Origin of the sequence: Mangrovimonas xylaniphaga (assembly GCF_001280435.1) — a bacterium.
In the GTDB taxonomy this organism is placed as follows: Bacteria; Bacteroidota; Bacteroidia; order Flavobacteriales; family Flavobacteriaceae; genus Mangrovimonas_A; species Mangrovimonas_A xylaniphaga.
This window is the reverse complement of record NZ_LBIP01000018.1, coordinates 519,043-576,713: the sequence shown is the minus strand read 5'-3', so window position 1 is coordinate 576,713 and position 57,671 is coordinate 519,043. Positions and strand designations below refer to the sequence as shown.

The 57,671-nt window shown below is 37.3% G+C and carries 55 protein-coding genes and 1 other RNA gene (2 of these 56 only partly in view); 33 read left to right on the top strand and 23 right to left on the bottom strand.

Translation table 11 applies throughout. The features are described from left to right. Together ZA06_RS13580 and ZA06_RS13575 are read right to left on the bottom strand one after the other, a co-directional pair. On the bottom strand, positions 1-1,758 hold the 5' portion of the coding sequence (locus ZA06_RS13580) for a TonB-dependent receptor (RefSeq protein ID WP_053978009.1). 705 nt of this gene lie to the left of the window's left edge; only the first 1,758 of its 2,463 coding nucleotides appear in the window; the start codon lies at positions 1,756-1,758; the stop codon falls past the left edge of the window. 11 nt (positions 1,759-1,769) lie between these two features. Beyond that, positions 1,770-3,458, bottom strand: a complete 1,689-nt coding sequence (locus ZA06_RS13575; RefSeq protein ID WP_053978008.1) for a M23 family metallopeptidase — start codon at positions 3,456-3,458, stop codon at positions 1,770-1,772. Positions 3,459-3,636: 178 nt separating this feature from the next. Between ZA06_RS13575 and ZA06_RS13570 the strand changes: the two genes are divergently transcribed. From ZA06_RS13570 to rny, 4 genes are all read left to right on the top strand, one after another. Further along, entirely contained in the window at positions 3,637-3,927 is a 291-nt protein-coding gene (locus tag ZA06_RS13570; protein WP_053978007.1) for a hypothetical protein, read from the top strand. 16 nt (positions 3,928-3,943) lie between these two features. Next, positions 3,944-4,237, top strand: coding sequence for a cell division protein ZapA (locus tag ZA06_RS13565; protein WP_053978006.1), 294 nt, complete (start codon positions 3,944-3,946; stop codon positions 4,235-4,237). 53 nt (positions 4,238-4,290) lie between these two features. Then, positions 4,291-4,398, top strand: a non-coding RNA gene (gene ssrS, locus ZA06_RS16805) — 6S RNA. A 53-nt stretch (positions 4,399-4,451) separates the two neighbouring features. Further along, on the top strand, positions 4,452-6,029 hold the full coding sequence (gene rny / locus ZA06_RS13560) for a ribonuclease Y (RefSeq protein ID WP_053978005.1): 1,578 nt from the start codon (positions 4,452-4,454) through the stop codon (positions 6,027-6,029). 60 nt (positions 6,030-6,089) lie between these two features. On the opposite strand, the gene xerD is transcribed toward rny, so the two are convergent. Next, positions 6,090-6,989 (bottom strand): site-specific tyrosine recombinase XerD, encoded by a 900-nt coding sequence (gene xerD / locus ZA06_RS13555; protein WP_053978004.1) that lies wholly within the window; start codon positions 6,987-6,989, stop codon positions 6,090-6,092. A 207-nt stretch (positions 6,990-7,196) separates the two neighbouring features. On the opposite strand from xerD, the gene ZA06_RS13550 reads away from it, so the two are divergent. From ZA06_RS13550 to aroQ, 4 genes are all read left to right on the top strand, one after another. Then, positions 7,197-7,790: a hypothetical protein gene (locus ZA06_RS13550; RefSeq protein ID WP_157503268.1), complete on the top strand. Its 594-nt coding sequence runs from the start codon at positions 7,197-7,199 to the stop codon at positions 7,788-7,790. Between the two features lie 25 nt (positions 7,791-7,815). Further along, on the top strand, positions 7,816-8,304 hold the full coding sequence (locus ZA06_RS13545) for a hypothetical protein (protein WP_053978002.1): 489 nt from the start codon (positions 7,816-7,818) through the stop codon (positions 8,302-8,304). Positions 8,305-8,563: 259 nt separating this feature from the next. After that, complete coding sequence (locus tag ZA06_RS13540; protein ID WP_053978001.1) at positions 8,564-9,184, top strand: porin family protein; 621 nt, start codon at positions 8,564-8,566, stop codon at positions 9,182-9,184. An 80-nt stretch (positions 9,185-9,264) separates the two neighbouring features. Further along, positions 9,265-9,681 (top strand): type II 3-dehydroquinate dehydratase, encoded by a 417-nt coding sequence (gene aroQ, locus ZA06_RS13535; RefSeq protein ID WP_053978000.1) that lies wholly within the window; start codon positions 9,265-9,267, stop codon positions 9,679-9,681. Positions 9,682-9,761: 80 nt separating this feature from the next. Here the strand turns inward: aroQ and lpdA are convergent, their stop codons facing one another. Next, complete coding sequence (lpdA, locus tag ZA06_RS13530; RefSeq protein ID WP_053978097.1) at positions 9,762-11,138, bottom strand: dihydrolipoyl dehydrogenase; 1,377 nt, start codon at positions 11,136-11,138, stop codon at positions 9,762-9,764. A 136-nt stretch (positions 11,139-11,274) separates the two neighbouring features. Next, the gene (msrB, locus tag ZA06_RS13525) at positions 11,275-11,697 is read right to left on the bottom strand and encodes a peptide-methionine (R)-S-oxide reductase MsrB (protein ID WP_053978096.1); all 423 of its coding nucleotides are present in this window, start codon (positions 11,695-11,697) and stop codon (positions 11,275-11,277) included. A 309-nt stretch (positions 11,698-12,006) separates the two neighbouring features. Here msrB and glgB point away from each other — a divergent pair, with 309 nt between their 5' ends. The 5 genes from glgB (at position 12,007) to ZA06_RS13500 (ending at position 19,494) form a co-directional block, all read left to right on the top strand. Then, a complete protein-coding gene (gene glgB, locus ZA06_RS13520; protein WP_053977999.1) occupies positions 12,007-13,926 on the top strand; it encodes a 1,4-alpha-glucan branching protein GlgB in 1,920 nt (639 codons plus the stop codon). A gap of 140 nt (positions 13,927-14,066) precedes the next feature. After that, a complete protein-coding gene (locus ZA06_RS13515; protein ID WP_053977998.1) occupies positions 14,067-16,472 on the top strand; it encodes a glycoside hydrolase family 31 protein in 2,406 nt (801 codons plus the stop codon). 92 nt (positions 16,473-16,564) lie between these two features. Further along, a complete protein-coding gene (locus tag ZA06_RS13510) occupies positions 16,565-17,383 on the top strand; it encodes a M48 family metallopeptidase (protein ID WP_053977997.1) in 819 nt (272 codons plus the stop codon). Positions 17,384-17,458: 75 nt separating this feature from the next. Continuing rightward, positions 17,459-18,850, top strand: coding sequence for an MFS transporter (locus tag ZA06_RS13505; protein ID WP_053977996.1), 1,392 nt, complete (start codon positions 17,459-17,461; stop codon positions 18,848-18,850). A gap of 59 nt (positions 18,851-18,909) precedes the next feature. Then, positions 18,910-19,494 (top strand): hypothetical protein, encoded by a 585-nt coding sequence (locus tag ZA06_RS13500; RefSeq protein WP_053977995.1) that lies wholly within the window; start codon positions 18,910-18,912, stop codon positions 19,492-19,494. Positions 19,495-19,550: 56 nt separating this feature from the next. On the opposite strand, the gene ZA06_RS13495 is transcribed toward ZA06_RS13500, so the two are convergent. Together ZA06_RS13495 and ZA06_RS13490 are read right to left on the bottom strand one after the other, a co-directional pair. Then, positions 19,551-19,973 (bottom strand): DoxX family protein, encoded by a 423-nt coding sequence (locus ZA06_RS13495; protein ID WP_053977994.1) that lies wholly within the window; start codon positions 19,971-19,973, stop codon positions 19,551-19,553. 59 nt (positions 19,974-20,032) lie between these two features. Further along, positions 20,033-21,661, bottom strand: a complete 1,629-nt coding sequence (locus ZA06_RS13490; RefSeq protein WP_053977993.1) for an acyl-CoA carboxylase subunit beta — start codon at positions 21,659-21,661, stop codon at positions 20,033-20,035. A 160-nt stretch (positions 21,662-21,821) separates the two neighbouring features. Between ZA06_RS13490 and ZA06_RS13485 the strand changes: the two genes are divergently transcribed. From ZA06_RS13485 to ettA, 5 genes are all read left to right on the top strand, one after another. Further along, positions 21,822-22,355 (top strand): NADPH-dependent FMN reductase, encoded by a 534-nt coding sequence (locus tag ZA06_RS13485; RefSeq protein WP_053978095.1) that lies wholly within the window; start codon positions 21,822-21,824, stop codon positions 22,353-22,355. Positions 22,356-22,370: 15 nt separating this feature from the next. Next, positions 22,371-22,808 (top strand): MarR family winged helix-turn-helix transcriptional regulator, encoded by a 438-nt coding sequence (locus tag ZA06_RS13480; protein ID WP_053977992.1) that lies wholly within the window; start codon positions 22,371-22,373, stop codon positions 22,806-22,808. A 68-nt stretch (positions 22,809-22,876) separates the two neighbouring features. Beyond that, entirely contained in the window at positions 22,877-23,596 is a 720-nt protein-coding gene (locus tag ZA06_RS13475; protein ID WP_053977991.1) for a pirin family protein, read from the top strand. A 108-nt stretch (positions 23,597-23,704) separates the two neighbouring features. After that, positions 23,705-23,887 carry a CAL67264 family membrane protein gene (locus ZA06_RS13470; RefSeq protein WP_053977990.1) on the top strand — a complete coding sequence of 61 codons (183 nt, stop codon included), beginning with the start codon at positions 23,705-23,707 and terminating at the stop codon, positions 23,885-23,887. 55 nt (positions 23,888-23,942) lie between these two features. Then, a complete protein-coding gene (ettA, locus tag ZA06_RS13465) occupies positions 23,943-25,634 on the top strand; it encodes an energy-dependent translational throttle protein EttA (protein WP_053977989.1) in 1,692 nt (563 codons plus the stop codon). 69 nt (positions 25,635-25,703) lie between these two features. On the opposite strand, the gene ZA06_RS13460 is transcribed toward ettA, so the two are convergent. Genes ZA06_RS13460 through ZA06_RS13450 form a run of 3 tightly spaced genes read right to left on the bottom strand, consistent with a single transcriptional unit; the run spans position 25,704 to position 28,087 of the window. After that, positions 25,704-26,477: a T9SS type A sorting domain-containing protein gene (locus ZA06_RS13460; RefSeq protein WP_053977988.1), complete on the bottom strand. Its 774-nt coding sequence runs from the start codon at positions 26,475-26,477 to the stop codon at positions 25,704-25,706. 43 nt (positions 26,478-26,520) lie between these two features. Then, the gene (locus ZA06_RS13455) at positions 26,521-27,297 is read right to left on the bottom strand and encodes a T9SS type A sorting domain-containing protein (protein ID WP_082332027.1); all 777 of its coding nucleotides are present in this window, start codon (positions 27,295-27,297) and stop codon (positions 26,521-26,523) included. Between the two features lie 13 nt (positions 27,298-27,310). After that, positions 27,311-28,087: a T9SS type A sorting domain-containing protein gene (locus tag ZA06_RS13450; protein ID WP_053977986.1), complete on the bottom strand. Its 777-nt coding sequence runs from the start codon at positions 28,085-28,087 to the stop codon at positions 27,311-27,313. A gap of 382 nt (positions 28,088-28,469) precedes the next feature. Between ZA06_RS13450 and ZA06_RS16945 the strand changes: the two genes are divergently transcribed. Both ZA06_RS16945 and ZA06_RS13445 read left to right on the top strand, forming a co-directional pair. Then, complete coding sequence (locus ZA06_RS16945; protein ID WP_157503266.1) at positions 28,470-28,625, top strand: hypothetical protein; 156 nt, start codon at positions 28,470-28,472, stop codon at positions 28,623-28,625. After that, positions 28,618-31,131: an alkaline phosphatase family protein gene (locus ZA06_RS13445; RefSeq protein WP_053977985.1), complete on the top strand. Its 2,514-nt coding sequence runs from the start codon at positions 28,618-28,620 to the stop codon at positions 31,129-31,131. The genes ZA06_RS16945 and ZA06_RS13445 overlap by 8 nt, the downstream gene beginning before the upstream one ends. A 67-nt stretch (positions 31,132-31,198) precedes the next feature. Here the strand turns inward: ZA06_RS13445 and ZA06_RS13440 are convergent, their stop codons facing one another. From ZA06_RS13440 to ZA06_RS13430, 3 genes are all read right to left on the bottom strand, one after another. Then, the gene (locus tag ZA06_RS13440) at positions 31,199-32,056 is read right to left on the bottom strand and encodes a hypothetical protein (protein ID WP_053977984.1); all 858 of its coding nucleotides are present in this window, start codon (positions 32,054-32,056) and stop codon (positions 31,199-31,201) included. A 220-nt stretch (positions 32,057-32,276) separates the two neighbouring features. Next, the gene (locus ZA06_RS13435; protein ID WP_053977983.1) at positions 32,277-32,504 is read right to left on the bottom strand and encodes a hypothetical protein; all 228 of its coding nucleotides are present in this window, start codon (positions 32,502-32,504) and stop codon (positions 32,277-32,279) included. 89 nt (positions 32,505-32,593) lie between these two features. After that, positions 32,594-33,529, bottom strand: a complete 936-nt coding sequence (locus tag ZA06_RS13430; RefSeq protein WP_053977982.1) for an MBL fold metallo-hydrolase — start codon at positions 33,527-33,529, stop codon at positions 32,594-32,596. 173 nt (positions 33,530-33,702) lie between these two features. Between ZA06_RS13430 and ZA06_RS13425 the strand changes: the two genes are divergently transcribed. From ZA06_RS13425 to ZA06_RS13395, 7 genes are all read left to right on the top strand, one after another. Beyond that, the gene (locus tag ZA06_RS13425; RefSeq protein ID WP_053977981.1) at positions 33,703-35,043 is read left to right on the top strand and encodes a coiled-coil domain-containing protein; all 1,341 of its coding nucleotides are present in this window, start codon (positions 33,703-33,705) and stop codon (positions 35,041-35,043) included. Positions 35,044-35,173: 130 nt separating this feature from the next. Next, positions 35,174-36,232, top strand: coding sequence for a hypothetical protein (locus ZA06_RS13420; protein ID WP_053977980.1), 1,059 nt, complete (start codon positions 35,174-35,176; stop codon positions 36,230-36,232). Between the two features lie 79 nt (positions 36,233-36,311). Beyond that, on the top strand, positions 36,312-38,276 hold the full coding sequence (locus tag ZA06_RS13415; protein ID WP_053977979.1) for an AAA family ATPase: 1,965 nt from the start codon (positions 36,312-36,314) through the stop codon (positions 38,274-38,276). Then, entirely contained in the window at positions 38,266-38,847 is a 582-nt protein-coding gene (locus ZA06_RS13410; protein WP_053977978.1) for an NUDIX domain-containing protein, read from the top strand. Before ZA06_RS13415 ends, ZA06_RS13410 begins: the two co-directional genes overlap by 11 nt. Continuing rightward, positions 38,847-40,082, top strand: coding sequence for a DUF6638 family protein (locus ZA06_RS13405; RefSeq protein WP_053977977.1), 1,236 nt, complete (start codon positions 38,847-38,849; stop codon positions 40,080-40,082). Before ZA06_RS13410 ends, ZA06_RS13405 begins: the two co-directional genes overlap by 1 nt. 47 nt (positions 40,083-40,129) lie before the next feature. Continuing rightward, positions 40,130-40,660: a hypothetical protein gene (locus tag ZA06_RS13400; RefSeq protein WP_053977976.1), complete on the top strand. Its 531-nt coding sequence runs from the start codon at positions 40,130-40,132 to the stop codon at positions 40,658-40,660. Between the two features lie 18 nt (positions 40,661-40,678). Beyond that, positions 40,679-42,373: a DUF308 domain-containing protein gene (locus tag ZA06_RS13395; RefSeq protein ID WP_053977975.1), complete on the top strand. Its 1,695-nt coding sequence runs from the start codon at positions 40,679-40,681 to the stop codon at positions 42,371-42,373. A gap of 16 nt (positions 42,374-42,389) precedes the next feature. Here ZA06_RS13395 and ZA06_RS13390 read toward each other — a convergent pair whose 3' ends face one another. Next, a complete protein-coding gene (locus ZA06_RS13390) occupies positions 42,390-43,388 on the bottom strand; it encodes an arginase family protein (protein WP_053977974.1) in 999 nt (332 codons plus the stop codon). Between the two features lie 106 nt (positions 43,389-43,494). Here ZA06_RS13390 and ZA06_RS13385 point away from each other — a divergent pair, with 106 nt between their 5' ends. After that, positions 43,495-44,379, top strand: coding sequence for a hypothetical protein (locus ZA06_RS13385; RefSeq protein WP_053977973.1), 885 nt, complete (start codon positions 43,495-43,497; stop codon positions 44,377-44,379). Between the two features lie 65 nt (positions 44,380-44,444). Here ZA06_RS13385 and hutI read toward each other — a convergent pair whose 3' ends face one another. Together hutI and fumC are read right to left on the bottom strand one after the other, a co-directional pair. Continuing rightward, positions 44,445-45,683 (bottom strand): imidazolonepropionase, encoded by a 1,239-nt coding sequence (hutI, locus tag ZA06_RS13380; RefSeq protein WP_053977972.1) that lies wholly within the window; start codon positions 45,681-45,683, stop codon positions 44,445-44,447. Between the two features lie 118 nt (positions 45,684-45,801). Next, positions 45,802-47,199, bottom strand: a complete 1,398-nt coding sequence (gene fumC / locus ZA06_RS13375; protein ID WP_053977971.1) for a class II fumarate hydratase — start codon at positions 47,197-47,199, stop codon at positions 45,802-45,804. Between the two features lie 281 nt (positions 47,200-47,480). On the opposite strand from fumC, the gene ZA06_RS13370 reads away from it, so the two are divergent. From ZA06_RS13370 to ZA06_RS17020, 4 genes are all read left to right on the top strand, one after another. Continuing rightward, positions 47,481-48,122 carry a peroxiredoxin gene (locus ZA06_RS13370; protein WP_053978094.1) on the top strand — a complete coding sequence of 214 codons (642 nt, stop codon included), beginning with the start codon at positions 47,481-47,483 and terminating at the stop codon, positions 48,120-48,122. 20 nt (positions 48,123-48,142) lie between these two features. Next, positions 48,143-48,574, top strand: coding sequence for a VOC family protein (locus ZA06_RS13365; protein WP_053977970.1), 432 nt, complete (start codon positions 48,143-48,145; stop codon positions 48,572-48,574). Positions 48,575-48,585: 11 nt separating this feature from the next. After that, entirely contained in the window at positions 48,586-49,026 is a 441-nt protein-coding gene (locus ZA06_RS13360) for an SRPBCC family protein (protein ID WP_053977969.1), read from the top strand. Between the two features lie 215 nt (positions 49,027-49,241). After that, a complete protein-coding gene (locus tag ZA06_RS17020) occupies positions 49,242-49,418 on the top strand; it encodes a hypothetical protein (RefSeq protein ID WP_168155232.1) in 177 nt (58 codons plus the stop codon). Between the two features lie 74 nt (positions 49,419-49,492). Here the strand turns inward: ZA06_RS17020 and ZA06_RS13355 are convergent, their stop codons facing one another. From ZA06_RS13355 to ZA06_RS13325, 7 genes are all read right to left on the bottom strand, one after another. Next, entirely contained in the window at positions 49,493-52,015 is a 2,523-nt protein-coding gene (locus ZA06_RS13355) for a TonB-dependent receptor domain-containing protein (RefSeq protein WP_053977968.1), read from the bottom strand. Between the two features lie 2 nt (positions 52,016-52,017). After that, positions 52,018-52,437: a hypothetical protein gene (locus ZA06_RS13350; RefSeq protein WP_053977967.1), complete on the bottom strand. Its 420-nt coding sequence runs from the start codon at positions 52,435-52,437 to the stop codon at positions 52,018-52,020. A gap of 92 nt (positions 52,438-52,529) precedes the next feature. Next, positions 52,530-52,871 (bottom strand): arsenate reductase (glutaredoxin), encoded by a 342-nt coding sequence (gene arsC / locus ZA06_RS13345; protein WP_053977966.1) that lies wholly within the window; start codon positions 52,869-52,871, stop codon positions 52,530-52,532. A 5-nt stretch (positions 52,872-52,876) separates the two neighbouring features. Next, positions 52,877-53,984 (bottom strand): peptide chain release factor 2 gene (prfB, locus tag ZA06_RS13340; protein WP_157503264.1). Its coding sequence is split into 2 segments (ribosomal slippage): positions 52,877-53,920 and positions 53,922-53,984, totalling 1,107 coding nucleotides; the frame shifts between segments, so codons are not numbered across the junction. Between the two features lie 62 nt (positions 53,985-54,046). Continuing rightward, positions 54,047-54,922, bottom strand: coding sequence for a transglutaminase-like domain-containing protein (locus ZA06_RS13335; protein WP_240472265.1), 876 nt, complete (start codon positions 54,920-54,922; stop codon positions 54,047-54,049). 39 nt (positions 54,923-54,961) lie between these two features. Further along, positions 54,962-55,906: an alpha-E domain-containing protein gene (locus ZA06_RS13330; RefSeq protein WP_053977964.1), complete on the bottom strand. Its 945-nt coding sequence runs from the start codon at positions 55,904-55,906 to the stop codon at positions 54,962-54,964. A gap of 6 nt (positions 55,907-55,912) precedes the next feature. After that, positions 55,913-57,379: a circularly permuted type 2 ATP-grasp protein gene (locus tag ZA06_RS13325; protein WP_053977963.1), complete on the bottom strand. Its 1,467-nt coding sequence runs from the start codon at positions 57,377-57,379 to the stop codon at positions 55,913-55,915. 227 nt (positions 57,380-57,606) lie between these two features. On the opposite strand from ZA06_RS13325, the gene ZA06_RS13320 reads away from it, so the two are divergent. Continuing rightward, positions 57,607-57,671, top strand: the 5' portion of a protein-coding gene (locus ZA06_RS13320; protein WP_053977962.1) for a zinc-dependent metalloprotease. The gene runs 2,341 nt beyond the window's last position; 65 of the gene's 2,406 nt are visible here — the first part of the coding sequence; the start codon lies at positions 57,607-57,609; the stop codon falls past the right edge of the window.

The window sequence follows — 57,671 nt, the reverse complement described above, 5'->3', positions numbered from 1 at the left end:
TCCGGAAGAATCCCTAAGTTCTCTGTAGAAAGGGGGTTGGTAGTACAGCCCTCCAGCAACCCTAAAGAGCATGTCTTTATCCCAATCTGGTTTTATAGCAAATTGTCCACGAGGACTAATTACTGTTTGTGTTACGGTTTCAACCCCGTCACCGCTCACTGTCCAATTATGGGCTCTGGCTCCTAAATTATAGAAGACCTCATGATTTCCTAAAGTTGAACGTTTGCTCCATTGGGCATAGGCCTGTAAACGATCAATCTGAACCTTGTTAGTGGCTCGCACGTTTTGAAACGCTACCAAAGGACCTTCGTATGGATTGTAAGGCTGATTGTTGGGAATGTGAAGGGTAGGGGGCGTGATGGAAAAACCTGCACTGTCAATAACTTCCCATTCTACCAAACGGTCTCTAATGTCTTCATGGGTATATTTTACAGACCATTCAATAGTGGTGTCTTCACTTGGTTTGTAATCTCCTTTGTGTTCAGCATTAAAAATAAGAGCATCCAAATCGTTTCTCGCATGGGTAAGCTGTGAACCAATCCCTTCACTAAATTCTACTTCTCCCAAATTTTCATCTCCAATACTACTGTTGACTTCTCCAAGACGGTATTGGGCCAAAATGTCGAAATATTCCTCTTCTGTAGTGTGGTAACCAGAGGCAATTAATTTTAAGGTTAATTTATCCGACACGAAGTAATTGGCCTTAAACGCTCCAAAATTGGTAACGTATTCGTCTTTTTCCTGCCCTTCATAAAAAACCAAAAGGGCAATAGGGTCGGTTAAAGTTCCAAAGTTGGTCTGTCTGTTCTGTGGTTCAAAATGATATTTGTTGACAGAGAAATTTCCTAAGAAATTCAAATGAAATTTATCTGAAAATTTATAAGTCAAATAGGTTTGGGCATCTGCAAACACTGGTTTTACATTGGTTTCCGTTTCCATGGAATTAATGAGCAGACTATTGTCGCGGTAACGTAATCCAACAATTCCAGAGAACTTAGAATCTTTACTGATAGCCTCGGCAGCAATGCTTCCTCCAAGTAAACTTAAATCGGTTCGAACTCCAAATTTAACAGGCGTACGATAAGTGATGTCAAGCACAGAGGATAGCTTGTCTCCATATTTGGCTTGAAATCCACCGGCGGAAAAATCTACATTTTGAACCAAGTCGGTATTTACAAAGCTCAAACCTTCTTGTTGGCCCGAACGGATCAGGAATGGTCTGTAGACTTCAATCTCGTTGACATATACCAAATTTTCGTCAAAATTTCCACCTCTAACAGAATATTGCGTACTCAATTCATTGGAGACATTGACTCCAGGAAGTGTTTTTAAAATATTTTCAACACCAGGTTGTGCTCCTTTAATGGTTCTGATAACTTCTGGGGTAATTGTGGTCACCCCATTTACAGATTGTCTCGTATTGGTATTGATAACCACGGTAGCAATTTGCTCTATATCCACCTTCATCACAGGATTGAACTCCAATTCTTGCCCATTTTTAAGGTTGAAGGTCACCACCACACGTTTGTAGGAGAGGTGAGTAAACTCAATGGTCACCTCTGTATTGGAAGGAATTTTTAGCTCATAAAATCCATTACTGTTGGAAGAAGTGCCTGAGGCACCTGCTTTTATAGAAACATTTGGCACCGGAAGTTGGGTGTCGTCCAAAATAACTCCTTTAATAGTGGCTTGCTGAGAAAAGCCTAAAAGGGAGAAACAGTAAAATGCAAAAAGTAAGAGATAAAAGTTAGGTTTCAATAGTTGAGATTTTATTTTCTAAAAAACGTAGCTTCAAATGTAGAACTATTTCCTACATTATCTGTAACGATGACCTTCAAATTGTTTTCGGTATCACTAATAATTTTATCCTCAAAGTTATAGGTCAAAGTGCCTTTTTTGTATTCATACTCCATTAAAATCCATTTTCCGTTAATGGTTGCGCGATAGTTGCTGATGCCTGAGTCTTTGTCTCCAATTTTCACTTTTAATTCATTGGCATTACTCATCCATTTACCATCATAAAAATTTACAGGTGTAATTGTTGGTGGTACCAAATCGGATTCTAGGGTAAAAGTACCCAGAGATTTTGTTTTAGCAGCAAGGGTTTCGCCTTGACGGGAGGTAGTGAGGTATCTTGGCGTTTTGTTATAACCTGTTAGTTCGGCAATGTAAAGCTTCTCTTTGTCGTCATCTAGATAATTACTGATATCATATTTAATGGTGAAACTTTTTTGAAGCGGGACAATATCTTTTCCTAACAAAAGCGTGTCTGCTTTCACATCAAAATCCAAATAGGTGTCATCATAGAAGGTTCCTTGGGGAATGTAAACTGAAATATTGCCTTTTTCCAAGTTGGTAGCTTTTCCAGGCAACGCATAATACATAGGTTTGATGTCTTCTTCTTGTTTTGGCAACTCAAGTTCGGTTCCTTTAATAGGAATGGTAATCCAAACATCATTGTCCTTAAAATCCTTTACCCTGATTTTATAAACAGAGGATGTACTGTCCAGAACAGTTACATAGCCGTTGTTTTCCACATCTTTATAAAGGCTCAATGGATTGTTTTGTTCAACAAAGAGTTTTTGGATGTAATTGTGCTTGGTTTTATAGTTTTCAAAATCTATCAAGCGGTTGATGTGTTTCGTTTCTGAATAGCTAAAGCGTTTAAAATCAATTTCAAAATGTTTGCTTCCGTTGTAAAAACACTGAATGCTGTTTACGCCATTTTTATTGGGCGCATCATCCAATCTGTCGTAGGTATTGATTCCGAATCCTATATCTCCTAAAGCTTCAATTTCTTCAACATTGAAATCGCTGCCTGCTGTTGGGATCAATCGAAGTTCGATTCGTTTTTGAGACCCGTTTACATGCGATTTTTCGTTTTTGGCATAGGCAAAAATTCCATTTATGGTTGGCTTTCGCGAATCCTTCACATCCAACCCAAATAGCATGGGGTTCATCGGGCGCTCTTCGTTATCGCGAATTTCAAAATGCAGATGGGGAGCAAAGGAACCTCCAGTATTTCCTGAAAGTGCAATGATTTCGTCCTGCGTCACAGGAAGTTCATCTGGTGTAGGGAAGACTTCTACTTCGTAGGTTTCCTTTTGATATTGACACTCCTTGATATACTTTTCAATTTTATCTGAAAACTTTTGCAAGTGGGCATATACCGTGGTGTAACCATTGGGATGGGTGACATATAGTGCCTTACCGTAGCCAAAATGCGAAATCTTAATTCTGCTCACATATCCCGGGGCCGAAGTATGCACATTTAGGCCTTCGCGCTGTTGTGTTTTTATGTCCAAGCCAGCATGAAAGTGGTTGGGACGCAATTCGGCAAAGGTCCCAGCAAGCACAATAGGAATCTCCATAGGATTTCTAAAATAGTCCTGAGGGTATTCGGTTTGTGAAAAGCTAATATGGCATAGTAACAGTAGGAAAAATAGGGTCTTTTTCATAAGCAAATTTGAGAGGCTAAAATATTAATTTGGCACTAATCTTCAAAAGGGATTGCCCATAAATAGTAGAAAACAGCACTTTACATTCTATAATTAATTATTTTAAAAATTATTGTAAAACAATTGTGATTTTTGTTTTGGTATGTTAACTTTGTTGAGACAGTAGTGGATATTGCAAATGAGTAAAATTGAAGAGATTGTAGATTCTTTAGAGAATAAAATTAGCAAGCTTTTGCACAAACTCGAGGTTTTAAGGCAAACAAATGCTAAGCTTTCGCAGGAATTAGCTCTTCAACAGCAAAAGAATTTACAATACCAGGAAGAAATAAGTGCTTGGGTTGAAAAATACGAAGCGCTCAAGGTAGCAAAATCCTTACTGGGCAGTGACGAAGATAACAGAGAAACGAAGCTCAAAATAAACGCATTAATCAGGGATATTGACCACTGTATTGCGCAATTGTCTGAATAATGTAATTGTATGATGTATGTCAGAACAGCTTAAGATAAAGCTTTCCATTGCAAATAGGGTGTACCCTTTAACAATAGCTCCAAGCCAGGAGGAAGGGTTGCGAAAGGCGGCGAAGAAGATTGAAGCAATGATAGGCCAGTTTGAGCAAAATTATTCTGTAAGGGATAAGCAAGATGTATTGGCCATGTGTGCCTTGCAGTTTGCCTCCCAATTAGAGCAAAAATCTATAGATCGAGAAAATGTAAGCGAAGAGGTGGAAAACAAGTTGTTGGCCCTGGATGAACTCCTGCAGCTACATTTAAACTCATAACGTTCTTTAAATAAAATAAGGTTACTGCCTACATTGGTTATTTTTTTTGATAAACTCAACGTTAATTCTTTAAAAAGGGTGAGTTTAAGTTGTAAAACCGAGCTGTCTCTGAACAGAGGGTTGATCAGCTTGTTAGCCCTAAACTTGTTTTTAAGGAGTTTATACAAAATGTTAAACCGATGTAGGCTTTTTTATATATATTAACTAACTAAACATGGAAATGAACACAATTTTATTGATTGTAGGAGGCGTGGTACTTGGTGTAGTCATTGGATATATTGTTGCAAAGACTCTTGAAAAGAACAATGCATCAAAAGTTGTCGCCAATGCAAAGCAAGAGGCCGAAGGAATCATCAAGCAGGCTACTGCCGAAGGAGAATCTATCAAAAAGGACAAAATACTTCAGGCTAAGGAGAAATTTATTGAGCTGAAATCAGAGCATGAAAAGGTGATTTTATCGCGCGATAAGAAAATTGCCGAAGCAGAAAAGCGTACTAGGGATAAAGAATCTCAGGTATCCAATGAGTTGGCCAAGCATAAAAAGGCAAACCAATCCATTGAAGATAAGATTAAGGATTACGATTTTCGTTTGGAGTTTTTGGAAAAGAAGAAAGTTGAGATTGAAAAGGCTCACAAAAGCCAAATCAAGCAGCTGGAAGTGATTTCTGGACTGTCTGCAGAAGACGCTAAAGCAGAACTTGTAGAGTCTCTTAAAAATGAGGCAAAATCGGATGCTATGGCTTATGTTCAAGACCGCATTGAAGAGGCCAAACTTACCGCTCAGCAAGAAGCCAAGAAAATCATTATTAATACCATTCAGCGTATTGGTACCGAAGAGGCTATTGACAACTGTGTATCAGTTTTCAATATTGAATCGGATGATGTGAAGGGAAGAATCATTGGTAGGGAAGGACGTAACATTCGTGCCATTGAAGCCGCTACAGGTGTTGAGATTATTGTAGACGATACACCAGAAGCTATCATTTTGTCTTGTTTTGATTCTGTGCGTCGTGAAGTAGCACGTTTATCGTTACACCGTTTGGTTACCGATGGTAGAATTCACCCTGCCCGTATTGAGGAAGTGGTTAAAAAGACTCAAAAACAAATTGAGCAGGAAATTATCGAAGTTGGTAAGCGTACGGTAATCGACTTAGGTATTCACGGATTGCACCCAGAATTGATCAAATTGGTCGGACGTATGAAGTATCGTTCTTCATACGGACAAAATTTATTACAGCATTCTAGGGAAGTTGCAAAACTTTGCGGAGTTATGGCCGCGGAATTGGGCTTAAATCCAAAATTGGCTAAACGTGCCGGTTTATTGCACGATATAGGAAAAGTGCCAGATTCCGAAGCAGATGTTGAAACACCTCACGCTATCTTGGGAATGCAGTGGGCAGAAAAGTATGGCGAAAAACCAGAAGTTTGTAATGCCATTGGAGCTCACCACGATGAAATAGAAATGACGACTTTATTGGCGCCAGTTATTCAAGTATGTGATGCTATTTCTGGAGCAAGACCAGGAGCAAGACGTCAAGTTTTGGATTCGTATATCCAACGTTTGAAAGACTTGGAAGATGTTGCTTTTGGATTTAGCGGTGTAAACAAAGCCTATGCTATCCAAGCTGGTAGAGAGCTAAGGGTGATTGTGGAAAGCGAAAAAGTTTCTGATGATCAAGCGGCTAAATTGTCTTTTGAGATTTCTCAAAAAATCCAAACAGACATGACCTATCCAGGACAAGTAAAAGTTACCGTAATTAGGGAAACTAGAGCGGTAAACATTGCTAAATAACTTGAGAAAATTAATCATAAAAAAGGCATCCTATACGGATGCCTTTTTTGTTTGATATCATTATTTTTTTCTGGGATGATACGTCATCAGTACTTCTTTTAAGTGGCTTCTGTCCAAATGCATGTAGATTTCTGTAGTAGTAATGCTTTCGTGGCCCAACATCATTTGTATGGACCTTAAATCGGCTCCATTTTCCAATAAATGTGTTGCAAAGGAGTGTCGGAAAGTGTGGGGAGAAATACTTTTGTTAAGATTGATTTTAACAGCTAATTGCTTGATGATGGTAAAAATCATGGCTCTAGTAAGCTGTTTGCCTCTTCGGTTAAGGAACAACGTATCTTTAAATTCAGGTTTTATGGGAAGATGAACGCGCACTTCTTTCCTGTAAATATTGATGTATTTCTGGGTTTGAGGATCAATAGGCACAAAGCGTTGTTTATCTCCTTTTCCAGTCACTTTTATAAAGCCTTCTTCAAAAAAGAGATCAGATAATTTTAGATTGGTCAACTCGCTCACACGAAGGCCACAGCTATAAAGGGTTTCCAAAATGGCTCTATTGCGTTCACCTTCGTCTTTACTTAAATCTATGGCGGCAATAAGATGGTCTATGTCGTCAACGCTTAAAGTGTCAGGTAGTTTCCTGCCGATTTTGGGCGATTCAATATGGTCCATTGGGTTGGTATCCCGATATTCTTCAAATACCAAATAGCCAAAAAAACTTCGCAGTCCAGAAATCAATCGTGATTGGGATCTAGCGTTGATACTTTTGGAGATTTCATAAATGAAAGGTTGAACTGATTCCTTTGTAATATCTAGAGGTAAAACAGAAATATCATTTTGCTGTAAATAATTAATGAGCTTTAGGATATCGTACTCATAATTATCAATAGAGTTCTGGGATAGGCCCCGTTCTATCTTTAAATAGTGTTTGTAATCTTGAAGCGCGTTTTGCCAATTCATTGGCTAAATGTACTATTATTTTAAGGGAATATTCAAAATTTAAAATACAGATTAGAAGGGGGTTTCGTAGGGATTGTAAAAAAAATATGCAGATAAAGTGTTTTAAATAAGTTATATAAGTAAATTTGTTAGTGTTGTTGACGGTAAGAGAAACAATGATTAAAATTCCAATTAACTAAATAGTAATTCATTAAAATTAGAATACGTATGAAAAGAATTGTATGCTTAGCCATCTTTATGTCCATGTCAATTATTGCTGCTAAGGCTCAAACTGATAGTGAAGAAGTAAGTGATGATATGATTGAAAAAATAAAGACAGGAGGGTTTAAAATTGGAGCGGATGTAGGGTTTCCACTGAGCGGGACCACAGATATTTCCAATTTTAATTTTGGGTTTTATGGTACTTATTTAGTTGAAGTTGCAGAAAATCTTGAAGTAGGAGGTTTGGTTGGGTATACCCATTTCTCCGGAGACGGTTATTATTTCCGCCATCAAGGTGATACAACAATTCGAATCGATAATGATAGCAATTCATTTTTACCAATTGCTGCTTCTGCTCGTTATCATTTTATGGACCATGCTTTTTTTGCTGGTTTGGATCTTGGATTTGCCGTTAATGTGTCGGGTGATGCGGATACAGGAATGTACTTTAGACCTAAGTTTGGGTACAATTTGGGAATGATTAATCTATTGGCTTCCTTTCAGGTAATTACTGCAGAAGTAGATCATTCGGCACAAGACTATTTTTACAATGTCAACGGATTTAACTCTCTCAATATTGGTATTGAATACTCTTTTTAAAATGTAAACATAAATGCTATTAATCATGAAAAAACTATTATTAACTGTGGTTCTCATTGTTGGAATCTCCTTCTGTGGCAAAGCGCAAGGAGTTTTCAAGTTAGGGGCCAATGTAGGATTGGCTTCATCCGATGCGTTGAACGGCTCCGATTTGTCCTTAGGCGTTGATGCCTATTATATGTTTGGGTATAATGATGCCTTTTTAAGTTTTGGACCCACGGTAGGTTACAGAAATTTCTTTATTGATAACAATAACCGTTACTTCTATAGGGACGATGCGCAGTTTGTACCTGTGGCAGGAGCTGCCCGAGTGAAGGTATTCGGGATATTCACAGGTGGAATAGATGTTGGTTATGCCTTTGGAATATCGGATTATCTCGATGGTGGTTTTTACGTACGGCCTATTGCAGGAATTGATGTGGGGGATTTTATTGAAATCAATGTTTCTTATGAGAATTATTCCGACCGGTTTAATTGGGGGAATGCCAATGTTGGGGTGTTGTTCCAGTTTTAATTTCTTAATCTGCTGGAATAAACAATGTTTATAATTTTTTTTATGAGGTCGAAGCTTAAGTTTCGACCTTTTTGTTTTAACTATAATTTTAAACATTGACAAGGTGTTTATTACTAGTTAATAGCATATTGAAATGTGAAGGACGCATTTCGGGCATCATTTTTAATTTTTTTATATGTCAGAAAAATCTATAAAGTTTCTTGTGTGAACAAAATTAGTTTCTAATTTTGCCGCCCAATTAAACAAAACCAAATCTATTATGAAAAAATTATTACTATGTGCTGCAATTGCAGTTTTCGGATTATCAAATGTCAATGCTCAAGAACTTAACTTTGGTATAAAAACGGGTGTAAATTTTGCAACTCTAGGAGGAGACATTGAAGATGCTGATATGAGATTAGGATTTCACATTGGGGGAATCGCAGAATACAAATTCAATGAAAGAATGGGACTGCAGGGAGAAGTTTTATTTTCAACACAGGGAGCAAAATATGATTGGTCCGGAGAAGGTTATTCGGAAGAAGAAACTTGGAAGCTAGATTATATTAATGTTCCGGTATCTTTTAAATATTATATTGTAAATGGTTTTAGCGTTGAAGCAGGGCCTCAATTGGGAATTTTAGCTTCTGCAAAGTATGAATATGAATATAGTGAAGATTTTGGAGGTGTTTCTGTCAATGAGTCTGGAGAAGGTGATTTGGAAGATATCAAATCCATTGATTTTGCTTTTAATGTAGGAGCTGGTTACAAAATGGAAAATGGATTAAATTTTGGAGCTCGTTTTAGTTTAGGTTTAATGAACCTTAATGATAGTGATTATAGTGATGAGTTTATTGTAAACAATGGCGTAATTCAACTTTCTGTTGGGTATATGTTCTAATTATTGAGATTTATGATAAAGAAAAACCGAAGCTGAAAGGCTTCGGTTTTTTTATGTGCTATTTTTAATATATTTACTTTATGAAGAAACTCATCATCATCAACGGTCCAAATCTTAATCTATTGGGGAAACGAGAACCTGATATTTATGGAAGTCTCACTTTTAATGAATTTTTTGAAACGGTAGTTGACAAATACCCGCAAGTAGAATTGGAACATTTTCAGTCCAACATAGAAGGGGAGCTGATCGATAAACTTCAGGAAGTTGGGTTTAGTTATGATGGTATTATTTTAAATGCAGCGGCTTATACACATACTTCAGTGGGTATTGGCGATGCCGTGGCTGCCATTGAAACCCCTGTTGTGGAAGTGCATATCTCCAATACTTTCGATAGAGAGTCTTTTAGGCATATGTCGTTTATTTCGCCAAATGCGAAAGGTGTCATTGTTGGTTTTGGTTTACAAAGCTACGAATTGGGAATCCAAAGTTTTTTGTGATATCAAATACTAAAATTATAGGTACAAAAAAAGACGATACCAAAAGTATCGTCTTTTCTATATATCAATGAATTTGTTTCTTATAGGTGAATTACTTCATCATAAGCATCGGCTACAGCTTCCATTACCGCTTCACTCATAGTTGGGTGAGGGTGAACAGTTTTAAGCACTTCGTGCCCTGTAGTTTCCAATTTTCTACCTAAAACGGCTTCAGCAATCATATCGGTAACACCGGCACCAATCATATGGCAACCTAACCATTCGCCATATTTGGCATCGAAGATTACTTTTACAAATCCGTCCTTAGCACCAGAAGCACTAGCTTTACCTGAGGCTGAGAATGGGAATTTACCAACTTTAATCTCGTATCCTTGTTCTTTAGCTTGCTTTTCAGTTAAACCTACACTTGCAATTTCAGGAGCACAGTAAGTACAACCAGGAATGTTTCCATAGTCGATTGGTTCTACATGCATTCCTGCAATTTTTTCAACACAAAGGATTCCTTCAGCAGAAGCAACGTGGGCCAAAGCTTGACCAGGCGTTACGTCTCCGATAGCATAGTATCCAGGGATGTTGGTTTGGTAGTAATCGTTTACCATGATTTTATCACGGTCTACTGCAATACCTACATCTTCCAAGCCTATGTTTTCAATGTTGGTTTTGATACCTACAGCGGATAACACAACATCAGCTTCCAATATTTCTTCGCCTTTTTTGGTTTTAACCGTTGCTTTTACTCCTGCTCCAGAAGTATCAACTTTGGTTACTTCGGCAGAAGTCATGATTTTAATACCGTTTTTCTTGAAGCTGCGCTCTAATTGTTTAGAAACTTCTTCGTCCTCAACAGGCACTACATTTGGCAAATATTCAACAATAGTTACTTCGGTACCAATAGAGTTGTAGAAATAAGCAAATTCTACCCCAATAGCACCAGAACCAACTACAATCATTTTCTTTGGTTGTTCTTTTAAGCTCATGGCTTCACGATAGCCAATCACTTTTTTGCCATCTTGTGGCAAACTTGGCAACTCACGAGAACGTGCTCCGGTAGCAATGATAATGTGGTCTGCAGAATATTCTTTTCCGTCTACATCAACTTTCTTTCCAGTTTTAAGTTTTCCGTAGCCTTGAATAACGTCAATTTTGTTCTTTTTCATTAAGAATTGAACACCTTTGCTCATCCCTTCGGCAACACCGCGGCTACGCTTTACAATAGCCCCAAAATCTTTGTCAGCACCTTTTACTGAAAGGCCGTAGTCTTCGGCATGTTTAAGGTATTCAAAAACCTGTGCCGATTTCAATAAGGCTTTAGTAGGAATACAACCCCAATTTAAGCATACTCCACCAAGACTTTCCTTTTCTACTATTGCAGTTTTAAAGCCCAATTGAGACGCTCTAATAGCTGTAACGTAGCCTCCAGGTCCACTACCTAGAACAATTATATCATATTTACTCATGAGAATTTGTTTAGTGTATTTTTTTGACGCTACGAATTTACGAAACCTATTTTTAAATATGAATTTAGCCAACAAAAAAATAGCCGCTTCGCCCATATAAATAAAGCGAGTGCCTTAAAATGCCTAAATGAAATTTTTAATTTTTGGGAAGCTTATTTTCTGTAGAATCTTTTTGGGTTTCGGCACTATCAAAATCCAAACTTAAAGAGTTGACGCAGTAACGCAATCCCGTTTGGGTGGGGCCATCATTAAATACATGGCCTAAATGACCTCCACAGTTGGAACAGAGTATTTCAGTCCTTACCATGCCATGGGTTCTGTCTTCTTTGTAAGTGATGGTGCCTTCTATGGCATTGTCAAAGCTAGGCCATCCACAATCTGATCTGAATTTATCTGTGCTTTCAAATAATTTGGTGCCGCAGGCAGCACAGGTATAGGCCCCTTTTTCAAAATGAAGGTTGTATTCTCCTGTATAGGGGCGTTCGGTACCTTTTTCCCTAAGCACATGGTATTGATCTGGCGTGAGTATTTTGCGCCATTCTTCTTCTGTTTTATTCATTTTATATGTTTGGTTTTTAGGTTCATTGGCTTTTTGAGCCGTAGTATTACAGCTAAACGCAAGACTGATAAGAATAACGGTTAGGATCTTTTTCATGATAGGACAAATTCAAAAAACTTACATTTTGGGTTTAGTCGATGTAGGAAGAATGTCATTACGAAATCGTTATAATAAATTCTTAGGATTTTATTTACGTTGCTTAATGGGTTTATGCGTTTAAAATTGCTAATTTAGAACTTTACAAGCTATGAATTGTGCGTATGGATTGATAATATATCCATCGCAGTTATACCAAAACCTTCATACTATATGGCCGAAGTAATTGTACACAGTAAGTTTTCAGAATTTGACATAGACCTTTTTAAAGCGGGAAAACATTATCGTTTATATGAAAAGTTTGGCTCTCATATCATGACTTTGGACGGTAAGGAAGGGACCTATTTTGCTGTGTGGGCACCTAGTGCCAAATCGGTTGCTGTTGTGGGCAATTTTAATTATTGGAATGATCAAGAACATCAATTGCATGTCCGTTGGGACAAAAGTGGTATTTGGGAAGGATTCATTCCTGGTGTAGGCAAAGGGAGTTTATATAAATATAAAATCCACAGCCATCATGATGGCATTGTAACTGAAAAGGCAGATCCGTATGGCAGACGATGCGAGTTGCCTCCAAAAACAGCTTCTATTGTTTGGGACGATGCTTACAAATGGAAGGATATGCAATGGATGGCAAAAAGAAAGGATCACAATGCCTTGAATGCGCCTTTTTCTGTATACGAAGTGCATTTAGGATCTTGGAAAAGAAAGAATAATGGCGAGGACTATTTATCCTATGCCGAATTTGCAGAAGATTTAGTGACGTATGTGAAGGACATGAACTTTACACATGTGGAGCTCATGCCCATAATGGAATTTCCTTATGATCCGTCATGGGGTTACCAAATTACAGGGTATTTTGCCCCAACATCACGTTTTGGCTACCCCGAAGAGTTTAAATTTTTGGTGGACAAACTGCACCAAAATGACATAGGGATTATTTTAGATTGGGTGCCTTCGCATTTTCCTGAAGATGCCCATGGCTTGGGTTACTTTGATGGTTCCAGTCTTTACGAACATCCCGATAGACGAAAAGGCTATCACCCAGATTGGAAAAGCTTGATTTTTAATTATGGAAGAAATGAGGTGAAATCATTTTTGATTTCCAATGCCATGTTTTGGTTGGAACAGTTTCATGCGGATGGTTTGCGTGTAGATGCCGTAGCGTCTATGTTGTTCTTGGATTATTCTCGTGAAGAAGGCGAGTGGGAACCTAATATGTTTGGAGGAAGGGAACATTTGGAAGCCATTTCATTTTTAAGGGAATTGAACGAGGAAGTGTATAAAAGTTTCCCTGATGTACAAACCATCGCCGAAGAATCCACAGCTTTTCCGATGGTTTCTAAACCTACCTATTTAGGTGGTTTAGGATTTGGGATGAAGTGGATGATGGGATGGATGCATGATACCTTGGTCTATTTTTCCAAGGAAACGGTTTATAGAAAATACCATCAAAACGATTTGACCTTTTCTATGACCTATGCATTTTCTGAGAATTTTATTTTGCCATTGTCGCATGATGAAGTGGTCTATGGGAAGCGCTCCTTATTGGGAAGAATGCCCGGAGATGAATGGCAACGTTTCGCTAATCTTAGGTTGATGTACGCCTATATGTTCACGCATCCAGGGACCAAATTACTGTTCCAGGGAGGAGAGATTGGACAAGGTGAGGAGTGGAATTTTTTACAAAGCATCGATTGGCATTTGCTACAGTACAAAGTGCATAAAGGTGTGCAAAACTTGGTAAAGGATTTAAATGCCTTCTATAGGGCAGAGCTGGCGCTTCATGAAAAACAATTTTCCAACGATGGTTTTGAGTGGATAGATTTCAGCGATGCTGAGAGTTCTGTTTTGGTGTATTTCAGAAAAGGAGAAAATGAAGAGGATCTGGTGTTGGTAGCTTGTAATATGACCCCAACCCCAAGAATAGATTACAGAATTGGCTTACCGCTTAAAGGAAAATTAAAAGAGGTTTTCAACAGCGACCTTAAAAAGTACGAAGGAACCGGGGAGTATAAAAACAGAGTGAAAACGTCTCAAAATGAGCCTTGGCATTTTCGGGATCAATCTGTGGAAATAACCATTCCACCTTTGGGAATGGTAGCCTTTAAATATCAAAATGTTAAAATGTAATTTATTATAAAACAGAGGGTTTTGTTGTTTTATTGCTAAAATACCACAATTAAATTGTTACTATTGGTAAAACTTGTTGCCAAGTGTTTTTTATCTCTAAACTTATGCGTTTTTTTGTTTGTATATAAGAACTATTACTTATGATTTTAAATACTGAATTAGAAAGAAAGGGAGATTTATTTCCTTCTAAGATTGTAGCATATAATAAGGATGTTGATACCTTATATTTTACTACAGAGAATAATGTTATTCTGGAGTTAACAGTTGTAAGAGATAGTGTGTTACGATTTCGATATACTACTTCAGGAACATTCGATAATGATTTTTCCTATGCCATTACAAAATATGCTAGCACAGGCTACAATTTTTTGGAAATAGAAGAAGAAGCAACCTTATACAAAATCACCACGTCAAAACTTATTTGCCATATATCAAAGTCCAATTTAAGGGTGTCTTTGTTTGATGCCAAGGATTTAACACTGATTAATGAAGATGAATTAGGCTTTCATTGGGAAGAAAGTTATGAGATTGGTGGGGATATTGTAAAGATGAGCAAAACCTCCCATGATGGCGAAAGTTATTTTGGTTTGGGGGATAAACCGGTTAAGCTCAATTTAAAAGGGAAGCGATTTGAAAATTGGGTAACAGATTCGTATGCCTACGGAAAAAACACAGACCCCATCTATAAGGCCATTCCGTTTTATACAGGCTTGAATGGCAATAAGTCCTACGGAATTTTTTTCGATAATACTTTTAAATCATTTTTCGATTTTGCACAAGAGCGTCGAAATGTTACCAGTTTTTGGGCTCAAGGTGGGGAAATGAACTATTATTTTATTTACGGTCCGCAAATGAGTGATGTGGTGGCCAATTACACCGATTTAACGGGTAAACCACACCAATTACCACCATTATGGGCATTGGGATACCATCAATGTAAATGGAGTTACTATCCGGAATCTAAGGTGAAGGAGGTTACCCAAAAATTTAGGGACTTAAAAATTCCATGTGATGCCATCTACTTGGATATTGATTATATGGACGGCTTTAGATGTTTTACTTGGGATAAAACACATTTTCCAGATCCGAAAAGAATGGTACAGGAACTCATGGACGACGGATTTAAAACCGTAGTAATTATTGATCCCGGAATTAAAATAGACAAGGAATACAGCATTTTTAAGGAAGGTTTGGATAATGACTATTTCTGTAAACGTGCCGATGGCCCATATATGAAAGGAAAAGTTTGGCCGGGAGAATGCTATTTCCCCGATTTCACCAACCCTGAAGTAAGGGAGTGGTGGTCTGGACTTTTTAAGGAACTTATTGAAGAAACCGGTGTCAGGGGAGTTTGGAACGATATGAACGAGCCAGCCGTAATGGAAGTGCCGAATAAAACATTTCCAGATGATGTGCGTCACGATTATGAAGGAAACCCTTGTAGTCATAGAAAGGCACATAACGTTTATGGAATGCAAATGGCAAGAGCTACCTATCAAGGGCTTAAGCGCTATACCTATCCAAAACGTCCGTTTGTCATAACAAGAGCGGCTTATTCAGGCACCCAGCGTTACACTTCCACTTGGACGGGAGATAACGTAGCCAATTGGGAACACTTATGGATTGCTAATATCCAAGTGCAACGTATGGCCATGTCTGGATATTCTTTTGTAGGGAGTGATATTGGTGGTTTTGCCGAGCAACCTCAAGGCGAATTGTTCACCCGTTGGATACAGTTGGGGGTTTTCCATCCGTTTTGTCGTGTACATTCCTCTGGTGATCATGGAAATCAAGAGCCATGGGCTTTTGACGACGATGTTACCAAAATTGTACGCAAATTCATTGAGTTGAGATATGAATTGCTGCCATATTTATATACTACGTTTTGGCAATTAGTGGACGAAGGCACGCCAATCTTGAAATCTTTGGTGTTGTTTGATCAAGAAGATATTCACACCCACTATAGAACAGACGAATTTGTATTTGGCGATCAAATTTTGGTGTGTCCTGTTCTTGAGCCAAATGCTAGAGGACGAAGAATGTTTATTCCTAGAGGTGAATGGTATAACTACTGGAGTGATGAAGTAGTCCTTGGTGGTCGAGAAATGTGGGTAGATGCTGATATTGACTTTATTCCTTTGTTTATTAAGGCAGGTGCTATCATTCCAAAGTATCCCGTTCAGCAATATGTAGATGAAAAGGAAATTGAACAAATGACCTTGGAAGTTTATTATAAGGAAGGCAAAGAAGATTCTGTGTTGTACGATGATGCCCATGATGGTTACGATTATACCAAAGGACGCTATAGTTTGAGAACCTTTAAATTGACTGGAAAGCCAAAAGAGCTCATTATTCAACAGCATAAAGAAGGTAAGTATGAATCGGATCTTAAAACTTTTATGGTGAAATTCCACGGTTTGCCTTTTCACGCTACAAAAATTGAAATTGACAATGTCGATATTCCTTTGTCTGAAGTTAAAATGAACGGAAGTAATAGTATGATTGTGAGCGAGAACTTCACTCAGTTACACATTATTGGCGACTAAGGGGCGAAAAATAACAGATTTTGAAAATTTAAATTATAATTTGTCTTGAATGATTTTTGTAATTTAGATTTTCAAATCGAACTTTTTATTACATGACCTCAAAAAATCTATTAGCTACTGCTGTTATAACATTTGCATTTATTTCATGTGCAACCAACCCGTTTACAGGAAAACAGACCATGGCCATTGTGCCAAATTCAGAATTGTTTCCAGCTGCGTTTCAACAATATGATCAGTTTTTAAATGAACACGAAATAATCAAGGGCACTAAAGATGCTGAAATGATTAAACATGTAGGAGAAAAAATTGCAGCTGCTGCAAAACTATGGTTGGATGCCAATGGATATCAAGGCTATCTAAAGGATTACAAGTGGGAGTACAATCTTATCAAGGATGACCAAAAGAATGCTTGGTGTATGCCTGGAGGGAAAATTGTGTTCTATACAGGTATTTTACCTATTGCCAATGGAGAAGCTGGAGTAGCAACCATTATGGGACATGAGGTATCGCACGCCTTGGCCAATCACGGCCAACAGCGAATGAGCGCAGCATATGTGCAACAGGGAATAGCCTTGGCAGGTAATATGGCCATCAACAATGAGAGTGATAGGGATGCTTTCAACTCTTATTATGGGGTAGGTTCCAATGTGTTGGGAATGTTGCCATTTAGCCGTAGTCATGAAAGCGAAGCTGATAAAATAGGGCTGACCCTAATGGCTATTGCGGGGTACGATCCTGCGGAAGCGGTTGGTTTATGGGAACGTATGGCGGCTGACAGTGGAGGACAGGCTCCACCAGAATTGTTGAGTACACACCCTTCCAATCAAACAAGAATCAATAATTTGAAGGCTTTGGTGCCAACTGCGAGGGCAGAGGCCAAAAAGTTTGGAGTGACATCCTTCATCAAATAAAGTTATAATTTTAAAAATTTGTTTACTTTCGAAGCTACGCCTTAGGTGTAGCTTTTTTTTTTATAACCACTTTTTATGACAACATACCCCAAGGGAAGTAAAAAACTTCTGAATGCCTGGGCCTTCTACGATTGGGCCAATTCCGTTTATACTTTAACCATTGCTTCAACCATTTTCCCCATTTTTTATGGGACCTTAAATTTTGTTGATGACAATAAAGTTCACGCTTTTGGTTATGAATTTAAAAACACAGCTTTAATCACTTTTATAACAGCTTTTACGTTTTTGGTTGTAGCCTTTATTTCTCCAATCTTATCAGGGGTGGCCGATTATATTGGAAATAAAAAAGTCTTCATGCAGTTCTTTTGCTATTTGGGAGCTGTGGGTTGCCTAGGACTTTATAGATTCAGTCTAGATCATATTTATTTAAGCTTACTCTTTTATTTTTTTGGATTGATTGGGTATTGGGGTAGTTTGGTGTTTTACAATTCCTATTTACCAGATATAGCTTTTGAAGAACAGCAGGACAAAATCAGTGCCAAAGGGTTTAGTTTGGGGTATATAGGAAGTGTTTTGTTGTTGCTTTTGAATTTGGCCATGGTAATGTTCCCAAATGTCTTTGGGTTTGATATTAGTATATCAGAAACCGTAAGAGAAACAGGCTCTGAGCTTGAAATTGCAGAGGCACTTCAAAAAGCAAAAGATGATGCCTCTATTGAAGCTATGCGTTATTCGTTTATTACCGTAGGTGTGTGGTGGGTGTTGTTCAGTCAATATACCTTTAGAGTGTTGCCGAAAGGACTTTCTAAAAGCAATGGAAAAGTGAATAAACAAGTACTTTTTAATGGTTTTAAGGAGCTTAAAAAGGTATGGGACGGTTTAACACATAATCTAAGATTAAAGCGCTATTTATATGCGTTTTTTGTGTATAGTATGGCGGTTCAAACCATTATGTTGGTAGCTACTTATTTTGGAGAGCAGGAAATTAATTGGGGAGGAGAAAGTGAAAAGACGCTGGGTTTAATTGTAAGTATTTTGGTAATTCAGGTAGTGGCTATCCTAGGAGCATTTCTAACCTCAAGAGCTTCTGAGAGATTTGGTAATATTCCAACATTGATTGTCATCAATTTTATTTGGATGGCACTCTGTTTTTATGGCTATTTTGTAGAGACCCCGATTCAGTTTTACATTACAGCTGCTTTTGTAGGTTTGGTGATGGGAGGCATACAGGCATTGTCGCGTTCTACCTATTCTAAGTTTTTGCCGGAAACCAAGGACACCACTTCCTATTTTAGCTTTTTTGATGTTTCTGAAAAAATAGGGATTGTCATCGGGATGGTGATTTATGGAACAATTGATCAAATAACAGGAAGCATGCGAAACTCTATTCTATTTTTATTTATTTTCTTTTTGATTGGTATCATTTTGTTGCTACGTGTCCCAAAACAAGTTTTGCAAACTGATTAAAATGTTTATGTTTGTGGAATCAACTCAAAACTATTGATTAACTAAAAAACTACTTTGTTATGAAAAAATTAGGAATGCTTTTGTCATTATTTGTGCTTCTTTCGGCATTTACTTGTGAAAATGAACCTATAGATACTGAGCTTGCTAATATAGAAGAAGGTGTTGCTAATTCTCAATTGTCAGGAGATTGGAATACAGTTTCTTTCAATGCTACCATGAATACTTCTACAGGAATGGGAGGGATGAATATGGATGTAGAGGCTGTTATGGAAGCCGTGAATATGGATTATTTAGTAACATTTACAGAAAATTCGTTTACTTCAGCCGGAAGTTATGATATTGAAACTGATTTGACTGTAAATGGAGTTGATAATGGCACAACCACATCATCACTTACAGATGTTGATGGGAATGGAAATTATTCAACAAGTGGTAACACAATTACATTTGATGGTTCTCTATTTGAATTGGAAGTGGACGGTCTAGATACTTCTGCACTTGGAGAGGCTCAAACTGGTCAATATACCTTGACTAATAATGGACAAACCTTAACAATAACACAATCTCAAGATTTAAGTCAAAGCCAACAAGGAGTTCAAGTTACTAGTACAGTGGAATCTGTTATAGTATTGAATAAACTTTAGAATTTTAATAAGTAAAAAAAAGCCACTCTTAAAAGAGTGGCTTTTTTTATGCCTTCTCATTGCTGCATTTTAAAATAATAATCTGCAGAATGTTTTCCTGATCCATAGAACAAGAAGAAAATGCACACCAAAAGTGTAATAGTGGCCACCACCAAATTGGTGGTATTCATTTCTCCTACAAAATTAATCAGAATGGCCCCAATTAATATTGGAAGCTGAGCGATAATGGCCCATCTGGTAAGGAGACCAAAAGCTATTAAAGCACCGCCGATAAAATGGGCAGGTGCAACATAATGAACCGTTATCATCCCCCCGGCCATATTTTGGATAGGAGAGAAGAGGTCCATTAAAATTTGGCTATTGGCCATAAAACTAATGCCCTTTGTAAACAAAAAGACTCCCAGCACAATACGTAATAAATCCAGTGGATAATAGGTATGTGCATTGGCCCATTTGTTCAATGTTTTTATGGTACCCATGACTAATAAAGTGTTGATTATTAGCCTTTAAATTACAAAAAATAAGCGAGATAAGGAAATTATACCTGTAGCACTCCCAAGTTGAAAGGCTTTTCAATAGGGGCATGATTTGCAGCTTCAATGCCCATACTTATCCAAGTTCGAGTATCCAAAGGATCGATAATGGCATCGGTCCATAAACGTGCAGCAGCATAGTATGGAGATACTTGATTATCGTAACGGTCTTTGATCTTTTTATACAGTTCTTCTTCCTTTTCTTTAGTGATCGTTTCACCTTGTTTCTTTAAAGCAGCTGTTTCAATTTGTAACAATACTTTTGCAGCCGAATTACCGCTCATCACTGCAAGTTCCGCACTGGGCCAAGCCACAATAAGTCTAGGGTCGTAAGCTTTTCCACACATCGCATAATTACCAGCACCGTAACTGTTTCCAATAACGATGGTGAATTTTGGAACTACAGAGTTGCTCACGGCATTAACCATTTTTGCACCGTCTTTGATGATTCCAGAATGTTCACTTTTGCTACCTACCATAAACCCTGTAACGTCCTGAAGGAACACCAATGGGATTTTCTTTTGATTACAGTTGGCAATGAATCTTGTGGCCTTGTCGGCTGAGTCGTTATATATGACGCCTCCAAATTGCATTTCACCTTTTTTGGTTTTTACCAATTTGCGTTGATTGGCCACAATTCCAACGGCCCAACCATCTATACGTGCATAGCCAGTAATAATGGTTTGTCCATAACCAGCTTTATACTCTTCAAATTCTGAATTGTCCACCAAACGGTTAATGATTTCGTACATATCATATTGTTCGGCTCGACTTTTAGGAAGGATTCCATAGATGTCTTCTGGAGATTCTTTAGGCTTTGCGCTTGCAGCTCTATTGTAACCTGCTTTATCAAAATCACCAATTTTATCTACGATGTTCTTAATAGTGTCCAAAGCATCTTTATCATCTTTGGCTTTATAGTCTGTAACACCTGAAATTTCGCAATGCGTTGTAGCACCACCCAAGGTTTCGTTGTCAATAGTTTCACCAATGGCAGCTTTTACCAAATAGCTTCCTGCCAAAAAGATGCTACCTGTTTTATCTACAATTAATGCTTCATCACTCATAATTGGCAAATAGGCTCCACCAGCAACACAGCTTCCCATTACGGCTGCAATTTGGGTTATTCCCATACTGCTCATCACGGCATTGTTTCTAAAAATTCTTCCAAAATGCTCCTTATCCGGGAAAATTTCATCCTGCATTGGCAAATACACACCGGCACTGTCTACTAAATAAATGATAGGAAGTTTGTTTTCAATGGCTATTTCCTGGGCACGTAAATTCTTTTTACCTGTGATTGGAAACCAAGCCCCAGCTTTAACTGTAGGGTCATTGGCTACAACGATACATTGTTTTCCTTTTATATAACCTATCTTCACAACAACACCTCCGGAAGGGCAGCCGCCATGTTCTTTATACATGTCTTCACCTGCAAAAGCGCCTATTTCAATGCTTTTGGAATTTTTGTCCAAAAGGTAATCAATGCGTTCGCGGGCCGATAATTTTCCTTTTTCATGAAGTTTTTCTATTCGTTTCTTACCGCCACCTAATTTCACAGTAGCTAAACGTCTTTTTAAGTCGGAGAGTAGTAATTTATTGTGGTCTTCGTTTTTGTTGAAGTTGATGTCCATAGCTGAATTTTAATTTTCGCTAAAGTAAAAAAATAAGTTTTTTGCTGAAAGTATAAATTTTGATTAGAATAAATAAGAAATATTAAATTACATGTAAATAGTTTCCTTGGAAAATAATTTATTTTGTCGTATATTTGCCATGGAAACTAATTTCAAAATCATGAAACATATTGTAGGTTTTGCGGGCAGTAATAGTAAGACTTCTATCAATAAACAATTGGTAAAGTATACTTTGGAGCAAATGGAAGATGTTACAGCTGAATTGCTTGATCTGAATGATTTCACAGTACCACTATTTGGGGTAGACTTGGAAAAAGAACAGGGATATCCTGATAAGGCAAAATTGTTTTTGGAAAAAATGCAATCGGCGGATGGTTTAGTAATATCATTGGCTGAACATAATGCCGCTTATACGGCTGCCTTTAAGAATCTATTTGATTGGATGTCCAGGATTGATAGAAATGTGTTCAATGAGAAGCATATGTTATTGATGGCTACTTCGCCTGGAGGAAGAGGAGGTGCTTCGGTTTTAGGTATGGCTTCCGAGAGGTTTCCAAGGCATGGAGCGAATATTGTTGCTAAATTTTCCTTACCATCCTTCAATGATAATTTTTCCGAAGGAAGTATAGTAAATAAAGATTTAGATGAACAATTAAAGGTTGAAGTTGCCAAATTAAAGGAAGCTTTAAAATAGAAAACTATTGCAGTCATGGGAGATATTTCAAAAGACATCAATTCAAGTTTTGCCAACAATAAATTAAAGGCTTTGATAAATGTGATGTATACATCAAATTGGATAACAAATCATCAAAACAATTTTTTCAAGCCTTTTGGCATTTCTCCTCAGCAGTACAACATATTGCGAATATTAAAAGGAGCAAAGTCCTCTTTAAAGGTTCAGACCATTAAGGAACGCATGATAGATCGTGCACCCAATGCCACAAGACTCATGGATAAATTATGCGCAAAGGGTTTGATTGAACGTATTCCATGCGAGAGCGACAGAAGGGTGGTATTTGTAGAGATTACCAAACAAGGTTTGGAGCTTTTAGAGTCAATTGCAGATGATTTTGATGTGCAATTGGTAAAGAATCTTACAGAAGAAGAAGCGGGTCAATTGAGTGACCTTTTGGATAAAATGCGTTAAAGAGAATTAGAGTAACTATTTAAGTTGAATAAATCTTCCAAACGGAAGAAAAAAGAAAGGAAATTACAATGAAAACAGTAGTTCATAAAGCAAATAGTAGAGGTTTTGCCAACCATGGTTGGTTACAGGCAAATCACTCCTTCAGTTTTGCAGGATTTTATAATCCAGAAAAGATCCACTTTGGAGCTTTAAGGGTACTTAACGATGATGTTATTGCCCCCAAAATGGGATTTGGGACACATCCACATGATAATATGGAAATTATTACCATTCCGTTGGGAGGTGTTTTAAAACATAGAGATTCGATGCATAACGAATGGCAATCTGTATTGCCAGGGGAAGTGCAGGTGATGTCGGCAGGTACTGGGGTTCAGCATTCCGAGATTAATGGTTCGGATGAAAAACATTTAAGTTTGTTCCAGATTTGGGTGTTTCCAAACAAACAGAATGTAGCACCTCGCTACGACCAAAAGGGATTTGATGCTTCCGAGCGTAAAAACAAATTACAGACTTTAGTGTCTTCTATTGATGAAGATTTTGAAGGAAGTTTGAAAATCCACCAGGATGCCGTCTTGTCAAGAATTGATCTAGATGAGGGAAAAAGTTTCGAGTATCAATTAAAATCATCTAACCACGGAGTTTACGTGATGAATATTCATGGGGAACTTAAAATTGGAGACCAAGTTTTGAATACTAGAGATGCCATTGGTATTTGGGAGACAGAGACTTTTGAAATAGCAGCCAATGAAAATTCTGAGATTTTATTTATTGAAGTACCAATGATATAGGGCTTTTTCAGAATATATTAAATATAAATGCGTCATGAAAGTGGCGCATTTTTTAGTTTAAAAACACGATATTTGTACTCGACTAACGATCTAAATTTAATAGAGATTATGGCGATGAACAAAAATACGGTTTTGGCTTGGGCCACTACTATTATGATATTTGTAGGAATAGGTTTAATTGCATTGGGTGCTTTTAGGTACAATGAAGTAGCGGGATGGGGCTTTGCTGCCGTTGGTGTTGGCTTTTTTGCAATAGCTTGGGTGTTCAATGCACTTAAAGGAAGGGTATAACCAGTCTACAGTATTAAGAGTCTTTTTAGTTTAATGGAATAATATTTCAAAACACATGAGTGACGATAAAAAAGTGATTTTTTCAATGTCTGGTGTTACCAAGACATTTCAAAGTGCCAATACTCCGGTGCTTAAAAATATCTATTTAAGCTTTTTCTATGGGGCTAAAATAGGAATCTTGGGACTTAACGGTTCTGGTAAATCTACCTTGCTAAAAATTATAGCTGGCGTAGATAAAAATTACCAAGGAGATGTAGTGTTTTCTCCAGGATATACTGTTGGGTATTTGGAACAAGAGCCAAAATTGGATGACAATAAAACGGTGATGGAAGTTGTAAGGGAAGGAGCCGCCGAAACAGTGGCCATCTTGGAAGAATACAACAAAATCAACGATATGTTTGGTTTGGAGGAGGTTTACAGCGATCCAGATAAAATGGAAAAGTTGATGAATCGCCAAGCGGAACTTCAAGACCAAATAGACGCGACTAATGCATGGGAATTGGATACCAAATTGGAAATTGCCATGGATGCGCTTCGTACACCAGAAGGCGACAAAAAAATTGGAGTGCTATCAGGAGGGGAACGTCGTAGGGTTGCTTTGTGTCGTTTGTTACTACAGGAGCCGGACGTTCTGTTATTGGATGAGCCTACCAACCACTTGGATGCCGAATCGGTGCATTGGTTGGAACATCACTTAGCACAATATAAGGGAACTGTTATTGCTGTAACCCACGATAGATATTTCTTGGATAATGTAGCTGGTTGGATTTTGGAGTTGGATAGAGGGGAAGGTATTCCTTGGAAAGGGAACTATTCTTCTTGGTTGGATCAAAAGTCCAAGCGCTTGGCTCAGGAAAGCAAATCGGCCTCTAAACGTCAAAAAACGTTAGAGCGCGAGTTGGAATGGGTACGTCAAGGTGCTAAAGGACGTCAAACCAAGCAAAAGGCACGTTTGAAGAATTATGATAAGTTGATGAGCCAAGACCAAAAGCAATTGGATGAAAAATTGGAAATCTACATTCCAAATGGACCTCGTTTGGGTACCAATGTTATTGAGGCAGTGGGTGTGAGCAAGGCTTATGGAGACAAATTGCTTTATGAAGATTTGAATTTTAACTTACCACAAGCAGGAATTGTAGGGGTGATTGGTCCTAATGGTGCTGGTAAAACTACTATTTTTAGAATGATTATGGGGGAAGAAACTCCAGACAAAGGTGAATTTGTGGTGGGTGAAACTGCTAAGATTGCCTATGTCGATCAGAGTCACTCTAACATTGATCCTGAAAAATCGATTTGGCAAAACTTCAGTGATGAACAGGAGTTGATCATGATGGGAGGGCGTCAAGTAAATTCTCGAGCCTATTTAAGCCGATTTAACTTTTCAGGAAGTGAGCAGAACAAAAAGGTGAGCTTACTTTCTGGTGGTGAACGTAACCGTTTGCATTTAGCGATGACGCTGAAGGAAGAAGGAAACGTATTGCTTTTGGATGAGCCTACAAACGATTTGGATGTAAATACGCTTAGAGCTTTGGAAGAAGGTTTAGAAAACTTCGCGGGATGTGCGGTAGTCATCAGTCACGACAGATGGTTTTTAGATCGTATTTGTACGCATATTTTGGCCTTTGAAGGCGATAGCCAAGTGTATTTCTTTGAAGGTAGCTTTACAGAGTATGAAGAAAATAAAAAGAAACGTTTGGGAGGTGATCTAATGCCAAAACGTATCAAGTACAAGAAGTTGGTGAGATAATACTTTTCAACTACATAAAATAGAACAGCCTGCAAATTACAGGCTGTTTTTGGTTTGATATGTTTCTTATCAAATCACAATCTTCTTTCTTAATACAGATTTCGATTTTTTGTCAAATAATTCTATAATATATACACCTTTTACAAGTGTATTGGTGCCAATTGTATATGTGTTTTCTTCGGTTTTGCCCTCTAGCACAATTTGTCCGGTTATGGAAAACAATCTGTAATCCAATTGTTCTGATAGGTTATATAGCTCAATTTTATTGTTTTTGGAAACCACTTTTACGTCTTTTAAATTAAAATCTTCAACACTTAATGTGCTCTGTCCAGCATTAATGGATTCTCCTGGGGTTGCATTATAGGCGTAGTCTTTAATGGTAATGTTATTGGCGTTTACATCTAAACGTACCCAACCATAATGGGTATTTGAACCTAATTTAAAGCGAAGGCCCACATATTTATTGGATGTAGCAATAGAAGTTGAATAGCCCCCAGCAATAAATCCATTGCCCTGAAACCAGTTTTGTCCAGAACTAATGGCTTGTCCAATATCTAGAGGGGTTGTTAAAATCCAATTGTATCCATTCTCGGTTCCCATAAAGGAATTGGTGTTTAAAGTTTGGAGATATACAATATTACCCCATGGGAATACCATTTGAATTTGGAAATCATTGGTATTGTCATTATTCGTGTTTAAATTATAAAAAGTACCGGTAATATCAGGATCAACATCGGTATAAACAATTTGTCCCAATACATTTGTGGAGCCGTTTAAAGCCAATGCCATAGCGCTATATTGGGCAATGCTTTTGGATAAATTTGAAGAGGTTGGAGTTTTCATAGCTTTTAAAGTGTTTAAAAATATCAGGTTAATTTATTTTTGATTAAATGACAATTTTCTTTTTTAATGTAGAATTAGATTGTTTATCCAACAGTTCGATGATATATACACCTTTTGCAAATGTATTGGTGTTAATTATAAATGTGTTTTCTTCGGTTTTGCCTTCAAGGATAATTTGTCCGGTTATAGAAAATACTCTGTAATCCAGTGGTTCAGGTAAGTTGTAAAGCTGAATTTGGTTGGTTAGGGAAACCAACTTAATTCCTTTTAAATCGAAATCTTTAACATTTAACGTGGTCTGCCCTGCATTAATAGGTTCGTTAGGAGTTCCATTATAGGCGTAATCCTTAATGGTAAAAGTATTCATGTTTACATCGAGCCTTACCCAGCCATAGTGTGTGTTTAACCCTATCTTGAATCGCAAACCAACATATTTGTCGGTTTTGCCACACCAGTATCCCCATGATCCGTTACACATAAATATCCCTGCCGTTATCCATGCAGATTGGCCAGAACTGATGACTTGGCCATTGTTTAAGACATTTGGTGAACCATACCAAGGTCCATATCCTCCCAAAACAGCATTAGAATTTTGAGGTTGTATATTAACCCAAGTTTCCAAAGAATCAGATATGTCAAATTGAAAATCATCAGTACTATCATTGTTGAGATCCAAGTTGTAGTTTGGTGTGGTTATATCTGGATCTATATCAGTATAAACAATTTGTCCCAATACATTTGTCGAGCTCATTAAAGTCATTGCCATTGCGCTATATTGTACTATTCTTTTGGGTAAATTCGAAGAGGTAGGAGTTTTCATAACTTATTTTTGATTAAATGACAATCTTCTTTTTTAATGTTGATTTCCATTGTTTGTCAAACAGTTCGATAACATATACACCCTTTGTAAGTGCATTGGTATGGATCGTATACGTGGTTTCTTTCGTTTTTCCGTCAAGGACTAATTGCCCTGTTAACGAAAATATTTTATATTCCAATGGTTGTGGTAAATTGTAAAGATTAATTCTGTTTGCTAATGAAATCACCTTTATTTCTTTTGGATCAAGATCATCTATACTTAAAACAGTTTGACCAGCATTGATAGATTCTCCAGGTGTTATATTATATGCATAGTCTTTAATGGTAAAAGTCTTCATGTTTACATCTAGCCTTACCCAACCATAGTGTATGTTTAATCCTATCTTTAATCGTAAACCGATATATTTGTCGGTTTTGCCACACCAACCTCCCCATGCCCCGTTGCACATAAATAACCATCCACTTACCCATTCTGATAGGCCGAAACTGATAACTTGGTCATTGTTTAAGACATTTAGGGAGTTATACCAAAACCCATATTCTCCCAAAGCAGCATTGGAATTTTGAGGTTGTAAATTAAACCATGTACCGAAAGAATTAGTTATGTCAAATTGAAAATCATCGGTACTATCGTTGTTTAAATCCAAGTTGTAGTATGCTGTGGTTATATCTGGATCAACATCAGTGTAGATAATTTGTCCATTGGTATCTGTGGCACTAGCTAAAGCCATGGCTAGTGTACTATATTGTGCTAAATTCAGAATAAAATTTTTATTGTTGGGAGTATCCATGGCAATTGTTTTGGTGAAAAATGTTATTTCGAATAAACCTCATTGGTACACTAGTCTGGTTGAAAGCTAAAGCGAGATTCAAAACAGACTTAAACATGTCAAACTTCAACTAAAAATTAATTTCCAAGGAATAGAGAGAATAATGTAATACAGGGGAAATAGAGAAACTGTATTATTAACTAAGTTACTGAATATACCAGTAATAAAAGCATTTGAAGACGAAAGTAGGGGTTTTGTAGACAAACAAATATGTTTTGTCGATGGATGAAATATAAGATGTATCATCAGTTGAAGTGAATTTGTTTAATGTATTGTAAATTAGGTTTTTAAATTGTTTTAGTAGTGGAATTTTATTAATTTCATATACTTTAATTTTAGTTGTATGAAATCGCAAACCAACCATTCTATTAAACAAGACAAGTATACAATTACACCAGAAGGATCTTTGGGATTATTGGCTTTAGGGGATATTGGATTGAGAGCTTGGAGAGAAGTCAAGGAGAGACAGGTACACCAACAAAATTTCCCCAATGACTAAGGTACTTTTAATTGGTTGGGATGCGGCTGATTGGAATATTATAAGACCGCTTTTGGAGAAAGATCAAATGCCAGCATTGAAGCGTTTGATGGATAATGGGGTTTCAGGGAATATGGGAACTATGAATCCTCCTTTTTCACCAATGTTATGGTCGTCCGTTGCAACAGGAAAAACCCCAGACAAACACGGAGTGTTGGGTTTTATGGAAGTGACTCCAAATATGAATGGAATCAGACCTGTTACGGTTACTTCCAGAAAGTCGAGAGCTATTTGGAATATATTGCATCATGAGGGATTAAAAAGTAATATGGTAGGATGGTGGCCAAGTTTTCCAGCTGAACCAATTAACGGGGTTGTAGTGTCAGATAAATTTCAAAAAGTAGATCCAAACCCACAAAAAACAACTCCAATAAAAATCGGCACGATTCATCCTGAAGAATTGACTCATGATATCAAGGATTTGCGAATGTTCCCCTATGAAGTTACGGAAGCTCATATTTTGCCTTTTATTCCCAAAGCGGCACAGATTGATCAAGAAAAGGATTTTGGATTACAGTCGTTGGCAAATTTAATTGCTCAAAATACTTCGGTACATGCTGTGGCAACTTATCTTATGCGAGAGACAGCATGGGATTTTATGGCGGTTTATTATGACATGATAGACCATTTTTGCCATTCCTTTATGAAGTATTACCCTCCTAAGCTGAATGGTGTTTCCCAAGAGCAATACGATATTTATAATAAGACGGTCATTGGAGCCTATCGTTTTCAAGATATGATGTTGGAACGAGTGATGGAATTGGTGGATGAGGAAACCACCATAATTGTAATGTCCGACCACGGTTTTGAATCGGGTGCCAAACGTATTTTGAAAATGCCAAAATATCCAGCAGCACCAGCTCTGGAGCATCGGCAATTTGGCATTTTTGTAGCCGCAGGCCCCAATATAAAAAAGAATGAAAAGGTATTCGGTTTAAAACTTATTGATATTGCTCCTACCATTTTGCACATGTATGGTTTACCCATTGGTAAAGATATGGATGGCAATGTTGCACTGGATATATTTGAAAATCCTGAAACCCCTAGGTTTATTGATAGTTGGGAACAAGTGGAAGGTGATTTTGGAGAACATGATTCCTATGAATTAGAGGAAGCACTATCTGATACAGAAACGATGCAGCAACTCATTGATTTGGGATATGTGGAGAAACCAGATGAAAAACTTGAAGTAGCCATTTTGAAGACCCAATGCGATTTAAAACATAATTTGGCAAGGGTGTTTATAGGAAAGCATGATTTTGAATCAGCAAAGCCATTGCTTTTGGAGCTCATAAAGCATGAAAAGCCCATAGATGTCATTCCTTATTATATGGATTTATTATCCATCAGTTTATCTGAACAAGATTTTGATGTGGCTGAAAAGTATTTGGGGAAATTGCGTACAATGAACAAAATGTTTCAGATAAACACTTATTTTTCGGAAGCCAAAATTCTTATAGGAAAAGGAAAGTTAGATCAAGCTTTAAGATTACTTCTCGCTGCAAAAGAACGACAACCAAATTCCGAAGTTTGGTATCAAATAGGGATCATATATAGGCAACTTCAGAAATTTGATGGTGCCAAGGCGGCTTTTGAAGAAGCTATTAAGATGGAAAGTGATTCGGCTAAATATCACCAGGCACTGGCTGAAACTCTCATCCGGACAGGGGATTTTGAACGGGCCGCACATCATGCTCTATCTAGTATTAACTTTATAAAATATTATCCTGCTGCACACTACACATTGGGTGAGGCTTTGGAGAAGTTGGGTGATTTGCAAAATGCAAAGATTGCTTATGAAACTGCCTCAAGATTTGTAGTTAAAAAGAATTCTAGAATGGACATGGCTCTTGAGAATGTAGAAGAAAAACTACTCAATCAAAATGAGCCTAACGATAAAGTGTCTTCAATCTATAGAAAGAATCAAATAGTAGTTGTGTCTGGTTTGCCTCGTTCAGGGACTTCTTTAATGATGCAAATGTTACACAATGGAGGTATCGAGGTCTTAACGGATTTTTCAAGGAAACCAGATGAATCAAATCCCAAAGGGTATTTTGAGTATAACCCTGTGATGTCAATACATAAGGATAATTCTTGGTTACATTTGGCTAGAGGTAAATCTGTAAAGGTGGTAGCTCCGTTGTTGAAATTTTTAGATCCGCAATACCGCTATAAAGTTATTTTTATGAATCGAGATTTGACAGATGTAGTGAAATCTCAGCAAAAAATGATTGGTAGGGATACTGATAATTTACCAGTGGATTTGTTGAATGCTTACCGAAAACATTTAAAGGAAGTTGAAATTTGGAAAGATAAGGAACCAGGCGTGGAACTTTTGTATGTGAATTATAAGGATTTAATGGAACATCCAGAAGAGATTTTGCCAGAAATTATTTCTTTTATTGGTTTAGAATTGGATGGACAAACAATGTTAGGTTGCATTGATAAATCATTGTGTAATTGGTAGTGTTGAATTTAAATAAAAAAAAGCCTGCAATTTGCAGGCTTTTTTTTTATTTAAAGTATTTCGCGAATTACTTAAGTAAAGCGTTCAATAAAATAGGATCAATTTTTGTGTTTACTTCAGAAATTGGAGTAACAGCAGCAGGGCGTCCGCTTGTAGATTGATCAATATAGCCTAAATAGGTTGTTGCATAATCAAGGGCAATTGGAGTACCATCTACAGAAGCACTATATGAAAAATCAGCTGTTTCCGAGAAGTCAGCATTGATAGCAAAAGCTGGGTCAGCTTCATGACCAAATTCGGTAACAATATCAACTCCGTCTAATGCTAAATAAGCTAAAGAGTAGTAATAAGTTGAAGCTTCACTGCTAGGGAAAAGTGGAAGACCTTCAGTATCGAGGTCTGTCAATAAAATGAATTGAATGTAATTGGTTGAATCTGTAGTTTGAAAATCACCATTTCCTGCCACTAAAGCCCAAAGCCCATGAGTGTTTTCATCAATTCCGTCATCTGAAGCATCAACTGCTCCATAATATACTAATACAGAGTTTGCTAATTCATAGTTCATTTCATTATAGAATATAGCATTATCTTGTTGTACAGCAATAACTGTTACTGTAACGGTATTACTTACTAAGCTACCGTTTTCAGCATGGATAGTATAAGAACCTGCAGCGGTAGGAGTAAATACTTGAGAAATTACTGCACCGTTTGCATAATAAGTTGAAGTTCCAGTTACATTTTCGTCAAGATCGTTCATTACAGTAAGATTTACTGAACTTCCCATTTCGATACTTGTAACATCAGCAGTTAAGGTAATGGAATTAGCAACTGGATCACCTCCTGAAGAATCGTCATCACTGCTGCTACAAGAAACTAGGGCAGATGTTCCTACAAACAAAGAACATAATAATAAAAGTTTTTTCATAGTTGTTGTTTTAAAATTAAAATTTCGTCGCCAAAGATATACTTATATGCTTAAAAATCTAATAAAATCTGTTAAAATTAATTAGATTTTTCTTGTTAATTTTTTTTAACAGTGATAATAGAAAATATTACTCATTAATTTTAAGATTTTTATAAGAATGTGTGAAATCAATTAATTTCATGACACTTTTACGTATAAAAAAAGAACCTTAATAAGGTTCTTAATTGTTATCGTATAAATGTCCTTCGGTAAAGTCTTTGTAGCTTTCGTCTACCGAAGCTTTGAAGGATTCTAGTTCTGTTAGCCGTTTGTTTTCTGCTTTTAGTTTATACATTTTTATTATAGCAATGACTATAAAAAAAATAAACACAGCAGCAGTTAGAATTAGAATTAACGTAAGCTCTGTGGTACTGACCAAAAAATGAGAAGTATAGGCTAAGGTTGTCATAATTATACAGATAGATAGGGTTTGCTTACCAAATATACAATATAAATTTTAACATAAACTATTCGTTCTAAATTTGTTAATAAATTGAATTACATATTTTGGTCGTACCATTCCAACTGTACAACTTTTACGGTTTTATTACCGGCATTTACTAAATTCTTGAATTTTTTCACATCGCTGTAACCCTCGGTTCCTCTATAATGGTAGGGATATACTTTTTTAGGTTTGAAATCAAGGACGGCACTCGCAGCACTTTCAACGGTCATAGTATAAGGAAGGTTCATGCATACAAAAGCAATGTCTATATTTTTAAGGCTTCTCATTTCTGGAATGTCTTCGGTATCTCCAGACACATACACCCTGGTACCGTTAATACTTAATACGTAACCATTGCCACGATCTTTAGTGTGGAATTGCAAAGCTTCTTCTCTAAGATTATACATAGGGATTGCGTCGATATTCAATTCAACTTTAGAAGTTTTAAACCCTTTGCTCAAGCCATTAAACATTAGCTCATAGTTTTTAAGTAAAGATGGGCTTAATTTTTCTTTTACGGCTCGCGGGCCGATGATGATGGTATTAGGAGAGGTTATAGCTTCCAATGTAGGTACATCCAAATGATCGCCATGGATGTCTGTTATTAAAATGAAATTAGGAGGGTTAATCCCTTTATAAAGTCCTGAACCTCCAACAGGGTCAATATAGATAGTTGTCCCATTAGTTTCTAAAACCATCGAAGCATGCTCTATGGCCGTAATTTTGATGGCTCCTTCTACAGAAACATTACTTGCGATGTTCTTTTTAACATCAGATTTTTTTTCAGTGGGTGCAGGAGTTTCTTTCTTAGTGGGCACTTCATTAGTTACCGAAGAGTCCTTTTCTACCTCTTCAATATCTTCAGGAGGAGTTGCCGTTGGACTTTCAACCGTTGGAGGCGTTTCAGTTGGTTCCTTTTTATCGCTTTTACAATTAAATAATAGTAAGGTCGCGGCTAAACTTATTGTAAGGTAGAATTTATTGTTCATAAGATTTTAGTTTTAGTTAAATATAGAATAAGAAATTTTAAATAAATATCATGTAACAAATTAAATTGTTAAACTACTTATATTTTTAGAGAGATTTAATTTTATAAATGGTATTTTTTTAACGAAATTGCCTTTCCGAAAAATTAACGTTCAACTAAAAATTACAACTAAATATGTCTGATGATTTCGATTTATTGGAAACCAACTCCAATCAAAGCCAAGAAAAAGTAGATGTCAATTGGGGAAAAGCCATTGACACCATGAAGTCCAAATTAGCTCAAGAGGACGATCCTGAAGTGCGTCAAAAGATTTTGAATGCCACTTTGGATGACGTTGTCCATATGGCCGAAAAGGACCGTTCTACATTGTTGGATGCCATAAAGGATTTAACAGATTATCAGGACGAAGTGGGAATCATATTTGAGGACTTTTCTCATTTAAATGCTGAAGAGCAAAAAGTTATTGATGACGCTATAAAACGTTTGGAGCGTGCCAGGGTTGAACTTGAAGATGCCGAGGGGAAACCAGACACATGGTGGAATAATCTTTGGGGGCGTAAAAGTAAAATCAAGGAAGCTGAGCAAGAATTGCAAAATGCGCAAAAAGATAGAGATGCAGCCGATAATAAAGCCAAAGCGTTGTTTCAACAACGTATAGAATCTGCAGATGTGCAAACCTTATTAAGCGAATTGTCTTTCAAGAGTCAGGCTGCGGTATCTCGATTAAAGAACCGTGAAATGGAAATCAAGGAAGTTGAAGATAAGCTTCAGGATGCCATTGTGGAAGCGACCAAAAACCATACGAAAGCGCTTGAAAAGAAAAAAGAAGTTGAAGCAAAACTTGAAGAGCAATATGCTTTGTTGAAACAAGCTCGCCAGGAATTGGAGGAGATTGCCGATAAACAATCTGCTGAATATGCGCAAGCCGTTGGAAAAGTTACCGAACTTGAGCAAAAGGTGGAAGAGTTGGAAGGTCTTAAAAATGCCTACACTACTTTGGCGGCTTCCAAGGACAGCTTTGTGCACAAGCACAATTTAACCATTAAGGTATTGACATCTTTAAGAAGCAATCTGCAAACACATAGAGCGAAATTGAAGAGTGATACTGAAGAGCGTTTAAAATACTATGATGGCTATGTAGTGGCATTAAAAGCACGCACCGATCAAGAATTTGCTGCTATTTTGGAACATCTGGGAGTTAAAACAGATGAGCACATTGGTGAGACTTTAGCAGCAATGCATACTGCTAGTGCTAAAGCTCGTCAGGAAATGATGGATAACATTCCTGTTCATGAAAAAGTTATGCAAGGTGTGTATAGTAGTTATGCTGAAGCTTTGCAGGAAATCAGAGAGAAGGATATGGATATTCAAAAGAATTTCGCGGAGCGTTATGGTATCGATATGAAAGAAATTTTTGAAGATTACTATAAAGCAGATGCCAAAGAATCGGTTGAAGTTGAAACTACAAAACCTGCAAAAAAAACAAACGAAGGTAACGACGATTTGTTAAGTTAAATAGAAGCATTCCCTCGAAAGAGGGAATCTCTTTTTTAAAACACCGCTTAGGTGAATTGATCTTAGGTTAGATACTTGGAAACTTCATGACTGTCTATCTAATCAAATAAAAGTTTAAAGTAATTTTTATATGTCTGTAGAGCATATTGTAACCCCCTTGGATTCTGCCTTTCTCGATTCAAAGGAGCATTATAATTTCTACCACAATATGGTAGATTTTGCTTTGAAGGAATTGATTGTTAGTGTACAGCGCAATGCATTGTGTACCAAACAGGAAATTGTCTTTTTTAAGCAATATTGCGATTTGTTGATGTATTCCATCGAGGCCATGCGTATTAAATATATGTATGATGACGAGGATAACATGAAGGTGGATTTAACAGAATCTGGATTTCCAAATTATTTGGAATTCAGGTACTTGTTCAACGATCTTGAACTTCGTGACCAATATTTGGAAAAGTTGACGCCAATCCCTGTGTTGCAAGAGGAATTTCTGGATACGTTGTTAAGAAAAAAGCAACCAGTTAAGCGAAGCAGGCTGTTTCAGGCAGCTTCGATTTCTTATTATCAATCGGTGAACAAAAATTACATTTTTAATCGTTTTGTTCAGGGGAAAATTATCGCAGCACCTGAAACAGCTTCAACCGAATTAATGACCAGTTGGAGCTTCTTTGATGTGGTACTCAATCGCCCTTTTATATGTTTTATGTATTTCGACTTAAAAGGAAGCAATCGTATTGAAGACATTAAAAATGATATTTATGAAGCGCTTAAAACGGTTGGGGATAGAAAAATGGCTATGGACACCATGGCCTATGGTATTGATAAAAAATTGCCGAATATCCATCCGAAACTTATCAAAAGAATTGATTTAGGACCGCTTCATAATGTATTTGCCAAGGATGAAAACAAAATTACCCATGCCATTTTACAGGGCATAGGGAAAAAGGAAATTCCGTTGGAATCTTATGCCATGTCTTTGGAAATTGACGAAGTGCGTTCCAGAGGTGATTTTAGTGAAGGTGGTTATTTTTCAAAGCAAACCTTTCAAAAATGGAGTGAACCAACAAAGGAAAAGTATGTGTTCGCACCTCACAGAATCATCCAAATGTTATACAGCAAGACTCCAGAAGTGATGAATCAACTGGCAAAACCGCCTATTGAAATTAGCAGTTTGCCAACCAACTAAAAATTGAAGTGTAATCAACCTAGGTCATTTAGAGAAAAGAAGAAGAACAAATGACCTTCAAAATATTGAATGAAAATATATGGAACATAATTCCACTTTTCCTATAAAGCAAAATGAATTGGATATGCTTCGTGACGAAGCAACCTCGTATTTAAAAAGTATCCAGTGGGAACAGGGGCAGCGTGCCAAAAACAGAGATAAGGACAGTAAGGACGATTCTATTTTGTTGTATCTCTCCAGAGCAAATAACGGTGGTGGCGCAACTGAAATCACGTCTATTTCCAAAACTATTTTAGGTTTAAAGAAGCGTTTATTGCCAGAATCTGTGGCCATTCCATTGTATTTAAATGAGACGCTTTATGCTGTTCAGGAAGGGATTACTCTAGGTATTTGGATTAAGGATAGTTATTACGATGCCTCGGGACTTTCCAGTTTGAATGAACGTAAATCGGCTTTGGATACTTCAGGGAAGCGCGAGTACGAAAGCAAAATGCAAACGGCAACGGCTTTTATGTTGTATGCCACGGCTTATAATATTTTATTTCGTTTAAAACCTGTGGCTTCAGACGATTTAAGTGTGATGAAGCAAAAGTTTGCAGGTATACCGGAAGTGTCATTATTGTCTCCTTTAAAAGGAATTTCCTGTATGCTGTTTTACTATGACAAATATTTGTCACATCCAGACATTATCAAGTCAGATAAAGATGTGGTAGACTTTAGCGTAGTGTATTTTGAAGCGATGATTGCTGAAATCCAAATGCGCAAAAGCACTTTGGAATATCAGGAAACCATATTAGATCGTACCTATAAACTGGAGCATTCGGATTTTGCCATTTCAGGATGGGAAAATGTGTTTATGGGGGCGGCTAAAAGTGTGGAGTTCAATAAAGTTCAATTTGAACAAATCGTTGGAAACCGTGATGCTAAACACTTTGCTCGACGTTTAACAGAACGTTTGTTGAGTTATGATTTTGTAGAGAAGAAGAATCCTTTTCAGGAATTGGGAGGTTTTATGCCCGTTTTTATGGGGTATGGAATCCCTGGTACAGGGAAAAGTATGCTGATTGCCGCTATTGCCACAAGACTCAAAGAGCATTGTGACAATTTGGACATTCCGTTTTTGTTTCACCCAATGCCAGATACGTTGATTAGTACGTTTCAGGGAGGTTCTGCAGAGAAAATGGTGGAATGGATGAAGCCTTTGCAAGATCCTTCAAAATTGATTTTTGCGCCTATTGACGATGCAGAAAATAATCTTCAGGAGAGAACCTCTCAAGGGGTCTCGGCAGGAGTTAAGGAGGTTATTGGTGTCTTTTTACGTTATACCGAAGGGGCTTATGCTGTGAATTATGGGAATAGTTCCATCGGTTTGTTTACCAACCTCCCGGAAATGTTGGATAAGGCTGTGATTTCACGTGTGCAGGGGCGATTTAAAATTGATGGAGCCCAGACAGAGCATGACTTCTTGGATCAGGATTATTTATGGTGGCGCAAATTTGAAGATACCATGCCGGATTTTGTGAATATGGAAAATCCAAAGGATTACACCTATTTACAGCATCAAGGATTGGCTAAAAATATGGGAGAGATTCTTCAAATTGTTGATAAACCAACAGAAGCAAGGGTACATGACATTTATGATAGAGTGGAAGCTTCATATCCTTCCGATTCACATTTGTTTTATGCCAATTTGTATAAGGAAATTCAAACTTCTTTTCCCTTCTTCTCGTCTAGAGATGTTCGTAATATCCAATCGGCCATTTCATTGCGTTTAACCGATTTTGACCTTGACCAGAATTGGTTTGACAATCCAGAAATCTATTTCAAAAAGGATTATGAAACCAAATTTGGGATGTTGAAAGAATTGATGCGTGAGAATATGAATGGTTTGAACTTTTCGGAAATTAGAAGACAGGAGGTGGTTCGCTATTTGGACAATGTAGCAACTATTGCTGATACCGACTTCAAACGTAAAGTTGATGAGCGTGTAGCACAATTGAATATAGATTTAGAAGCAAGAAAAATGTTTGACAATGGGCACTAATCGTGTAAAAAATATAAATAGGGAAATACTGTCGGACCGATGGGCTTTGTTGGAAAAAGTCAATTATGATTACCAATTGAAATCTGGAGAGTGGGTGCGTCAAAATAGGGAATCGTATAATAGAGGAGATGGCGCTGCTATTTTACTATACAATCCGGAAAAAGGTACGGTGGTTTTGACAAAACAGTTTCGAATGCCTACCTATTTGAATGACAATACCGATGGTTTTTTAGTTGAAGCCTGTGCCGGTATGTTGGATAAGGACCACCCGGAAGATTGTATCATTAAGGAGGTAGAAGAGGAAACAGGCTACAGAATTAAGACAGTAAAAAAAGTTGTGGAAGCCTATTCTTCTCCTGGAGCAGTCACCGAGAAAATGCACTATTTTATTGGAGAATATTCCGAAGACATGAAAGTTAGCGAAGGTGGTGGTCTTGAGATTGAATTGGAAGATATAGAAGTCAAGGAATTGCCGTTTTCAAAAGTTATTGAAATGGTGGGCAATGGCCAAATCCAAGATGCCAAAACGATTATTTTAGTGCAATATGCCCAAATTCATAAGTTATTGTGATGGAAAAGCTAAAAGCGGCAAATTTATTTAGAAGTGAACTGCTTCCCGTAAGTGGAAAACTTGTGGAAAGGTATAACCAATGCTTGGTAAAGTTAGGGTTTATGCCTACAAAATTAACGCAGTTTTCGATTGATGGCATAGGTTGGAGCCCAGAAATTGCCGAAGAAAAAAGCGAAATGCACTACCTCAATAATGGGGAAGCCAATCCACATGGCATTTTGATTTCGCCTTTACAAAAAGGGAAGCCTGTGTATGTGCCTTTTCATACTTTTGATAGGGAAATCATGCAATTTGTATTTAGGGTACATGGTCAAAAAATCACCGATATCACAAGGGATTGTGCCATTTGCTTGGATTTTGATCAAAAAATAGATGTGTTTTACGAACCCTTGGATTTGCTCAAGTATAAGGATGTTCAGATACGGTTTCATTTAATCAATGACCTTGATAAAGCGCAGAAAAAACAATTGCAACTTATTGAAAAGTTCAAAAAAAATCAAAACTTTATAGATGAAGGGCTTCATTCAAAATTGCTGGAATCGGCCAAGAAATATGGGGATTTACGCAATCGTGATCTAGAATTGCCCGATTTACAATTTACTACCGAGTCTTTCTATACCAGAGCATTTGGAGGGGTTTATGTGTTGCGTGATTTCATTATGCCTATCGTGATATTTGAAGATTTGCATTGGTACAAGGAGGCTATTAAAGATACGGTTTATGAAGTGTTGATTTACCATGTGTCCCAACCTGAATTGATGGAAAAATTGCGAGACCATGTATTGATTGAATGCGATTTGGAAAAGGTTGTGAAAACGGACAGGTATGACCGTGTTAAAAAAATGGAATTGGCGGAAAGCCTAACGGAACCCAATCATCCTATTTGCGATATACTTAACGACAGTGTCCTATTTAAAAGTTATTTGAACAAACTGGATATTGAAAGCCGTAAGCGTGTGATGAGTGTAGAGCGTTATTTGGAGAAAATGGAAGTGAGTAATCAATACAAAATTTCAGATATCGTAGACTCAAAAATGTACGAAGCGCTCCATAATCCGCATTCTTCCTTGAAAGCGAAACACCAAGATTTGATTTGGCAGTTATTGGTGAATATTTCACCAAAAGATGTGCTGTTTTTATACTGGTACGACAAGGAAGCGTTTTACCAAGAATTTAATAATTGGGAGGATTCCCTTCAGGATTGGGTGATCCAAACCATACGTAACAATATCTAAGTTTTTTAGACTAATTTAGTAAGTATCAAAACCTTTAAAGCATTGTCATGACACTCGAACTCATTGTATTTATTGCTTCAATTCTGTTTGGACTTCTTATCTATTGGCGTGAGTCCAATGGAAATGGAATGTATCGTACTTTTAACAAAATAATCAATTCCAAAAAACTGCAGATGAAGCCTGAAGACAAAACGGGTTTTGTATATCAGCAATCGTTTTTAATCCGGTTGGTATCTATTACATTTTTGTTTTTGATCGGTATAGTCATTGCTCAATTTTTATTACCCATTGACCTAGCCGCTATTTCCCTGTTTGCTTCTATGATTGTAGGGACTATTTTAGGAACCTATTTGGCACAATTGATATTCAAGTCGAATGAGGTCATTGATGAACAAAGTGAATCCCTAGAGGGCATGGTTCAGGAAACCCTAGAAAAAGGAAAGGATTTTATAGACGATTTTAAGCAAAAAAACTTGAATAAGGAAGCTCCAAAGGAAGCATTGCCGAAAGAAGCTCCTCCAACCGATAAGGAACAAAAAAGTGCTCGTGAGCGCTTAAAGGACAAGGGGCTATTATAAATTGAACTAACATCTACCATGATAAAAAATTACTGGAACAAAGGAAAGCGTCAAAAACAAATCACTATTATTTTGGGTATTGTGATATTGCTCGCATTATTTATTTTAAGAGACGATTACCAACCTGCGCTGTTGTTCATTAGAAAATATATCTTTTTCATTTTGTTGTCGGGAATTGTATTGGCCTTTGGGTTGTATAAATTCCGTAATCAAGCCCATACAGGAAAACGGATTCTAATTTTAGGAATCTTATTAGTGTTTTTTGGATTTCTATATGTCTTGGGTTGGCATTTCAAAATGTACGATTATATGAAAACGTATAACGTTTTTAACCATTTAAATAGAGTAGAGATAGACGATTTACCGCTTACGCAAAATGAGCGTATTCAACCGCTTCAGAATATTTTCTCTATGGCCAACGAAAGTGTTGGCGAAACCAAGGATGTGTCGTTGCCACATTTGGTTAGGGTAGATGGCGAAAACAAATGGACCATGGCTATTCAGCCAACCGAGAAATATGTGTGGCAACGTATCAATGACAATACTGAAGAAGTCTTTGCGGTTTCCAGTACCACGCCATTTCCTCGATTTTCAAGTGACAATAGAATTCCGGTAACCTTTTCCATAGGCGAGTCTTTAAAATTCAGTAGAAACACCTACAATGCGGTAGTACAGAAATTCAATCCGTGGATGTTGTTGAATTATGAACCGGGGGATGTGTTTTATATGAAGGATGATTCCGATAAATGGGTAGAAGTAGTAAGTCTTATAAAGTGGAATGGATTTTTCTTTCCTTATCCAACCTTTGGTGGTGTGATGATTATTGAAAATGGCGAACATGATTTCAAGGATTATTTAGAACGTATTTTTATTGGAAAGGGAACCTTTGTAAGTCCAGATAATATGCAAGGCCATGATTTTCTTTTGAGACAAAACATTCTTTCAGAAAAAGTCTCACGAATCCAAGCTGAATCCTTAAAATTTTTGGGTGGCTTTTCAGATCCGTTGCCATGGAACATGAAAACAGCGGTAAAAATTCCAAATCTCCCTGATGACCAAAATCAGCAACCTTTCGTAACCGATTGTGATTTTTCGGACACGAAAACAGGAGCATATAGTGGTTTGTACCATTGGTTCGGGTTGGAGCCGGTTGGCGATGAGCGTACCAGTTTAACGTTTAGCGTATTTATACCTGCAGACGGAACCGATGCCTTGTATTATTACGACCATGCAGCTAAGAAACAAGGGTATGCCGGGGTTTCCGCCATGCCTTTAAAAGTAATTGAATCTAGGAAGGAATTTGATTGGAGTGTGAACAAACCTGTAGAGTTTCGCCCTTATATTAAAAATATTGCGGGTAAAAAACGGATGTTCTTTTTAGGAACTATTTCTGCGGTACGTGAGGATTCTGAAAATTTTGATGGCGCGGCAACTCCAGATTTGGCTTTGGTAGACAGCGAGTATCGAGATGTGGTTTGGATTGACGTAAAGCGACCTAGTACTTGGGACAAGGCTGTGTACGACCAACTGAATGAAGCTTGGCGTTCCAGTGAAGGGATAGGGGAGTACTATGTAGAACAATCGAAAAATATTGATGTCCTACAAGAACAGGTAGAAGATTCTTTAAAAGTCATTCCAAAAGTTGATCCTAATAAGGCAGAAATAGAACGTTTGGAGCGTCAATTGGATTCATTAAAAAGTGTACAAAACTAAAATGCGTTGATTTGTATTAACGCGAGTTTCCATTTATAAAATCCACAATCATGTTGGCCACGTTGAATGCCACCGTTTTGTTCGTTTCAGCATTTACAACGGCGTTGCTTATATGGAGATACAAAACCTCTGGCATGGTACTAAAATGTGTTATAAACTCCTGAGCCTTTTCAATAGGAATGGAGGTAGGCGTTGGTTCAATGTCATGGACAATGCCGTAATCTATATCCAAGCCAAATGAGGCCGTAGTTATATGTTTGGTGGCACGACGTAGTTGCTTATCGTATTTCTGCTGTAAAGCGGCAAACTTACCATATTTAACAGCTTTTAGTTTATCCAAGGTTCTTAGGGTAGTTTCAGCAGTTGCTTCGTCATGAATGCCAAGCACAAAATAATTCTTTAGAAATCCTTCGGCGTATGCGTAACTAAAACCGTTTCCGCTGTGTCTTCCTTCTTTTTTTACAAAACCAGTTTGCGAAGATAAGTTAATGGCGTTCAATCTAGTGTTCAGAGCAAGGGACGCTCCTTTAAGAATTCCGTAGGCATTGTTCTGTCCACCTCCTATAATTATCGGCTTTTTCCCGGCTTTGATGATTTGATGGACAACATAGGATACTTTTTGATCTATCAACTCCATTTTACGTCTCGCTTTGGCAATATCTTTTTTGCTATTTGGGTCGTAGGAAAGGAGCTTTTTTTGGATTTTTTTAAGGTCTAAAGACCCTAGAATGAGTACTTTTTCGGGTGTAGTAATAGTATTACGGTTTCTATTTGTTAAATTTTTTAGAACCACTTCCCATGTCTTGGAAGTCCCTATTTTACTAATGTTGGCGAAGATTCCTAAATCTTCAGGAATACCAAAAAGAACATAGTCAACGTCCAAATTAACAATATCGTCGTATATATTTGTGAGGCCCGAAAGTAATTTGACCTGTGCCCCAAACTTGGAATCGGCTGAACCTTTTTTAGTTAGGTTTTTTAAATCTTGCTCTTTAAAAAGTATAAGTTGATCCATGTAGGATTTTTAGTTTTAAAAACGTAAAAATACAGTTTTATTTATTTACTTTCGACTCACAAAACAATTAAGAATTAACGTTACACTCACTAAAAAAAGAACAATTATGGAGAATACAAACAGTAAGAGTACGGGATTAAAGGTAGCCATTGGTATTTTATTGGTTCTGTTTATCGGGACTGGATTTTATACTTCTAAACTGTACACTGACAAAAAGCAAACTGAAGCTACACTAATCAAGGAAAAAGATCAGGTGATGGCCGATTTAACCAACATGGCAAAGCAGTATGACATTGCTATTAATGAAAATCAAGTAGCCAATGAGAACTTGGTAGAAGCTAGAGAGCGTATCCAAGGCTTGATGGATTCATTAAAAATATCTCAAAACAGTGTAAACAGTCTTTGGAGATACAAAAAGAAGTTTTTAGCCCTTCAGGAAGAGTTTGATCAACTTTTGGTTGAAAACGACCAATTGAAAGCTGAAAAATTGCTTTTGGCAGCGTCTTTGGACAGTACACAAGTAGAATTGGCAGAACGTACCATGTTTACGGATTCTCTTTTGGTTGAGAATACAGAATTGGCAACCGTAATGGCTAATGCTTCTACTTTACAAACAGTAGGTTTGAAAGGTTTTGGAGTTATTGAAAGAAGCTCAGGAAAATTGATCCCTACAGAAAGAGCTCGTAGAAGTGATAAAATTAGAGTTTGTTTTACCGTTGCCAAAAACACTTTGGTAGGAGCGGGCGACAAAGAATTGTATGTTCAGGTTTTGGATCCACATGACAATGTATTGGGTGCCAATGAGCAAATTCAATTTGAAGATAAAGTGTTAAACTATAGTTTGATAAGCAAGTTTAACTACGAGAACAGAAGTTTGAATATTTGTGAGTTTGTTGCTCCAGCTGATGAGAACTTTGAAGAAGGACGTTATGTAGTAAACGTTTTCAATGAAAAAGAATTAATATCTACTACAGAGTTTACCCTTCAGTAAACAACAGATTTTGATTGATTGATAGCAAAAAGCCGAAAGTTAAACTTTCGGCTTTTTTTATACAATTATTTTAGAAGTTGGCCATTAATGATGACTTGATCTATCAAATTATCACCAAAGGCATAAGGTAGGTATTCGTAGCCTGAAATAGGTTTCGTAATAATAACATTTGCTTTTTTACCTCTACAAATACTACCATACATATTACTAATTCCCATAGCATAGGCTCCGTTAATAGTTGCTGCATTAATCGCTTCCTCTGGAGTCATTTTCATTTTAATACAAGCTGTACTTACTACAAAGTTCATATTGCCACTTGGGGTAGAACCAGGGTTATAATCGGACGCCAAGGCCAAAGGCAATCCAGCATCAATAATTTGTCTGGCAGGTGTGTAAGGAATGCTTAAGAAGTAAGAGCAGGAGGGCAGCGCCACCGGCATGGTATTACTATCTTTGAGGGCTTCAATATCTTCGGGGGCCATTTCCTCCAAATGGTCTACGGACAACGCATTGTATTTTACACCTAATTCAACGCCTCCAAAGGCATTAAATTGATTCACATGAATTTTGGGAATGAGATCATGTTCTATTCCTGCTTTTAGGATGCGTTCTGTATCTTCCAAGGAAAAATATCCTTGTTCGCAAAACACATCTATATAATCAGCCAATCGATCTTCGGCAGCTTTCGGAATCATTTCATCAACAACCAAATCCACAAAGCCTTGCTTATCATTTTTATATTCTGTTGGGACTGCATGAGCAGCCAAAAGAGTGGGTTTGATGAAGGCTAGGGATTCCTTCTTTAAACGTCTGATGACACGTAACATTTTAAGTTCGGCAGGAACTGTCAATCCATAACCAGATTTTATTTCAACTGCACCTGTTCCAAGTTTGATAACCTTGTTCAAACGCTCCAAAGATTGCTTGTAAAGTTCCTCTTCGCTTGTGTTTTGTAGTTTTTCAGCAGAATTTAAAATGCCGCCACCTCGGCTAGCAATTTCTTCATAGCTAAGCCCATTGATACGGTCTACAAATTCTTTGGAACGATTGCCCGCATACACAATATGGGTATGTGAGTCGCACCAAGAAGGGAGCACTGTTTTGCCTGTAGCATCAATAACCTCTTCGGCGTAGATGTCTTCACAATCTTCCATGGGGCCAAACTCCACAATCGTGTCATGTTCAATAAGTAAATAGGCGTTTTTTAGGGTTGGTAAGACTTTCATATCCTTACCTTTTACAATGGTTACATTGGTTTCTCGAACCTGTACCAATTCCTTAATGTTTTTGATAAGTATTGACAAAACGTAGTATTTTTTTCAAATTTCTTCAATTTTTTGTTAAAAAAAAAGCGCCGACATCAATTGTCGGCGTTTTCATCTGATATTATGATATTTATCAGTTTTTGAATATTGGAGCCAATTATTTGATACTTCCAATCATATCTTCTGGTTTCACCCAAGCATCGTAGTCTTCCGCGGTTACATACCCTAAATTGATGGCTTCTTCTTTTAAAGTAGTTCCATTTTTATGGGCAGTATTGGCAATTTCAGCAGCTTTGTAGTAACCAATCTTGGTATTCAAGGCAGTTACCAACATCAAGGAGTTGTTCAATAATTGCTTAATTACGGCGTGGTTTGGTTCAATACCAGAAGCACAGTGCTCTTCAAAGCTTACGCAGGCATCACCCAAAAGTTGTGCAGAGTGCAATACGTTGGCAGCCATCATTGGTTTAAATACATTCAATTCGTAGTGTCCTTGTGTACCACCAACAGTTACAGCAACGTCATTACCCATTACTTGCGCACAAACCATAGTTAAAGCTTCACATTGGGTAGGATTTACTTTTCCTGGCATGATAGAACTTCCTGGTTCGTTTGCTGGGATGATGATTTCTCCAATTCCTGAACGTGGTCCAGAAGCCATCATTCTAATGTCGTTCGCAATTTTATTCAAGGAAACAGCCAATTGTTTCAATGCTCCGTGGGTTTCTACCAAGGCATCGTGGGCCGCCAAAGCTTCAAATTTGTTGTGGGCAGACACGAAAGGCTGGTTAGTGAATTTTGCAATGTATTCAGCTACCAATTCCGAATATCCTTTAGGTGTGTTAAGACCAGTACCAACAGCGGTTCCTCCTAGAGCCAATTCAGCTAAGTGAGGTAAGGTATTTTCTAAAGCACGTAAACCGTGATCCAATTGCGATACATAACCAGAAAACTCTTGACCTAAAGTAAGAGGAGTTGCATCCATAAGGTGGGTTCTACCAATTTTTACCACATCTTTAAAAGCCAAAGATTTTTCATGAAGTGTATTACGCAGTTTAATTACCCCGTGAATGGCGTTTTCTACAATTTTCTTGTAGATAGCAATATGCATTCCTGTGGGGAACGTATCGTTGGAAGATTGCGATTTGTTTACGTCATCGTTAGGTTGAATGGTTTTTTCTCCCTCTCCAATCACTTTTCCAGCAATTTGGTGGGCTCTATTGGCAATTACCTCGTTAACGTTCATGTTACTTTGGGTACCAGAACCAGTTTGCCAGATTACCAATGGAAATTGGTCATCATGTTTTCCTTCTAGAATTTCATCACATACTTGAGCAATTAAGTCCCTTTTTTCTTCAGAAAGTACCTCAAGATCACAATTGGTATAAGCCGCCGCTTTTTTCAAGTAGGCAAATCCATAAACGATTTCCAATGGCATCGAAGCTGGAGCTCCAATTTTAAAGTTGTTTCTTGAACGCTCGGTTTGTGCACCCCATAGTTTGTCTGCAGGCACTTGTACCTCACCCATGGTGTCTTTTTCTATTCTATAATTCATGATGATTAGGATTTTTATTTAAAAACACAAATTTAAGTTATTTGAAGGTGAATTAATAACGAATCAGCAATTATTGACAGTGGTTTTCTATATCAAATTTGAATAGTGTTTGAGATAAAAATTCCTTGTATTTATGATGAAAGTTTGGAGATGGAAAAGGTAGTTGATAGGTGTTTTTAAGGTGTTGAAATTAAGATGAATAAAAAGTGATGTTTATGTTAACTGTTTCGTTTTCAGTTGCTTTATTGTTACCTTTAAAGAGGAATCAAAAAACAATTATTATGGCAGCATTACGATTAGGAGATGAAGCGCCCAACTTTACGGCGCAATCATCCGAAGGAGATATCAATTTTCATGAATGGCTGGGGGATAGTTGGGGGATTTTATTTTCCCATCCAGCCGATTATACACCAGTGTGTACCACCGAATTAGGGACGGTGGCTAAGTACAAGAAGGAATTTGACAAACGCAACGTTAAAGTGGTAGCTTTGAGTGTAGATGGACTGGAATCCCACAAGGGGTGGATTGACGATATTAACGAAACACAGAATACAACTGTGAATTTTCCAATCATTGCAGACGAAGATAGGAAAGTGTCAGAATTGTATGATATGATACACCCTAATGCCAGTGAAAAGTTTACGGTAAGATCGGTGTTTGTGATTGATCCGGATAAAAAAGTAAAATTGATTATTACATATCCAGCGTCTACAGGTAGAAATTTTGATGAACTATTGCGCGTGATAGATTCTTTGCAGCTTACGGCTTATCATAAATTGGCAACGCCAGCTAATTGGCAAGCAGGCGATGATTGTGTAATCTCACCATCGGTAACTACAGAAGAAATCGCCGAATTGTTCCCAAAGGGTTATACCGAAGTGAAGCCCTATTTACGTATCACACCACATCCAAACCTTAATTAAGGTGAAATAGTTTTGAAATTATGGCAGCTATAAATCCTTATTTGACCTTCAACGGCAATTGCGAAGAGGCATTTAACTTTTACAAATCGGTTTTTGGAGGAGAGTTTGTGTATTTGGGAAGGTTTAACGAAATTCCTCCAGGGGAAAGCGAACCGGGAATTCCCGAAGCGTATCAAGACAAGATCATGCATATTTCTCTCCCTATTGGGAAGCATGACATATTGATGGGAAGTGACAATCATCCTGCTTATGGAGAGGTAAGTTTTGGACAGAACATTAATATTTTAATTTCAGCGGAAACCAAAGAAGAAGCTGATAAACTGTTTATCGGCCTTTCGGAAAAAGGTCAAATTACCATGCCGATGGCAGATGTATTTTGGGGTGACTATTTTGGAATGGTAATAGACCAATTTGGTGTGATGTGGATGGTGAGTTTTAATAAAAATGCTTAATAATTTAAATTATGTTACAGACAATTGCGTTTTCTACTACTATTGAAGCGCCAAAAGAAAAAGTTTGGAAGGCCCTTTGGGAAGATGAGAATTACAGAAACTGGACAAGTGTATTTACGGAAGGTTCCCATTTTGAAACCGATTGGAAAGAAGGCGGCAAGATTTTGTTTCTGGACGGAAAAGGTGAGGGGATGTATAGTAAAATAGATAAAATGGTCACTAATGAATTAATGGCTTTTCAACACTTGGGAATGTTTAAGGAAGGTAAAGAGCAACCACTTGATGAACAAACAAAGTCTTGGACAGGTTCTAAAGAGATTTATGTATTGATTGAAAATGAAGGAAAAACGTTGTTGGAAGTCAAGTTGGATACGGTGCCTGGTTTTGATGGTTATTTTAATGAGACATTTCCGAAAGCGTTAAAAAAGGTAAAGGCATTATCCGAAAACTAAATGTTATCAAGAATTACGATTTGAGAACTTTTAGTCATTTAAGCACGAGAGGTTTTACGTAAAATATTTATTCACAAGATATTAAAATGCCTTTGTTTTGCTATGGTTTTGGCTTTATATGAGCATTCCTAATATTATGTTAATAAAATTCATTCTCTTATTGTAAAACAAAACACTTTGTGTTATCTTTGCGGGAGTTATAAAAAAGACACCACATGTTTGAGTTTGATCAGTATTTAGGATTTTTAGCATTTTTAACCATATTGACTATTGGATTCTGGTTAATGATATTTTTATTGACGTTTGTAATTCCTTATTGGATTGGAGGAGCTTTAATGGAACGTCTTAAAGAAATGAGAGAAGAAAAAAAGGCAAGTCGTATTAACAGTTAATATTCGATTGTTTTTTTACAATATAAAAAAAGGAAGCCATTTGGCTTCCTTTTCTTTTTGTAGTGATTTTGAAGTTATCCTTCAAAATCCATGTCGTCACCACCATTGTTTTCACGTCTTTGACGTTGCTTTTGTTGGTTGAAACGGTATATAAACGATAAGTTTATAGAGCGTTGACGCCATTGGCTTTCACTGTATCTTGTAAAGAACTCGGTTGTTGTTAACGAAGTTCGTTTACGGGAATTAAATACGTCTCTTACGTTTAACGAAATAGTGGCATTGTCTTTAATTATCTCTTTACTAAAGGCCAAATCCATAGAGAAAATCCCATCGGTATCACTTTGAGCATCCTGTACAGCACCTCTATAATGGGCATTGGTTTGCCAATCTATTTTGTAAGGTAGAGTAACTTTAGAGCTAAATCTTGCAAACCAGCTGTTGTTCTTGGCACTATAGTCTACACCATTAAAGTCTCCATCTGTATTAAACTGGAAAAAGTTAAAGCTTGTATTTAATCGCAACCATTTTTTTGGATTGTATAGGATTCCAAATTCTCCACCAGTTCTTGTATTTGTAGAAAGGTTTATTGGAATGGTTCTGATTACTTGTATGCTTTGATTATTCTCTTGATTTGCAATTTCTTGAACTCGTTGAAACGAATTGGTTTCATGTTGATAATATACCGAAGCCGTAAAGGTCAATTTATCCCAACGTTTTAAATAGCCCAAATCAAAGGCACTCGCAAAGGCTGGTTCTAGGTTAGGATTACCTTGAAATACATTGGCACTACTGGATCTGGTAGGGAAGGGGTTGATAAACCAGCTTCTAGGTCTGTTGATTCTTCGGTTGTATCCAAAAGAAATGTTCTCTTCTGAATCTGATGAGTTTCCTGAAAGGTTGTAAATCACATTCACCGTTGGGAACAATCCTAAATAGTCCTTCTTAAAGTTGGTTTGGATGGGAAATCCAAAGGCAGTGTTCAAATCTTCTTCAGATAATCTGGAATCAATTTTTCCCTTTAATTGTGTCTGTTCCAAACGCAATCCTAAAAGGAACGAAAACTTTCCAAACTTGTTTCCGTATTGCGAATACACAGCATTAACATTTTGTGTGTAGTCAAAAATATTGGAATAGGTATCGTTTAACTCATATACACCATTATAATCATTATCCTGTTCAAGTATATAATCAGTAACTACATTATTAAAATTCCCTCGATAACCAGCTTCAAAACGACCATCTTTTCCTAATGGTAATACATAATCTGTTTGGATAAGGAATTCATTTTTATCTTCTATTGAAAAGATTTGTTCAGGTACTATAAGTTCTGGATCATCTTCATTTGTAAAAACATAGTCTTCCTTAATAAAAGTGTATTGGTTTTCATGGTCGTTTTCATATTGAAAATCGGCCGTGATTTGATGTCCTTCTTTGTTGAAATGGTTGATGTAATTCAAAGAGAATTGGTAATTGTTGTCATCTTCAGTTTGTTTTTCACGACGAAGCGTTTTTTCAACCTCAGTACCATCATTATCATAGCGCTGGCTATTGTTTGTGGAAAGGTCGGCATCTTCCCCATATCTATAGAATACACTACCAGTAAGCGAAGAGTTTTCTGTTAGGAAATATTCAATCCCAATGTTTCCGTTGTAGTTCCTGTTTAAGCGCTCCATTTCTTGCTTTTCACGAATACGACGGAATTCAGGCTCTTCAATCACACCATCTTCTTCCTTGTCAAAATAGTTCACATCTCTGAAAAAATATCCAGGCGCATCAAAATAACGCCACCCAATATTTGAGAACAAATTGAACTTTTCGGTTCTATAATTAAGGTTGGCAGTTAACCCAACATTATCGGGTGTACCAAGGTTAAAGTTCACCGAACCATTAAAACCAAGGGTCTCTTTTTGACGTAAGATGATGTTCAATATCCCAGCAGTACCTTCGGCATCGTAGCGAGCAGAAGGAGAGGTGATTACTTCTACGCGTTCAATGGCTTCAGCAGGCAACTGACTTAAAATGTTGGAGTCACCAAAACCTGCCATGGCGGAAGGTTTTCCGTTAATTAAAATACGCACGTTCTCGTTACCACGTAGGCTAATAGCTCCTTCGGTATCTACAGAAACGGAGGGCACATTATTTAAAGCGTCGCTTACTGTTCCACCAGCCGTGGTGATGTCTTTTCCTATATTATAGATTTTTTTATCCAGTTTGATTTCCACAGAAGTACGTTCGGCAATTACTTCCACTTCATTTAAGGATTCCACGTCCAGTGATAGGTTGATGGTTCCTAAATTAGTGTTGTGGTCTAAAGTTCTATTTTCTAGTGTTTTTTTCTTGTATGAAATATATTCAATAGAAATGTTATAAGTTCCTGTAGGCACTTTTATGGAAAAATTACCTTCCGTATCGGTAACACCTCCAGTGGTTATTTTGTTTTCTTTTGTATTAAAAAAGGAAACCGTGGCATATTCCAATGGAAGGTTCACATCGGCGTCCATAACCTTTCCTGTAACTACAATTTCCTTGTGTTTTTGGGCGTAAATACTGTTGCTTAAGCAAATTAAAGCAATAAGGGTCGTTAATAAATACTTCATTTCTAGTTGTCAGCTTTTTTTCTCTTTCGTTTGTTTTTTTTATTCTTCTTAATTTGCTCTTGTGGATGTTGGACAGCGTCTTGAACTTTCTTGATGGTTTCTTCCGAACAAATGTCTTTTAAATCTGCAAAATGGGTTCTGTCAAGCTCGGCAAGTTGTTCTTGTAGGACATAACTTTCCAAACGAGCCTCATAAAGCTCTTGCTTGGCATCAAAATAAGAGTAGAGTTTTTGTTTGATAATGTGTTTTTGGAAGTCGTCCACTTCCAAACTATCCACTAATTCTTGAATGAAATTTTCTTTTTCCTCTTCTAGTTTTTCCTTGTAGCGTTCCATTTCCCTTTTTTGGCTGTCGCTAGTTTGGGAAACTACTGCAGTTGTTCCTAATGTGAAGAGTATAAAAAACAAAATTAACCTATGCATAAACCTCTATTTTTACGTGTTTGACCGCAAAAATAGCTTAAGGTTTAGCCAGCATAGGTTAAAGTTATGTTAAAGAAACCCTAAAGAAAGGGCTATAGAATGGTAAGGATTTTGGATGCAGGCCTTCCAATAACGGCCTTATTTCCTTTAATAACTATTGGACGTTCAATAAGTTTTGGGTTGTTTGCCATAGCCGTAATGATGTCGTCATCACTAAGGTCTTTCCCTTTAAATTCCGTTTTCCAAATAGCTTCATTTTTTCTAACCAATTCAATAGGTGAAATTCCCAAGAGTTTCACCAAGTTGGCCACTTGTGCTTTGTCAGGAGTGTCTTCAAGATATTTAATCACCTTAAATGGCGCTCCGTAAGTTTCTAGGATTTCAATGCCTTCTCGGGATTTGCTACATCTTGGGTTGTGATAAATCTCAATCATGTTGTTTATAAATTTTCGGGAGCTTCCTGTTGTCCCATCATCATTAAATATGCTTTTAAAAATGGTTCGATATCGCCATCCATTACGGCATCTACATTACCGGTTTCATGACCCGTACGGACATCTTTTACCAATTTATAGGGATGCATTACGTAGTTTCTAATTTGGCTTCCCCACTCAATTTTCATTTTACCGGCTTCAATGTCTTCGCGTTGTTCCATCTGTTTTTGAAGCTCAATTTCATATAACTGCGACTTCAACATTTGTAAGGCTCTGGCACGGTTGTCGTGTTGCGAACGTGTTTCGGAACAGGAAATCTGAATCCCTGTAGGTTTGTGAACAAGTTGTACTTTGGTTTCCACTTTGTTTACATTTTGTCCTCCCGCACCACTGGATCTTGCTGTTGTAATTTCAATATCGGCAGGGTTGATCTCAATTTCAATAGTATCGTCCACTAAAGGATACACATACACCGATACGAAGCTGGTGTGTCTTTTGGCATTACTATCGAAAGGAGAAATACGCACCAAACGATGTACACCGTTTTCTCCTTTTAGCCAACCAAAGGCAAAATCGCCTTCAATTTCCAAGGTTACGGTTTTAATACCGGCTACGTCACCTTCTTGAAAGTTGAGCTCCTTTACTTTGAATCCGTTTTTTTCGGCATACATCAAATACATACGCATGAGCATGCTTGCCCAATCGCAGGATTCTGTCCCTCCAGCACCGGCAGTAATTTGCAATACAGCACTTAAACTGTCACCTTCATCAGACAACATGTTTTTGAATTCCAAGCGTTCAATAAGCTCTAAAGCGCTAGCATATTGCGCATCGACTTCTTCAGCAGAAACATCATCGGCTTTATAGAATTCGTAAAGGACTTCTAAATCTTCAACAAGTGTTTTTGAAGTGTTGTAGTCTTCAACCCATTTTTTCTTCTCCCGGAGGGATTTCATGATCAGTTCGGCTTGCTTAGAGTCGTTCCAAAAATTAGGGTCGAATGTTTTTTCTTCTTCGTTAGAAATTTCGATTAGTTTGGCATCAATGTCAAAGATACCTCCTCAACGCTCCCAGGCGTTCTACAAGATCTTTTATTTGATCGGATGTAGTCATAAAGATTAATTTTTTTTCAAAAATAACACACATTTTTGAAATGACTAAACCTTTGGTGGCTTTTATTGTTCGTAGGTGACTTCTACGGAATGTTGGGTTTCATTTTTTCCTGTAGAATAAATGACACCTTTAATTGGGGAACAATCGTTGTAATCTTTTCCGTGAGAAACCTTTATGTGGTTGTGGTCGGCCAAAATATCGTTGGCAGGATCAAAACCAACCCATCCCACTTCTGGAATGTAGGCTTCTGCCCAAGCATGCATTTGTGAATCTCCAAAAAAGCCATCTCCTTGATGTAGGTAGCCCGAAACATATCTGGCAGGAATGTTGTTTTGACGGGCAATGGCAATAAACAGATGTGAAAAATCTTGGCAAACTCCATGACGATGTTCAATGATTTCATTCAATAAAGAACCAATATGGGTCACGCCAGCTTTAAAGTAGATATATAGATAAGTCCATTTGTTAAGGGCAACAAGGTTGTCTAAAATTGAAATTGACGGATCAAATTTATAGAGGTCAATATGTTTAGATGGAAGTTTGGTAAGTTCTGTAGGGGTAAGGTAGCTTTCGTGTTCAACTTTGAAGTTTAAACTGTTGATAGCTTCAAATTCTTGTGAAGGCTCCAATTTAGAGGTGAACTGAAACGGATTGATTTCCTCTTTGGTCAATTTAAATTCCGCTTCAAATTGAATATCCGCGAAAGGTTGCTTGCAATGAATCCTGGCCGTTTGAAAGTTGTAACCGTTGATGGATTTTTCGATTCGGGCATTAACGGAAGTTTTAAAATCACTGAATACCAACTTTTGGGAAACATTGTTTTCAGGAATGATCATAAATTGCCAATATGCCTCAAAAACTGGGTTTTCGTAGGTGTTATTGGACTTATATTTAATAGTGTAGTCAAATGCCATGTCTTCAATAAAATAGGGATGCAAAAATAACCTATTGAGAGGAACAGTTTGAGTTAAAAAAAGTTAATAATTGAAGTATTCATAATCTAATTTTGTGCAAATGTTCGCTAAACCCTGCAAAGTGTAATCTATAAATTTGGAAACATCTGTTTCAATTTCTTCCACGGTTTTAAATTCGTATTCTGCCCGCATTTTTCCAACAAGAAACGCTGCCGATGTTTTGTCTCGTTCCTTTAAGGAATCTATGGTTGCCATATGGTTTTGTATTTGATTTAAGGAATTCATCACAGATCTGGGGCAATTTGGGTTGAGTAACAAAAATTCCAGCGTAGTGTTTTGATTAGGCGTTTTTTTATAAAACCGTCTGTTCATATCGTATGATTCGCAACACTTTAAAAGCGTGGTCCATTCAAAACTGTTTTCAATAGGCTTGGAATATCCTCCCAAGGCCTTTTGGGCGTCCTCGTGTTTGGTTTTGATGATGCGGATGATTTGTGTGGCGCGTTCAATGTTGATTCCTAGGAGCACCAAGGCATAAATTTCGTCGTGCAACAATGTGCTGCGTATTCTTCCCCTTAAAATTGAGGTCTGCTCTATAACATGTGTAGTAAAATCGTGAAGTCCACTTTTAATTAAAAGTTCCTTAGGGAAATCATTGACATAGTGGTAAAACTTATTAATGGATTCGTAAAATTCCGTAGACATGGAATCTCTGGAAGTATTGGCATTTTCCCGTGCATATTTTATACAGTTAAAAATAGAATAGGGCTTTTCTGGGTTTAAGCCTACATTATAAATGATATCTTCTTCACTGAGATCTTTTTCTTTTTTCGGAACATCTCCAACCATTGTGGCTATGGATTGTAGTACAAATTTTCGGGACTGCGATAGTTTATTCGGTGCATCCAGCGACGAAAAATAATTCACGTTCATAAAACGGGCTGTGTGTTCAGCACGTTCAATATAACGTCCCATCCAAAAAAGATTATTGGCTACTCTTGCTAGCATATTGTGTTATTTTTTTAAAACCCAGGTATCCTTGGAGCCTCCTCCTTGCGAAGAATTTACAATTAAATTTCCTTTCTGCAGTGCTACACGTGTTAGTCCGCCTTTAAGTACAAATTCCTTATTGTTACCCAAAAGCGTAAAGGTTCTTAGGTCGATATGGCGTTGCTCAAAGGAATTGGAATCTTCAATATAAGTGGCATGTACAGAAAGCGACATGATGGGCTGTGCGATGTATTTTCGAGGGTTTTCCTTAACGACTGTTTTTACGTTTTCAATTTCCTCTTTGGTGAGTTTGTTTCCAATGGAAATACCATAACCACCAGCTTCATCTACAGGTTTTACCACCAATTTGTCTACATTTTCCAAGACATACTTTAAATCGTCTGGGCGACTACAGTGGTAGGTGTGAACATTGTTAAGAATAGGTTTTTCGCCAAGGTAAAACTTAATGATTTCTGGCATATAGGTGTAAATGGCTTTGTCGTCGGCAACCCCTGTTCCTGGAGCATTCACCAAACTGACATTCCCTTTTTTGTAGGCTGCAAACAGTCCTGGCACCCCAATGGCTGAGTCTTGCCTAAATTCCAAAGGATCTATAAAGCCATCGTCAATACGGCGGTAGATGACATCTACTTTTTTAGGACCAGTAATGGTTTTCATATAGACGAAATCATTTTCCACGAACAAATCACGACCTTCCACCAATTCTATTCCCATGGTTTTGGCTAGGTAGGAGTGCTCATAATAGGCCGAGTTGTAAATGCCCGGCGTAATCACTGCACAGGTTGGAATGTCAACGCCATGTGGTTTTACCGATTCCATGATTTCCAACAAATTTTCGGCATAATTGGTGACATTATGGATCTGGTAATGGTTAAACACCCCAAACAAAGCGCGCTTCAAAGCGTTTCGGTTACAGATGACGTAGCTAACCCCCGAAGGACATCTGATATTGTCTTCAAGAACGTAGTAATTGCCATCGGAATGTTTTATGAGATCGGTTCCTGAAATATGGTTATAAATACCACCTGGAGGATCCAAATCCTGCATTTGTCTCAAGTAGTTGGCCGAGGAACTGATAAGCTCCATAGGAACTATTCCAGCTTTGATAATTTGTTTGTCGTGGTATAAATCCCAAAGGAAGGCATTCAAGGCCTTGCTGCGCTGCAAAGCTCCTTTTTCAATGGTTTTCCATTCTTTGGCTTCGATGATTCTAGGAAATAAATCGAAAGGGAAAATCTTTTCCTGAGTTTGTGAATCTCTGTAGACTTGAAAGGTAATTCCTTGATTGAAAAAGGCGGCTTTGGCCTTCTCATTCAAAGCAGCATAATCGGAATTGGAATGGTCTCTATATAGTTCAAAGATTTTCTTGTAGGTTTTACGAACTTTTTTGTTGTCATCAAATATTTCATCGAAAAGGCCTTCATTTTTGATGTACGAGGAAAATAATGGATTTGTAAATTTCGATTTCATTTGTGCTAATTTTCTCTAAAATAAAGATAAGTTTTAACTTAAGTTGGTTGAAAAATATAATAATAGGTATGTAAAAATGAGGTTTTTGTAATTATTTAATGATTAATTAATAAAATACTAAAAAGGAGTTGGAATTCAAAAAAGCTCATCTTGGACACTTCACAATTTTTGGTAATAATTTGAATACGCCATTTAAATAATTAGTTTTATAGACTAATTTATTTTCTATGAAAAACAAGCTATTAGCAATTGTATCCTTTCTCTACATATCTTCAGTATTTTCACAAGTTCT

What these genes read in the sequence shown, in the direction of transcription:
- ZA06_RS13575 (WP_053978008.1), bottom strand. Translation starts at nt 3,458, where the DNA reads ATGAAAAAGACCCTATTTTTCCTACTGTTACTATGCCATATTAGCTTT.
- ZA06_RS13570 (WP_053978007.1), top strand. Translation starts at nt 3,637, where the DNA reads ATGAGTAAAATTGAAGAGATTGTAGATTCTTTAGAGAATAAAATTAGC.
- ZA06_RS13565 (WP_053978006.1), top strand. Translation starts at nt 3,944, where the DNA reads ATGTCAGAACAGCTTAAGATAAAGCTTTCCATTGCAAATAGGGTGTAC.
- rny (WP_053978005.1), top strand. Translation starts at nt 4,452, where the DNA reads ATGGAAATGAACACAATTTTATTGATTGTAGGAGGCGTGGTACTTGGT.
- xerD (WP_053978004.1), bottom strand. Translation starts at nt 6,989, where the DNA reads ATGAATTGGCAAAACGCGCTTCAAGATTACAAACACTATTTAAAGATA.
- ZA06_RS13550 (WP_157503268.1), top strand. Translation starts at nt 7,197, where the DNA reads ATGAAAAGAATTGTATGCTTAGCCATCTTTATGTCCATGTCAATTATT.
- ZA06_RS13545 (WP_053978002.1), top strand. Translation starts at nt 7,816, where the DNA reads ATGAAAAAACTATTATTAACTGTGGTTCTCATTGTTGGAATCTCCTTC.
- ZA06_RS13540 (WP_053978001.1), top strand. Translation starts at nt 8,564, where the DNA reads ATGAAAAAATTATTACTATGTGCTGCAATTGCAGTTTTCGGATTATCA.
- aroQ (WP_053978000.1), top strand. Translation starts at nt 9,265, where the DNA reads ATGAAGAAACTCATCATCATCAACGGTCCAAATCTTAATCTATTGGGG.
- lpdA (WP_053978097.1), bottom strand. Translation starts at nt 11,138, where the DNA reads ATGAGTAAATATGATATAATTGTTCTAGGTAGTGGACCTGGAGGCTAC.
- msrB (WP_053978096.1), bottom strand. Translation starts at nt 11,697, where the DNA reads ATGAATAAAACAGAAGAAGAATGGCGCAAAATACTCACGCCAGATCAA.
- glgB (WP_053977999.1), top strand. Translation starts at nt 12,007, where the DNA reads ATGGCCGAAGTAATTGTACACAGTAAGTTTTCAGAATTTGACATAGAC.
- ZA06_RS13515 (WP_053977998.1), top strand. Translation starts at nt 14,067, where the DNA reads ATGATTTTAAATACTGAATTAGAAAGAAAGGGAGATTTATTTCCTTCT.
- ZA06_RS13510 (WP_053977997.1), top strand. Translation starts at nt 16,565, where the DNA reads ATGACCTCAAAAAATCTATTAGCTACTGCTGTTATAACATTTGCATTT.
- ZA06_RS13505 (WP_053977996.1), top strand. Translation starts at nt 17,459, where the DNA reads ATGACAACATACCCCAAGGGAAGTAAAAAACTTCTGAATGCCTGGGCC.
- ZA06_RS13500 (WP_053977995.1), top strand. Translation starts at nt 18,910, where the DNA reads ATGAAAAAATTAGGAATGCTTTTGTCATTATTTGTGCTTCTTTCGGCA.
- ZA06_RS13495 (WP_053977994.1), bottom strand. Translation starts at nt 19,973, where the DNA reads ATGGGTACCATAAAAACATTGAACAAATGGGCCAATGCACATACCTAT.
- ZA06_RS13490 (WP_053977993.1), bottom strand. Translation starts at nt 21,661, where the DNA reads ATGGACATCAACTTCAACAAAAACGAAGACCACAATAAATTACTACTC.
- ZA06_RS13485 (WP_053978095.1), top strand. Translation starts at nt 21,822, where the DNA reads ATGAAACATATTGTAGGTTTTGCGGGCAGTAATAGTAAGACTTCTATC.
- ZA06_RS13480 (WP_053977992.1), top strand. Translation starts at nt 22,371, where the DNA reads ATGGGAGATATTTCAAAAGACATCAATTCAAGTTTTGCCAACAATAAA.
- ZA06_RS13475 (WP_053977991.1), top strand. Translation starts at nt 22,877, where the DNA reads ATGAAAACAGTAGTTCATAAAGCAAATAGTAGAGGTTTTGCCAACCAT.
- ZA06_RS13470 (WP_053977990.1), top strand. Translation starts at nt 23,705, where the DNA reads ATGGCGATGAACAAAAATACGGTTTTGGCTTGGGCCACTACTATTATG.
- ettA (WP_053977989.1), top strand. Translation starts at nt 23,943, where the DNA reads ATGAGTGACGATAAAAAAGTGATTTTTTCAATGTCTGGTGTTACCAAG.
- ZA06_RS13460 (WP_053977988.1), bottom strand. Translation starts at nt 26,477, where the DNA reads ATGAAAACTCCAACCTCTTCAAATTTATCCAAAAGCATTGCCCAATAT.
- ZA06_RS13455 (WP_082332027.1), bottom strand. Translation starts at nt 27,297, where the DNA reads ATGAAAACTCCTACCTCTTCGAATTTACCCAAAAGAATAGTACAATAT.
- ZA06_RS13450 (WP_053977986.1), bottom strand. Translation starts at nt 28,087, where the DNA reads ATGGATACTCCCAACAATAAAAATTTTATTCTGAATTTAGCACAATAT.
- ZA06_RS16945 (WP_157503266.1), top strand. Translation starts at nt 28,470, where the DNA reads ATGAAATCGCAAACCAACCATTCTATTAAACAAGACAAGTATACAATT.
- ZA06_RS13445 (WP_053977985.1), top strand. Translation starts at nt 28,618, where the DNA reads ATGACTAAGGTACTTTTAATTGGTTGGGATGCGGCTGATTGGAATATT.
- ZA06_RS13440 (WP_053977984.1), bottom strand. Translation starts at nt 32,056, where the DNA reads ATGAAAAAACTTTTATTATTATGTTCTTTGTTTGTAGGAACATCTGCC.
- ZA06_RS13435 (WP_053977983.1), bottom strand. Translation starts at nt 32,504, where the DNA reads ATGACAACCTTAGCCTATACTTCTCATTTTTTGGTCAGTACCACAGAG.
- ZA06_RS13430 (WP_053977982.1), bottom strand. Translation starts at nt 33,529, where the DNA reads ATGAACAATAAATTCTACCTTACAATAAGTTTAGCCGCGACCTTACTA.
- ZA06_RS13425 (WP_053977981.1), top strand. Translation starts at nt 33,703, where the DNA reads ATGTCTGATGATTTCGATTTATTGGAAACCAACTCCAATCAAAGCCAA.
- ZA06_RS13420 (WP_053977980.1), top strand. Translation starts at nt 35,174, where the DNA reads ATGTCTGTAGAGCATATTGTAACCCCCTTGGATTCTGCCTTTCTCGAT.
- ZA06_RS13415 (WP_053977979.1), top strand. Translation starts at nt 36,312, where the DNA reads ATGGAACATAATTCCACTTTTCCTATAAAGCAAAATGAATTGGATATG.
- ZA06_RS13410 (WP_053977978.1), top strand. Translation starts at nt 38,266, where the DNA reads ATGGGCACTAATCGTGTAAAAAATATAAATAGGGAAATACTGTCGGAC.
- ZA06_RS13405 (WP_053977977.1), top strand. Translation starts at nt 38,847, where the DNA reads ATGGAAAAGCTAAAAGCGGCAAATTTATTTAGAAGTGAACTGCTTCCC.
- ZA06_RS13400 (WP_053977976.1), top strand. Translation starts at nt 40,130, where the DNA reads ATGACACTCGAACTCATTGTATTTATTGCTTCAATTCTGTTTGGACTT.
- ZA06_RS13395 (WP_053977975.1), top strand. Translation starts at nt 40,679, where the DNA reads ATGATAAAAAATTACTGGAACAAAGGAAAGCGTCAAAAACAAATCACT.
- ZA06_RS13390 (WP_053977974.1), bottom strand. Translation starts at nt 43,388, where the DNA reads ATGGATCAACTTATACTTTTTAAAGAGCAAGATTTAAAAAACCTAACT.
- ZA06_RS13385 (WP_053977973.1), top strand. Translation starts at nt 43,495, where the DNA reads ATGGAGAATACAAACAGTAAGAGTACGGGATTAAAGGTAGCCATTGGT.
- fumC (WP_053977971.1), bottom strand. Translation starts at nt 47,199, where the DNA reads ATGAATTATAGAATAGAAAAAGACACCATGGGTGAGGTACAAGTGCCT.
- ZA06_RS13370 (WP_053978094.1), top strand. Translation starts at nt 47,481, where the DNA reads ATGGCAGCATTACGATTAGGAGATGAAGCGCCCAACTTTACGGCGCAA.
- ZA06_RS13365 (WP_053977970.1), top strand. Translation starts at nt 48,143, where the DNA reads ATGGCAGCTATAAATCCTTATTTGACCTTCAACGGCAATTGCGAAGAG.
- ZA06_RS13360 (WP_053977969.1), top strand. Translation starts at nt 48,586, where the DNA reads ATGTTACAGACAATTGCGTTTTCTACTACTATTGAAGCGCCAAAAGAA.
- ZA06_RS17020 (WP_168155232.1), top strand. Translation starts at nt 49,242, where the DNA reads ATGTTTGAGTTTGATCAGTATTTAGGATTTTTAGCATTTTTAACCATA.
- ZA06_RS13355 (WP_053977968.1), bottom strand. Translation starts at nt 52,015, where the DNA reads ATGAAGTATTTATTAACGACCCTTATTGCTTTAATTTGCTTAAGCAAC.
- ZA06_RS13350 (WP_053977967.1), bottom strand. Translation starts at nt 52,437, where the DNA reads ATGCATAGGTTAATTTTGTTTTTTATACTCTTCACATTAGGAACAACT.
- arsC (WP_053977966.1), bottom strand. Translation starts at nt 52,871, where the DNA reads ATGATTGAGATTTATCACAACCCAAGATGTAGCAAATCCCGAGAAGGC.
- ZA06_RS13330 (WP_053977964.1), bottom strand. Translation starts at nt 55,906, where the DNA reads ATGCTAGCAAGAGTAGCCAATAATCTTTTTTGGATGGGACGTTATATT.
- ZA06_RS13325 (WP_053977963.1), bottom strand. Translation starts at nt 57,379, where the DNA reads ATGAAATCGAAATTTACAAATCCATTATTTTCCTCGTACATCAAAAAT.